The organism is Cytobacillus sp. SAFR-174 (assembly GCF_051964675.1).
Lineage (GTDB): Bacteria > Bacillota > Bacilli > Bacillales > Cytobacillaceae > Cytobacillus.
In genome coordinates this window covers 285,174-330,791 of record NZ_JBQCMZ010000002.1, presented here as the reverse complement: position 1 = coordinate 330,791, position 45,618 = coordinate 285,174, and the positions used below count along the sequence as shown (strand labels likewise).

The window sequence follows — 45,618 nt, the reverse complement described above, 5'->3', positions numbered from 1 at the left end:
TTTCGAACCGCCGTATACCGAACGGTACGTACGGTGGTGTGAGAGGTCGGGGGTTAATCACCCCCTCCTACTCGATTGATGATGAAGGCGAGAATTGTCGAACATTATCTGAAAATTATTTTAATTCAGAGTTGATTTTATATTTTTATTAATGTTAAAGTATTGATGTAAGCGTTACCAATAGTATTCTTCTAAAGTTTTGCAGCATGGAAATACATAGACTACTATTTTAAGGAGGAATTATATGAGTCAGTTAACTGCAGGTTTAAAAGAAAAGGTAGAAAAGTTCTTAAGCGGAAAGAAAAAATTATATATCAATGGTGAATTTGTTGAAAGCAAATCACAAAAAACGTTTGATACGTATAATCCAGCGACAGGAGAAGTTCTGGCTACTGTTTTCGAAGCCGGTGCAGAAGATATTGATCTGGCAGTAAAAGCAGCCCGAAAGGCGTTTGATGAAGGCAAATGGTCTAAAATGAGCGCTTCTAAGCGCAGCCGCCTGATGTACAAGCTTGCTGATCTTATGGAAGAAAACAGTGAAGAATTAGCACAGCTTGAGACATTGGATAATGGAAAGCCAATCCGTGAAACAACAAATGCCGATATTCCATTGGCAATTGAACATATGCGCTACTATGCAGGCTGGTCTACGAAGATTGTCGGACAGACTATTCCTGTCAACGGGCCATTCTTCAACTATACCCGCCATGAAGCTGTTGGTGTAGTGGGGCAAATCATCCCTTGGAACTTCCCTCTTCTAATGGCAATGTGGAAGCTTGGTGCTGCCCTGGCAACAGGATGTACGGTAGTTCTTAAACCAGCAGAGCAAACACCTCTTTCAGCTTTATATCTTGCTGAGTTAATGGATCAGGCAGGCTTCCCTCCAGGGGTTATCAATATTGTTCCTGGTTTTGGAGAAACAGCTGGCCAGCCGCTTGTTGACCATCCGCTGGTAGATAAAATTGCGTTTACTGGTTCTACAGAAGTAGGTAAACGGATTATGTCCAATGCTTCAAAGACTTTAAAGCGGGTTACGCTTGAGCTTGGCGGCAAATCTCCGAACATTATCCTGCCGGATGCTGATTTATCAAAGGCAATTCCTGGAGCTCTTAACGGTGTTATGTTCAACCAGGGACAGGTTTGCTGTGCCGGCTCCCGTGTTTTCATTCAAAAGAAGCAGTTTGATAATGTTGTAGCTGACATGGCTTCACATGCTAAAAAAATCAAGCAAGGTGCCGGAATTCATGCTGACACTGAAATCGGCCCGCTTGTATCTGCTGAGCAGCAAAACAGAGTTCTTGGGTATATTGAAAAAGGCCTGAGCGAAGGTGCACAGCTTGTAGCAGGAGGAGATAAGCCGCAGGAGCAAGGTTACTTCGTCTCCCCTACTATCTTTGCAGATGTTAATGATGAAATGACAATTGCGAAGGAAGAAATCTTCGGACCGGTTATTTCGGCCATGCCTTATGATGATATTGACGAATTAATTAACCGTGCCAATAACAGCGAATATGGATTAGCTGCAGGAGTTTGGACTCGTGATGTTGCAAATGCACACTATGTGGCCAATAAACTCCGCGCTGGTACTGTTTGGGTGAACTGCTATAACGCTTTCGATGCTGCCTCTCCATTTGGCGGCTATAAGCAATCCGGTATCGGCCGTGAAATGGGCTCATACGCTCTTGATAACTATACAGAAGTTAAGAGTGTCTGGATCTCAATGAAATAATAGCCGAATCAAAAAAAGGAACCTTTCGAGGTTCCTTTTTTAATTGAAATCCCTCCCTATTAAGAATAAGTTCACAGATTATCCATAGGATTTTTGATGGATATTATTTATCCTTATATTGGGAGGGGAAATAATGAAAAAAGTATATATGATTTCCGCTATTATTGTCATATTAGGCATTGCTGCCGGCATTTCTTTTTTTATCATCCGTGATATGACTTCAAAGATACCTGAACATATTACACTTTTAACCGATGATGAGAAGGTATACGACTTTGCAGAATCTGATGAAAAACTGAAGCTTGTTGAATTTATTTATACGCACTGTCCGGATATATGTCCGACGACTACCCAAAGGATGAATCTCTTGAAAAGTGATCTTACTAATGAGGGCGTTTTTGGGGACAAAGTACAATTCATTACAGTAACAATCGACCCTTATCGGGACACCGCAGATGTTCTTAAAAAATATAGAAGCACCTTTGACATCGAAAATGATGAGAACTGGCTCTTTCTAACTGCCGATCCTGATACATTGAAAAAGGATCAGGCAGAAATTCTGGAGCTCGCAAACACTTTCCAATTTCAATACCGTGATCCCGGTGATGGCTTCTATGTTCACAGCACCTTTGTGTATTTGCTTGACGAGAATAATAAATTTATTAAGAAGTTCCCTATGGGAGAAGACTTTGACAGGAATGAAGTTTTCAAAAAAATAATGAAGCAAATATAACAAAAAAATGGCGGATTTTAGGATCCGCCATTTTTTTTAACCTAGTTCGCAGAAGAAGATAAATTTTTGTTTTGGTCAATGAGTATTAAAGTTTTTGACCTTGGCTTTGAGAAGCTTACTTTAATACCGGATTTCTTTAATCGGTTTACTAAATCAACCAGCTGTTTTTTAGCCATCTAAAAAACTCCTTTTTCCCTGCCTGTATGATTAATATTTTACATGAAATTTATGAAAAAACTATGAACAAAAAGAAACAATTTATACTTTTTCAAGGTTTTAATAAAAGTGTATGCCTGGTTTTTACTTCAGTGAGAACTGTTTTATGATAGTTCCCATCAGCCCAGTCTTTCATCTGATCATGGTACCACTGGCTTAAAGGATGTCCGGATTGCCCTGGTCCCACCAGATGATAGGCAGTATTCATGTTTTGTGTATCAAACACAAATCTCCATGAGCCTCCATGATTCACAGTGCCATCGTCTTTGTTGGCTGCCGCCTGCACAGTGACTGAGCTGCCGCCAACAGGAATTCGGCCCTCTCTATTAAACAAATAGTTTAAAGGTTTTACACTGGAAAGCGGGTGGGAAAAAGCTAATTGATGATAGTTTCCCCATTTCCATTTAGTCGGGCTGCTTCCTTGAAGATCTTCGGCTTCCTGGACCGCTGTACTCAATGATTGGGAAAGGACTTCCTGCAATCCGCCCTTTTCTTCAATCCAGATGCTTTCCCGGCCATTTGCTGCATTTCTCAATAATTCATCCACTGCCTGCTTTTGTCCTTTGAAGAGCTTCCTCATTTCGGGAGATATCTGATCTTCAAACAGAACATTGGATATGCTTTTCATCCAAAGATTGAAAATAAGAGGGGCTGCCTCATCCTTGCTGTCAATATAATCCCATTTACTCAGGATCGATAAAGCTTCCTTTTCAAGAGCGGTGGACGGTTCTTTCATTCTGGACAAGAAAAGCGGTATAAATTCCTTTGCCTGCAGGTTTTTCTGATCCATTTGCAGCGACATCATATCTTCAGCTGTAAGATCATCCTTGCTTTTGAGAAATTCCTGAATGCGCATTTGTCTATAGGGCTGGGCCCAATCATGACTGATATGGTAAGGATAGCTGTCATCTATAACCTTATTGTTTGCCGTTGAGATATACCCTTCTTCGGGATTGACCGTTTTAGGCAGCTGATCATAAGGAATGTAGCCTTTCCACCCATATTCATCCGACCAGCCGGGCACTGGCAGCAGTCCGTCTCCTTTCTTTCTAATTGGGATTTTACCATTTGCTTTATAAGCAATAGTTCCATCCGAAGAAGCAAATACAAAGTTTTGGGCGGGCGTGTGAAATAACTCCAATGCTTGTTCAAACTGATCCCAGTCTGATGATTCATTCATTTTTAGAATGGCTTCCAGCTCTTTTGATGGCTGAAGCGCTGTCCATTGCAAAGAAAGAACGGAATCCTTGCCGCTGTCTCCAGCAAATTCCGAAATCACAGGTCCGTGCCGTGTAATCGTTACTTTATAGCTAATTGGCTCTTTGCCTTTTACTTTAATTGGTTCTTCTATTACTTCTGCCTTTTCCCACTTTTCATTGAATAGAAACTCGTTTTCATTGGCAGGATTCCTTTTTTCGATATACAAATCCTGAACATCTGGTCCTGTATTGGTTACTCCCCATGCAATATGTTCATTGTGACCGAGGATGATGCCTGGGATACCGGCAAAGATGACACCGCTGACATTCATTTCAGGTGACTCCAGGTGCATCTGATACCAGATCGAAGGTGTGCTGAGTGACAGATGAGGATCATCTGCCAAAATAGGCTTTCCGGATGCCGTTTTACTGCCGGCTGCCACCCAGTTATTGCTTCCGTTAAATTCAGGAGGCGTGATGACAGTTGCAAAGCTTTCCTCAATATTTAAGTTGTGTTTTCCTATTATGTATGGGGCTTTTTCCGGATAGGAGGGGAATAATTCATATGCTTTATCTTCCGGAAAATGCTGAAGGAGATAATAGCGGAATGCCTGGCTTTCCCAGTGTCCGCCAAGATCATATGCCATGTATTTGCCAATAGTGAGCGAATCCACTGGAGACCATTCTTCAGGTTCATAGCCGAGTATGGAAAATTCAATAGGCATTTTTCCATTTTCTTTAACTTCTTCAATATAAAGATTAACTCCTTCCGCAAACCAGCCTAAAATCTGTTTTGCTTCAGGGGAGTATGCTTCATAGGATGCCTCTGCAGCCCTTCTCAGACCAAGTGTTCTAAAATATTTATCATTTTCAACCGTAGCCTCTCCGATTACTTCACTTAATCTTCCCGATGCCTGACGCCTGCTTAAATCCATCTGAAAAAGGCGGTCCTGAGCCTGTACATAGCCCTGTGCAATAAAAAGGTCTCGTTCATTGGCAGCAAGCAGGTGCGGGACACCGTTGTCATCCCGGTTAACCATTACTTCCTGAGAGATGGAGCCTATTCTGATTTCCCCATCTGTTTTAGGCAGAGAGCGGGACAAAAAACCATACATAAAGAAAAAGGCTGCAGCCAACAGCACTAGTATGATACCAATGCTCCAAAGCGAGTACTTTTTCCACTTTGATTTTGGCCGATGCTGGACCCCAATATTGCCTTCCATAGACATTCCTTCCTTTATTATTAAATTTTAAATTCGAACCTGCCGGAAAGCTTTTGCTCACCAGCTTCATTTTTTACTGATACTTCTCCCGTCAGCCTTTTTTCGTCCTCTTCCCATTTCTCTCCTGTCACTCTCCCTTCTATTGTCAGCTTCTCGCCGGGCCGTGTCATTTTGCTGAAGCGTACCTTGAACTTTCTCAGATCCTTTCTTGGAAACCACTCAGCCAATGCTTCCCCTGCCATTCCCATGATAAGCATCCCGTGGGCAATCACTCCGTCCAACCCGGCTTTCTCACCGATCGGAACAACTGTATGAATCGGATTAAAATCTCCGGATGCCCCTGCATACTTGACCAGCTGTGTATGTGTGATCTCTGGTTTATGAATTATTTTCAGTTCACTCATTTTGCTCCCCCCCCTCTTTCAATAATGGTGGATTCTGAATAGAGAACATCTTTTCCATCACTGTTTTTGTACTGAATACCTATTGTAATAAATCGCAGGTTCCTCTTTTCAAAAGAAGAAATTACTTTAGGGACCGCGGTTACTGTATCGCCAGCACATATTTCCCCCATATAGCGATATTCCTGGCCGCCGTGAAGAACCTTGAGCGGGTCAAGTCCAAAAAGCTCGATTAGGGTTTCGAAATCCATGCCTCCCCACATCTCCATGGCTGTAGGAAATGTTGGCGGAATTGGGATGTCCCGGTACCCCCCTTTTCTCGCCGTGCCGGCATCATAATAAATTGGGTTTTTGTCTCCAATTGCCATAGCGAATTCTTTGATTTTTCCCCTTTCTATTGTAAACCGGAAAGGTTTTAACTTCACATCTGCTTTTAAAAGAGATTCCATTAATATCGCACTTCCTCTCATCTTTTATAATCTTTATGTATTCGACTTTTTCCTCCTGCTTCCTGTTAATTCTCTAAACTTTTGCAGAAGAGATTACATGATAATATTAAGAATTCGCGATTACGCGCTGAAAGTGGTATAATTTTATGGATTATGTATTTGGAGGAATAAAAACAATATGATAACTGTCAGTAATGTAGGTCTTCGATACGGCGACCGCAAACTATTCGAAGACGTTAATATTAAATTCACACCTGGCAATTGCTATGGATTGATTGGAGCAAATGGTGCAGGTAAATCAACTTTTCTTAAAATATTATCAGGTGAAATTGAGGCACAATCCGGAAGTGTTCATTTAGGTCCCGGAGAACGCCTGGCTGTCCTGAAGCAGAACCATTTTGAGTACGAAGAATTTGAAGTATTAAAAGTAGTCATCATGGGCCATGCCCGTCTTTATGAAGTGATGCAGGAAAAAGATGCTATTTATATGAAGGCTGATTTCACGGATGAAGACGGGATGAAGGCTGCTGAACTTGAAGGTGAATTTGCTGAATTAAATGGATGGGAAGCAGAATCTGAAGCAGCTATTTTGCTGAAGGGACTTGGAATCGGAGAAGAGCTCCACGACAAAAAAATGGCTGACCTTTCCGGTTCTGAAAAAGTGAAAGTTTTGCTTGCGCAGGCGCTTTTTGGCAAGCCGGATGTTCTATTGCTGGATGAGCCGACAAACCACTTGGATATCAAAGCAATTCAATGGCTTGAGGAATTCCTGATCAACTTTGAGAATACTGTTATTGTCGTATCCCATGACCGTCATTTCTTAAACAAAGTATGTACGCATATTGCCGATCTTGACTTTGGGAAGATCCAGATTTACGTTGGGAACTATGACTTCTGGTATGAGTCAAGCCAGCTTGCCCAAAGGATGGCTCAGGATGCCAATAAGAAAAAAGAAGAAAAAATCAAGGAACTGCAAAGCTTTATTGCCCGCTTTAGTGCAAACGCATCAAAATCCAAGCAGGCAACTTCACGTAAAAAGCTTCTTGATAAAATTTCTCTGGATGATATTAGACCATCCTCAAGAAAATATCCGTATGTCGGATTTTCACCTGACCGTGAAATCGGAAATGATTTGCTTCGGGTTGACGGCATCAGCAAAACAATTGATGGTGTTAAAGTTCTAAATAATGTCAGCTTCATCATGAACAAAGATGATAAAATTGCGTTAGTTGGCACGAACGAATTGGCGAAAACTACCCTGTTTAAAATACTGACTGGTGAAATGGAGCCGGATGAAGGAACGTTTAAGTGGGGGGTTACGACCTCTCAGTCCTATTTCCCTAATGACAACTCTGAGTTCTTCGAGAACTCTGATTTGAGCCTTGTAGACTGGCTGCGCCAATTCTCGCCTGCAGATGACAGTGAAAGCTTCCTGAGAGGTTTCCTTGGAAGAATGCTGTTCTCTGGTGAGGAAGTTCTAAAGAAAGCAAGCGTTCTTTCCGGTGGGGAAAAAGTCCGCTGCATGCTATCTAAAATGATGCTGAGCGGTGCTAACGTGCTTCTTTTAGATGAGCCGACCAACCACCTTGATTTGGAATCCATTACGGCATTGAATAATGGACTGATTAATTTCAAAGGCTCTATGATCTTTGCATCACATGACCATCAGTTCATTCAAACCATTGCCAACCGCATTATTGAAATTACACCGGCTGGCATTGTCGATAAGCAAATGACGTATGATGAGTATTTAGAAGACTCAGCTATTCAAAAGCAAGTAGCTGAAATGTATCAGTAAACAGTAAAAGCAGGAGGATCAGCCTCCTGCTTTTAACTTTGTCATAAATCTTGTTTTTTCTTTTTATGGCGTGCAGAGGAAGCTGTTCTGCTGCCTGTTTCCATGTTGGTTGTCCCTTGCCCTTCGACGTTTGGAGAGCTCAATCCAGCCTTAGAAGGGTCTTTTTTGCGTTTGCTCATAGTTAAACACCTCCTTTCTTACTTTTTCGTGTTAAGGCGATTTTTATCCATGGAATAAAAATGGAGTATAAAAGCCAATCTAACAAACGGAGGAGGTGTTAACATTGACGAAAAGAGTAGCGGTTGAACAATCCTTAACAAATGTTTCTGAAGCGCTTCGCCAAAAAGGGTATGAAGTGGTTGACATGAAGTCGGCGCATGATGCTGAGAACTGCTCATGCTGTGTTGTGAGCGGTGTTGATTCAAATGTAATGGGAATGCAGGATGTTTCTACAAAAGCATCTGTCATTGAAGCAAGCGGCCTTTCAGCGGATGAAGTATGCCGCCAGGTGGAGCAAAGAATGCAATAATCGAAAAGTGAGCCAAAGACTAAAGATAACTTCTTTAGTCTTTTTCAATGCAAATAAATAAAGACGGGCTTTATACCCGTCTTCTCCTTCTTCTGGCTTTTGCTTTAAGATTTTTCCTTAATACGAGAATAAAGATTCCGAATAAGAATAGGGCTAATCCGGCTTTTCCATAGTACCCTGTAGTCTCTTTTTCTGGCTCCTTATCTGTGTTGAGCTGGCTTGAAACCACTTCATCCTGTTTATCCTCGATCAGCTTTACAGATTGAATGATTCTCCCGCTTTCATTCTTTATCTGCAGCTTCCCTTTTGCAGTAATATTTTCTTCGTAGTTCCCTTTAGGTAAAGTGATGGGTATATTTGCACCGCCAGTTGTGTAGGTTTTTCCATCAGAGGGAAAAACCTCAGTGCTGCTGAGTTCCGCAGTTTCAAAGTTGCTGTGACCATAATCCAAAAGGTATTTTGTATCATTATAAATATCCCGCTTATATTCCGCTTTTAACACAATAGCGGTTAACTTGATTGACTCATATTCGGCAGAGGTAGCGAGAGTCTGTTTGGCTTCATCAACGAAACCGGTCTTTCCCCCAGTCACTCCCTCGAATGGAACCTCCCCTTTGAGCATCCTGTGATGAGTAAAGATGGTAGTATCCCATGACTTTCCTGTCCATTTCAATTCCTTTGTGCCGTAAATTTCTCTGAAGGTCTCATTTTTTAGGGCGTAATTGGTTAATTTCGCAAGATCTGCTGCGGTTGTATAGTGGTTTTCATCATACAGACCGTGAGGATTAACAAAGTGGGTATTTTTTAACCCTGCATTTTCTTTCAGGTAACGATTAAGATTCTCTGAGAATGCTTCTATATTGCCGTCGAGATGCTCAGCTATGCTCCATGCAGCATCATTTCCTGAATTAATCAGCATTCCCTGAATGAGTTTTTTTAAGGGCACCTGTTCCCCTTCCTCCAAATACACTCGAGTCCCTTCAGCCTCCGCTGCTTTTTTGCTGACTGTGGCCAGGTCATTCAAGTCGCCATTTTCAATGGCATAAATGGCTGTTGCTATTTTCGTCAGACTGGCAGGGTACATCTTTTTATCCGCGTTTTTTGCATATAGAACAGCTCCTGATTCTGAATCTGTTACAATTGCGGCTTCACTGATAATTTCAGGCTCTTTTGTTTCCTCAGCAGCTGCCTTTCCAGTTGGAAAAATAAAAAAAAGCAGGATAATAGCAACCAATTTTTTCATAAATACACATCCAATTCAAACCGATAGTCCATCCATCCTGATTGTATCAAACAAACCATGAATAGCCCTATCATATTTATAAATTGTTACATAATTGAAAATTTGATACCGTATTTTGAGAAGATTGATAATGAAAGGAAATTATCGAAGAGCCCTAAAGAAAAAAAGCAATCCAATGGACTGCTCTTCAGCTATTTTTTTGCCTTAATATAAAAACGCTTTAAAAATTCAACATAAATATCATCATGAACAAGCCATGCCTGGTTTTTTCTTTTAATATAGTTTTCTGCTGCCTGGAAATCCGGGTAAGGTTCCTGTATTGGCTTACCGTTCATTTCAAGGATCCACCTGTCATCGGCTTCAGCAAAAATAAAGAATTTGTCTCCTTTCTTATTTTCGTACAGTGATCCCTGTTTCGCGCTTTTATTATTGTATTTGTTTTTAAATGCATCCTGTCTCAAAGGGTCCAGGGGAAAAATGTCCTGAACGAATAGTTTATAAGCATCTTTTCCCATCGAACAGCCTGATGCTTTGGCATGTCCGCCCCCTCCAAACTTTCCGGCCACGGCAGAAACATCAACATGGTCATGGATTGTCCTGAAACTGATTTTTTTGCCCCCGAGATTTAAGATAGCGATATAGTCGATATGGGGATACTCTTTACCAAGCTCATTGCCAAGCTCCGAATGATAAGATTCTGCATGGACTATGCCTGTACAATATTCCCCGATGAACGTTTGTACCAATTCCCGCTTCTTCCGCCTGACGTAACGTTCAATTTTCTCCTCTTCCATATCCAGCAATTTCTGTTCAAACTCATCAAATTCGAAAGTATCTGAGTTCATGATTCTTTCCGTCATTTTTTCTTCGAATTCTTCAATGGAAATCATGAAAAATAAATCATTCAGATTTTTTGCCTTTATATTTTCATTTTGGTCCCATTCCCAGGTGTCATACTGTCGGACAAGCTCGACAAATTCATCGAGGGCAGAAGACGGCTGGATCAGTCCATGCTCCTGGAGATACTCATATAGCAAAGAGGTTGCAGCCGTAAGCCTGCCATCTTCATATTGGACCCTCACTTTGCCCCAACTGTAATCATTAAAATGAAGAGCTGTTTTGTGATGGTCAATTAATCTGACGTTTCCACCGCTTTTTGCCAGATCATCAAGCCTGATCAAATTTTCATCGTTAACTGATAAATCGGTGATAAATAAAAAATCATCTTTTATATTTTTTTCATTTTCCAGTAATTTTTCTATCTGATAATCAAGTCCCATCACAGAGTTATAGCGTACCTCAACATCTTTTCCAAAAGCGATCCTGGCAACAATGCCGCACCCGACGCCATCAAGATCATTATGTGTATACAGCCTGTACAAAATCCATCACCTGCTATTCTTAGACTCATTCCTCTGTTAGTTTGGTTACGGAGGAAAATTCTATGCGAAAAATCCCCGCTGAAGTGAGCGGGGATTTCCAGTTAAAGCAGCAAATAAGCCAGCGGAGCAGTAATGAGTATGGTCAGAATGGTTCTTTCTGCCCAGATGACAAGCAGCTGTGGAATAGTAATAGGAATTTCTGTTGATAAAATACACGGGACAAGTGCAGAAAAGAAAATGATAGCTGATACGGAAACAACTCCGATTACAAATTTAGTGACTAGTGCAGCCTCCGCTGCAAGCAGGGCTGGAAGGAACATTTCAGCAATCCCCACAGCACTTGCCTTTGCTGCCAATAATGGCTCAGGAAGCTGTACGAGAGCCGTAAATGGATAAAAGATATAACCCAGCCAATCAAATACAGGAGTGAATTCGGCGAGAATCAGTCCCAATAAACCTACTGACATAATGGAGGGCAAAATGGACATTGTCATGACAAACCCATCTTTTAAATTATCCTTTATATTTTTCCATAATGCGGGTGACTCAGCTGCTGTATCCATCGCTTCTTTCCAGGCAGCCTGCATACGACCCCCTGTAAAGGTTTCAACCGGAGGCTCCTGGCCATTGTAATAATCTTCGCTCATTGACTTAAGTGGCCAGATTCTTACGGTTATAGCCGTTACGATGAAAGTGACAGCAAACGTCGTCCAAAAATATGTGTTCCAGATGTCCATCAATCCAAGTGTTTTAGCCACAACAATCATAAACGTTGCGGAGACCGTTGAGAACCCGGTAGCAATAATGGCTGCTTCCTTAATGCTATATTTTCCTTCTTTAAATACCCTGTTGGTTATGAGCAGTCCGATTGAATAGCTGCCTACAAAAGAAGCAACTGCATCAATAGCTGATTTTCCCGGTGTTTTCCAGATTGGCTTCATAATCGGCTGCATGATGACACCGAAAAATTCAAGCAATCCATATCCAACCAGCAGGGCAAGAAATACGGAGCCGATTGGAACAAGAAGTCCAACAGACACCACCAGTTTCTCAAACAAGAAAGGTCCCATGCTCGGGTCAAATAGCCAGGCAGGGCCGAAACCGAAGACAATCATAATGGCTGTGAAAAATCCGATTACCTTAAAAAAAGAGAAAACAGTATTTACTTTATTTTTGTTCCAGGTTTTTGTATAGAATGGATAAATGGCGCCGAGCAGTATGACAAGCAGCGCATAGTATGTTACAGCTGCAGGCAGGTATGTCTGAATCGCAGTGACGATATGGTCCAGCATTATGGAGGATTTCTCATTAACAGTGACTGGTATAAAAAACATAAATATGCCAATGGCGCTGAAGAGAAAAAACTTAGCTTTATTTTTAATAGTTGCATTGGGATTCAGTTCAGGCTGGTGAGATTGACTTAATACTGTTTCTTTTTCCATTCTCATTCCCCCTCGTTATTTAGGGGCAAGGAGCAAAGTGCGCCCCTTACCTTCTGTTCATTAAAGCTGTCAAAAAGGTCAGAAATGTGTAGGTGCCTGCCTTCACGGTCGGCTGTGCCTGGTGATCTCTTGTTGGATCAAGGCAGACAATATCCATGGCTGCCGTTTTGGAGGAAAGACCAGCTGCATATACGGCCGTAAATAGTTCTTCAGTGCTCATGCCGCCTGGTGTGGATGCAGGAACGCCCGGTGCAAAACCAATATCCAGCACATCCATGTCAATCGTGACATAAATTTTGTCCACTTTTGATTCCAGCTGCCGGATTGATTCTTTAACCGTTTCTTCAATTCCCCGTCTTCTGGCTTCCTTTAAGGTAATATAATTGAGCTTATGCTCTTTAGCATAATGGACGAGCGACTGGCTGTTGAAAAAGCCATGAAGGCCAATATTGTAGACATTTTCCCCTTTAATCTTGTTGTTCTGAATCAGATTGCGGATGGGCGTCCCATTTGTCGGTCCATGGTCTTCAAGGCTTCTGAGATCAAGGTGCGTATCCAGCTGGAGAATGCCGATTTCCTTTTCAGGCTCCAGTTCCTTCAGGCCGCTGACCAGCATGGCTGTAATGGAGTGATCTCCTCCGATCGCTATTGGGAATGAATCAGGAAATTGCGTCCGAACGTCCTTCATCGTTTGCTTTATATTGGAATGACATTGCGGAATATCCGTGAAATGCATTTTCACGTCACCAAGATCAGAAACCTTCAGCTTTTGAAGATCCCTTTCAAAATCCAGATTGTACGTTGAAAATCCTTTCCAGGACCTCCTGAAGGATTCAGGGAATTCAGATGCTCCTGATGCACTTATCGAGGAGCGGGAAAGAGGGACACCGAAAAGCACGACATCCCAATTTTCTTTCTTTAATTCCTCTTCCCTCTGGATTTGGCAAATCCATTCACTCACCTTTACGTCAGTTCCCAGTTCGGTTTGCGGCCAAAAAAACCCGGGAGGATTTATTGTTGGTAGCATAAGCTTCCTCCTTTAACGACCACTTCCCCATTTTTAATCACTGTGTCTGTATGGTTCATGCCGTAGTGATACTGCATTTGCATATAGTTCGGCACATTGAGCAGAAGCAAATCAGCCTTTTTGCCGGGCTCTATGCTTCCCACTTCTTCTGCCCGATTGATGGCATGTGCTGCATTAATGGTAGCGGCGGCAATCGCTTCTGCAGGTGTAAGCCCCATGTGCATGCATGCAAGATTCATCATAAATGGCATGGAGCAGGTTGGGGAAGAGCCGGGGTTGCAATCGGTTGATAAAGCAACTGGAACACCCTTATCAATCATGCGGCGGCCTCTGGCTGCTTCAGCCATCAGGAAGAATGCTGTGCCTGGAAGAAGCACGCCGATTACTCCCTTTTCCGCCATCATTTCGATGCCTTTATCAGATGCTCTAAGCAGGTGATCTGCAGAAATGGCACCAACTTCAGCAGCAAGCTCTGCCCCCTCATAAGGTTCGATTTCGTCGGCATGGATTTTAGCTATCAGGCCATACTTCTTCCCTGCTTCAAGAAGTTTTCTGGACTGCTCCGGTGTAAACACGCCTCTTTCGCAGAAAATATCGTTGAATTCTGCAAGCTTCTCTTCCGCAACTTTCGGCAGCATTTCTTCAATAACCAAATCTATAAAGGCATCTGGATTCTCTTTGAATTCAGCGGGAACTGCATGTGCCCCCATAAAGGTGCGGACAACATCCACCGGATGCAGTTCATCCGCTTTCCGGGCTGCCGTCAGCTGCTTTCGCTCTGTTTCCCAATCCAGTCCATATCCGCTTTTTGCCTCTATCGTGGTTACTCCGTGTTTAAGGAAGCGATCAAGACGGACAAGACTCGCATCTACCAATTCCTCTTCAGATGCTTTTCTGGTCATAGAAGTGGTAGCGTGAATGCCCCCGCCATTGTTCATAATTTCCATATACGTTGCCCCGTTCAGGCGCATATTGAATTCCTCTTCCCTGCTGCCTGCATAAACAAGGTGTGTATGCGGATCAACCAGTCCTGGAAGAAGGATTTTTCCTGTCGCATCAATGATTTCAGCTTCCTGAAGCCGGCTTTGATATTCAGCTTGGAGTTCCGCTGTTGTCCCTGCTGCTTTAATTCTGTCCTCTTCAATCCATACTGCCCCGTCTTCAATGATGTGAAGCTCGCTCATTTTTTCTTTTGCCAGGGGCTGTTTGGAGCTGCCCTTTAAGGTAATCATTTGATTTGCATGTTTGATAAAAATAGGTTTTGAGTGCATTTTGTGCTCCTCCTTAAAAAATGGAAGTTCCAATCCGCAGGAATTACGGATTGGAAGGCTTCCTCATTGAAAATACTAATGTTTATTTGCAAGTTTCAGAGTTTATTTGCAGAATTGACTCTCTTATTTGCAGATTAGCATGGTTTATTTGCTGATTTTTCGCTGCTATTTGCTAAGTTCATAAAAGGGAATCTTTATTTCATCATTGGAATGTTTACGCCTTTTTCTTTTGCTGTTTTGATAGCAAGGTCATAGCCTGCATCTACATGGCGCACGATTCCCATTCCAGGATCAGATGTGAGGACACGTTCAAGGCGCTGTTCTGCTTCCTTCGTGCCATCCGCAACGATTACCATTCCTGCATGAAGAGAGTAGCCCATTCCTACGCCGCCTCCATGGTGGACGGAAACCCAGCTTGCTCCACCGACTGCATTAATCAGAGCATTCAGGATTGGCCAGTCTGCCACTGCGTCACTGCCGTCCTTCATGGCTTCTGTCTCGCGGTTTGGAGAAGCAACTGAACCGGAATCCAGATGATCACGCCCGATAACAATCGGTGCTTTGAGTTCCCCGCGGGCAACCATATCATTGATGATTTTTCCGAATCTTGCGCGCTCCCCATAACCAAGCCAGCAAATTCTTGAAGGCAGTCCCTGGAATTGAATTTTCTCCTGTGCCATCTTGATCCATTTGCAAAGGTGTTCATTATCTGCAAACTCACGCAGAATCACTTCATCTGTTTTATAGATATCTTCAGGATCTCCTGATAATGCTACCCAGCGGAAAGGCCCTTTTCCTTCGCAGAATAACGGACGGATGTAAGCAGGCACGAATCCAGGGAAATCAAATGCATTCTCGACTCCCTCATCTTTTGCAACCTGACGGATATTGTTTCCGTAATCAAATGTAACTGCGCCCTTCTTTTGCATGTCCAGCATAGCCTGAACATGGACAGCCATGCTTGCTTTTGATTTCTGAACATATTCAGCAGTATCTTGCTTCCGCAGAACAGCTGCTTCTTCTAATGAATAGCCGATTGGAACATAGCCATTTAAAGGATCATGTGCAGAAGTCTGGTCAGTCAGGACATCCGGGGTGAAATTCATTTCAAGCATTTTTGGCAGAATTTCAGCTGCATTGCCTAATAGTCCGATAGAAAGGGGACGTCCTTCCTGTTTTGCCTCTGTTGCCAACTTAATAGCTTCTTCAATGGAATAAACCTTAGTATCCAGATATTTCGTTTCAAGTCTGCGGTCAATGCGGTGTTCATCCACATCAATGGCAATGCAGACACCATCATTCATGGTTACGGCGAGCGGCTGGGCACCGCCCATTCCCCCAAGGCCTGCTGTTAACGTAATCGTTTGTTTCAGTGAGCCGGAGAAGTGCTGTCGGCCAAGCTCAGCAAATGTTTCATACGTTCCTTGCACGATCCCCTGGCTTCCGATGTAAATCCAGCTTCCGGCTGTCATTTGGCCATACATCATCAGGCCTTTCTTATCAAGCTCATGGAACGTATCCCAGTTTGCCCAGGCCGGCACCAGATTCGAGTTGGCGATCAATACCTTTGGTGCATCTTTATGTGATTTAAATACCGCAACCGGCTTTCCGGATTGAACAAGTAGTGTTTCATCGTCTTCTAATTCATGCAGGGTTTTTACAATCGCATCATAGCAATCCCAATTTCGGGCAGCCTTCCCTATGCCGCCGTAAACAACCAGCTCTTCCGGAATCTCTGCAACCTCTTTGTCTAAGTTATTCATAAGCATGCGGAGTGCCGCTTCCTGAATCCAGCCCTTTGCATGCAGCTCACTGCCTTGATAATTTTTAATTTCTCTTTTTGTTTCCGCTTTCATTGTTATCCCTCCAATGTTATCTCATATTTAGATTTTATAATGAGAACTATCTGAAAAGTAGAATAATTAGATTTGTTTTTTTGTAAAAATATAAGATTATATTCTTAAATTTAGTCTATTTTTATATTAATATTTGTGTTTTTATAAAAATCAACAAAAATAAAACCTCCCATTTAAAAGGAGGTTTTGTGCAGACTTTTTCTAAATTGATTAGGCGGCATACCTTTAATTTTACTGAACACTTTATTGAAGTATTGCTGATTGCGAAAACCGCAGACGGATGAGATTTCTTTTATGCTCATTTCTGATTCCAGCAGCAGCTTGGCAGATTGCCTGATTCGGGTTTCATTAAGGAGCTCCCGAAAAGATTTGCCGCATCTTTTTGCCAGCATGGAGCTGATATAGTTCGGGTTTCGATCTGCATATTCAGCTGCCCTTTCAAGGGTGATCGAAGAGTCCCAGTAATTTGTTTCTATAAAGAATTGGACTCTGTCTGTAAGATCAAGCTTCAGTTTCTTATCAGATCGAATGGTCTCAAACACATAGGAAATGAAGCTGATCATTTCATTAATGATCCGGTAAATCAAGGGCGAATAAAGGATCGTCTGGAATAAACGAAGGTATTCCTTCTCCATATCTCCGTCGGCCAGACGGAATGTTTTCATATGCCTGCGGATTTGAGCAAGAATACTGGTCAGCCTGATTCTGATAAGCCCGGGTTCAGGATATGGATCTTCCAATATAAGAAACTCTTTGGAAAACCATGATTTGATCCCTTCTAAATCCGCCTGATTCAGGAAATCAATCCAGGTGCTCTGTTCCTCTGGGGTTAAGAAGGGATCGATGGATAGCCATTTAGGCAATGAGGCTTCCTCAATTACCTGATTAAATCCCCTGAAAAAAGTTAACTCCATTAATTTTCTGTTCGCATCATAATGGTTTTTAAGAGTATTCTGATCATCTCGGCCCGTATGAATGCTGATGGCAATTGGTTCAGCTGAGTTTTCCTGCCAATTCCTCATGAATCTGACGCTCTCCTCTTTCCATGATACGCCCGATTTTTCAGAAACTATCAGTACCATGTCACTTAAAATAAAATAATCGGCTTTTTTCTGGAACCCATAGCTTTCCAGAAATTCATATAACTTTGGAAGCTCAAGGACATTCTCAGTTTTTATGCCAATGGAAAGAAAACGTTCTGCCGGTTCTGGAGCTTCTAAAAATATATCCTGATAATGAAAGGCTTTATCAGTAACCATTCCTGAGCTTTTTACAGCCGCTGGAGTTTTCAGCTTCTGGCGCCTATGAATGTTTCTTGCAGATTTCAGTAAAATATCAGCTGAAATGGGCTTAAGTATTAAATCGACTACACCCATGTCAATGGCTCGTTTTGCCTGTGAAAAGGTGGCTTCCATTGTAAGTGCAATAAGATCCGGCCCTATAATTTGAATGGTTTTTAAGAAAGAGCTGTATCTATCTTCCTTTATCAAATCAAGTTCAAAAATCAGCAGATCGGGCTGAAAAGTCTCAAGCTTTTTAATAAGCCCTGCCTCATCTACGGCAGACTCCACATCCCATGCATTCATTGAAGATCTCAACAGCCACTCTATACCCTTTGTATCGTACTCATCCCGATTGGCCACAAGTACCTTGTACATGCTGCCACATCCTTTTTTAAATCTATTATGAAATAATTTTTCAGCAGCTGTAAAGAAAAATCGGAAAAATCCCGCAAATAGTAGACAAGTTATGATGCCCTTACAGCATATCTATATATGGACAACTAATTTTGGAAGGAGTATGACCATGCCTTTTCTTGTATTAAAGAAACGCAGCATCATTGCCTTTGTCATCATTTTTTCAGTCATTGTTTCTGCATCTGTATGGTTTTTTTCAAAGTCTGATAGTTTGACGGTCTTCAACCAGACCGAAGGTGAAAAAGTCCGGGAAATCCATATGGTTACGGGAGAATTTAAAGCTAAGCTGCCTGATGGCAAGGAAATCGAAGCGTATCGCTGGGATCCGGGAACCATTTTTCTCGAAAAAGATGAAAAGGTAAATTTGAAGATTTGGGGAGTCAACGGAATGGAGCACCCTTTTATTATCGAAGGAACCGATATTAAGGGAGTTGTAAAGAAAGCGGAAGAAACAGTGGTCCCTCTTCAATTTGAAAAAGAAGGCATATACCGTCTTGTTTGTCTTACACATCCGGATAAAGATAATAGCGGACCGATGATTGCTTATATTGTAGTAGATTAATGGGCAAAGCAAAAGCACCGGAATCTTCCGGTGCTTTTCTTTACTGTCCAGCTCCAGCCCCTACCCCCTCGAGGAGTCGGGGGTGGGCAAGGCGCTGGAGCTTTTCTTCTTATTTCCCAATAAACATTTGTGTCCAATAGTGTCCGTAAGTTCCGCCCTGTGCGTAGCCTACTCCGATTTCTGTGAAGTTCGCAGATAGGATATTTTTGCGGTGACCTTCACTGTTCATCCATGCAGTTACTACTTCCTGAGGCGTTTTTTGCCCGGCAGCAATGTTCTCCCCAGCAGTTCGGTAGGTGATTCCGAAGCTCTTCATCATATCAAACGGGCTTCCGTATGTAGGAGAGTTGTGATCGAAATACTTCTTATTGATCATATCCTGAGATTTGTACCTTGCTACTCTCGCAAGCTCCCAATTTGATTTCAGCGGCTTTAACCCGTACTTTGCTCTTTCCTGGTTAACAAGCTGGACTACCTGCTCTTCCACCCCTGTTGTGGCTTTTGAAAGAGTAGGGATATTCACCTTTTGTCCGGGATAAATGAAGTTCGGATTGGAGATTTGCTGATTGGAATTGATGATTTCAGGAACTCCCACCTGATACTTCATCGCGATCTTCCACATCGTATCCCCTGGCTGAACGGTATGTACTGTTGATGCTTTTGCATCAAAATTGAATCCAAAGACAAGTGCGACAGACAACATTAAAATGAATGAAAGTTTTGATAGTGTTTTCATATTTATATTTAATCAAAATCTTCTATTCTTATAAACAGGTAATTGTTGGCGCAGAATGTAAGAATTTCAAAGTGATTGCTATCTGTTTTTTTATGCAGTGTTCCATCTGTATATAACAGTTCTAAAAATCCGGGTGGTTTTGTACTACACGTTTTGCTTGAAGATACTTAACTTATTACATTTCACAATACGTTCAAAATCTTTGTGATTTATTTCACATAAAATCTGTTATATTGAGTGTATAGTAAATTTGTAATAACTGTTATATAAATAATCTCTTTGAGGTGAACTGGCATGGAAAGATGGAACGGCTTTAGTGAAGGCATTTGGACACGTGAAATTGATGTTAGAGATTTTATATTAAAGAACTTTACACCTTTTTCAGGAGATGAATCTTTTTTGGAAGGCCCGACACAAGCTACATCGGTATTATGGGAAAAAGTAATGGCTCTCACCAAACAAGAGCGGGAACAAGGCGGCGTGCTCGATATGGACACAGAAATCGTCTCCACTATTACCTCACATGGACCTGGTTATCTGTATCAGGATAAAGAAAAAATTGTAGGTGTCCAGACTGACCAGCCATTTAAGCGCTCTCTTCAGCCATTTGGCGGAATCCGCATGGCTGTGGCTGCCTGTGAAGCATATGGCTATGAAGCCAGCAAAGATATGGAAAAGATATTTACGGATTACCGCAAAACACATAACCAGGGTGTGTTTGATGCCTATACCGATGAAATGAAACTCGCCCGTAAGGCCGGCATTATAACCGGTCTGCCTGATGCATATGGCCGGGGCAGGATTATCGGTGATTACCGCAGGGTTGCCCTTTATGGGGCTGACCGCTTGATTGAAGCAAAAAAATCTGATTTGAAATCGACCTCAAATGTAATGACGGAAGAAAATATCCGATTAAGGGAAGAGATTTCAGAACAGATCAGGGCTCTGAAGGAACTGAAGCAGCTGGCAAACAGCTATGGTTTTGATATATCAAAGCCTGCAGGAAATGCTCTTGAAGCTTTCCAGTGGCTGTACTTCGCCTATCTTGCTGCCATCAAGGAACAAAATGGTGCAGCAATGAGTCTTGGCCGTGTTTCCACTTTTCTTGATATTTTCATAGAAAGAGACATAAAGAACGGGATACTTACCGAGACAGAAGCGCAGGAGCTGGTTGATCACTTTGTCATGAAGCTGCGTCTAGTTAAATTCGCCAGAACGCCTGATTATAATGAATTATTCAGCGGTGACCCTACATGGGTGACAGAGTCCATTGGCGGGATGGCGCTTGATGGCCGCCCGCTTGTCACAAAGAATTCTTTCCGCTTCCTTCATACCCTTAGAAATCTCGGTCCGGCTCCTGAACCGAACTTAACGGTATTATGGTCTGCCAAGCTACCTGAGAACTTCAAAAAATATTGTGCCAGGATGTCAATCGAAACAAGTTCAATTCAATACGAAAACGACGATATCATGCTTCCTGAGTTTGGCGATGATTATGGAATTGCCTGCTGTGTTTCTGCAATGGAAATCGGAAAACAAATGCAGTTTTTCGGAGCAAGAGCCAACCTGGCAAAGGCACTCTTATATAGCATTAACGGCGGCAAAGATGAAAAACTGGGCGTTCAGGTCGGCCCTGCTTATGCCCCAATAACATCAGACATCCTTCAATATGAGGAAGTGATGGAGAAGTTTGATTTTATGATGGAATGGCTGGCAGGCCTCTATATTAATACGCTGAATATCATTCATTACATGCATGATAAATATAGCTACGAACGAATTGAAATGGCTCTGCATGACTCCGAAATTCTCAGAACTATGGCCACTGGCATTGCGGGTCTGAGTGTTGCGGCCGATTCGCTAAGTGCCATCAAATATGCAACCGTTAAGGCAATCCGTGATGAGAACGGGATAGTGGTTGATTTTATAACAGAAGGAGATTTTCCGAAATACGGCAATAATGATGATCGAGTCGACAGCATCGCTATAGACCTGGTGGAACGGTTTATGAAGAAGCTCCGAAAGCATCAGACGTACAGAAACTCTATGCATACGATGTCGATATTAACCATTACTTCAAATGTGGTATATGGCAAGAAAACGGGCAATACACCTGATGGAAGGCGTGCCGGAGAGCCATTTGCCCCAGGTGCAAATCCCATGCACGGAAGAGATACGAAAGGAACGCTTGCTTCCCTGTCCTCTGTTGCAAAATTGCCATACAAACAGGCGCTCGATGGCATCAGCAACACCTTCTCCATCGTCCCTAAAGCACTTGGTAAGGATGATGAAAGCCGTGTTCGCAATCTGGTATCCATACTCGATGGATATGCCATAAAATCCGGGCATCACTTAAATGTCAATGTATTTAATAAAGAAACACTTCTGGATGCCATGGAACATCCGGAGGAATATCCGCAGCTGACCATCAGGGTTTCAGGCTATGCAGTAAACTTCATTAAGCTGACTAAAGAGCAGCAGCTTGATGTAATCAATCGAACATTCCATGAATCCATGTAACCAATCGGATGGCGGGCCATTTTATTCGGCCCCCTTCTTCAAAAAGCTTTAGCAAGGTGCAGCTGCGGCTGCCCCGGGGCTTATAGAAAGGAAGATGATCATGCACGGCAACATTCATTCAATAGAGACATTCGGTACAGTAGACGGACCTGGCATCCGGTATGTTATTTTTACACAGGGGTGCCTCCTGCGCTGTCAATTTTGCCATAATGCAGATACTTGGGAAATTGGAACAGGGAAGCAAATGTCCGTTTCAGAAATCATGAATGACCTGCAATCCTATCTCCCTTTCTTCGAGGCTTCCGGAGGCGGCATCACAGTCAGCGGCGGTGAACCTTTACTGCAGATTCCATTTCTTATAGAGCTTTTTAAAGAATGCAAGAAACTTGGCATTCACACTGCCGTTGATTCATCAGGAGGCTGCTATTCCAGCTCCCCGCTTTTCCAGGCACAGCTGAAAGAGCTCATGAACTATACGGACCTGGTGCTCTTGGATTTGAAGCACATTGATAGGGAAAAACATAAAAAACTGACAGGACTTACAAATGGACACATCCTTCAATTTGCCCGGTATCTGTCTGATCATCAGGTGCCTGTCTGGATCCGCCACGTGCTGGTGCCAACAAGGTCGGATGATGAACGGGATCTCGAACGATTGGGCTGTTTTATAAAAGAATTGAATAATGTGGAAAAAATTGAGGTCCTCCCCTATCACAAGCTTGGTGTATATAAATGGGAAGCGCTTGGATTGGAATATCCGCTGAAGGATATTGAGCCGCCGAGTGAGGAGAAAGCGGAATGGGCTTATCGGATTTTGACTGGGTTATAGATAGTTTGGTTTGATTTAGGATCTTAGATGAAACGTTTTACGTGGTATGCCCCAATTTTGTGATTGGGGCTTTGTTTTTAGCTTGTATTTGTTATGGGTGTTGGGTTCGGACTCAAAACGGTGAACTGGGTGCTTGCTGACTCAGAAGATGGCTGGGGTTCTGACACAAAAAGGAGAACCTGTGCTCGCTGAGTCCGAAGATGGCTGGGGTTCTGACACAAAAGTGAGAACTGGTGCTCGCTGAGTCCGAAGATGGCCTGGGTTCGGACACAAACCCGTGAACTGGTGCTCGCTGAGTCAGAAGATAGCTAAGGTTCTGACACAAACCCATGAACAGATGCTCGCTGAGTCAGAAGATAGCTAGGGTTCTGACACAAACTCGCAAACTGGTGCTCGCTGAGTCTGAATTCACCAAAATTCCAATATGATTTCCCCCTCAAATAAGCTATAATTAAACCGAGGTGGATAATTATGACAATTTCATTGAAAAGGCCTAAGTGGCTGGTGTTTGGTGTACTTTTATCTATGATTCTGTTTTCCAACTACATCCTATACAGAACCCCATTCTTTGGTCCGGTTCCGGACGGTGCGGCGGTTGGCTCCCTGTTTGATTTGCTGGTTGTTGTACCGCTGTTGGCGTATTTCCTTATCCTGCGCAAAAGGTATTCGCTGAAGTATTTAGGGGCAGTTATTTTAGCAGGGTACGCAGCTGCTTATTTTATTATCCCTGCCAGCCAATTTTCGCAGTTTGCCTTTTTGCCGTATGTAATTGTTTTTTCCGAAGCGCTGTTTATTGGGCTGGAGCTGTTTATTGCCTATAAGATTCTTACTAAACTGCCTGTACTTTTAAAAGAATACCGCAGGCTGGACGGTGTTAATTCGCTTTTTCTTTTTAATGTAAAGAGTGCGGCTGAAACCCATTTACCGAATAATAGATTGGGTACTATATTCGCGACTGAATTCGCTATGTTTAATTACGCCCTGTTCTCATGGAAAAAGAAGCTTTCCATAAAGCATGGAGATTCATTCACCTACCATCAAAAAACAAGTGTAAATGCTGTTTATATTATGCTGATCCATGCGATAGCCATTGAATCGATCGGACTTCATTATTGGCTTCATTCATGGAATGCAATTGTGGCATATATCATCCTAATAGCCAATATTTATGGCATTATGTACTTCCTGGCCGAGATAAACGCCACCCGCTTAACCCCTTTCGTCCTTACTGATTCTCATTTGCTGCTGCAAACCGGATTCTCCAAAAGCATGTACCTCAAATTGGAGAAAGTTAAGGAGATCAACTATTATGATGGTCCCGAAAAGTTCAGCAGACAAGAAATGAATGATGTATTTGATGCCAGAGTGCCTGATCTTATCCAGGAAAAGCCGATGTTCGAAATTATACTGAAGGAGCCGGCAGTTTATGAGCTGATGTACGGCATAAAAAGAAAAGCAAGCCGCATCGTTCTGAATGTGGATGAACCGGAGAGATTTTACAATGATGTTTCAAACAAATTAGCTCAAAAGTAAAAGGAAAATCCACAGGGATTTTCCTTTTTGAGTGGCTTTATTTCCACCAGTTATCGTGCATGGATGCCGGCATCTGGCGCTTATGTTCGGTAACGAAGTAACGTTTTTCAATCTTTTCTGCCGCTTCCGGACTTACTGATTTTCCTTCGAGGTAATCATCCAATTCATCATATGAAATACCTAATTCGGTTTCATCAGCCTGTCCGGGCTTCTGGTCCAGAAGATCCGCAGTCGGCACTTTTAAGTAAAGTCTTTCTTCTGCCCCAAGCTCTTTAAGAAGTGCCTTTCCCTGTCTTTTAGTCAGTCCGGATAGTGGCAGGACGTCTGCTCCGCCATCGCCATATTTTGTATAGAATCCTGTGACTGCTTCTGCTGCATGATCTGTTCCAATAACCAGCAGGCCGTATTGGCCGCCAATTGCATATTGGGCGATCATTCTCATGCGTGCTTTCACATTGCCTTTATGATAATCCTTTAACGGTTCCTCAGGCAATATGCGATCATATTCGGTTTTTACTTCATCAACTGCATTTTTAATATTAAATACAACTTCACGGTCAGCCTGGATGAAAGAAAGCGCCAGCTGTGCATCCTCTTCATCCTGCTGTACACCATATGGCAGACGGACTGCCATGAATGTTGCCTCCTTGCCTTCTTTTCGCAATTCTTCAACGGCGAGCTGTGCAAGTCTTCCGGCGAGAGTGGAATCCTGGCCGCCGCTTATGCCAAGTACATACCCTTTAGCATTCGTTTTAACAAGGTAATCCTTTAAAAACTGGATTCTGTTTTTTAACTCTTCTTTTGGATCGATTGCTGGATTCACGTTTAAATTTTCCATAATTTCTTTTTGCTTATTCATTGCAGGTTCCTCCCTCTTCATAAAGCTTCAGCTCTTTATATTTTGTTTTACCTGGCTGATCATGTTCATTTTATTATCCCAGCACTCCTGACTCAGGTCGACCGGGTATTCCTCCGGATTTAGAGAACGGCGGTATTCATCCCATAATACGTTGAGATTTTCCTTTGCAAAGCTCTGCATCTCTTTTAAGGATGGAACTTTATAGGTGAGCTTCCCTTCCTGAAAAATCACTTTATGCAATTCTCTCGCTTCAAAATTGGTAACGAATTTGCTTACGAACGTGTGAACTGGATGGAACATCTTAAGCTTGGATTCTGCTTGAGGATTCTCATGATCCAGTGCAATATAGTCTCCCTCTGATTTATGGTTGTCTTTGTTAATAATCCGATATACTCTCTTTAGACCGGGAGTGGTCACTTTTTCAGGATTGCCGCTGATTTTTATTGTGTCAGTCATCTTACCATCTTCATTCTCTATTGAAACGAGTTTATAAACAGCTCCTAATGCCGGCTGCTCATAAGCCGTGATCAATTTTGTGCCTATGCCCCAAATATCGATTTTCGCTCCTTGAGCTTTGAGGTTAATGATGGTGTATTCATCCAGATCATTTGATGCAATAATCTTAGTATCATGAAAACCGGCATCATCCAGCATTTTTCTCGCTTCTTTGGACAGATACGCCAAGTCCCCGCTATCCAGTCTAATTCCTTTAAAGTTGATTTGACCTTCCAATTCCCGAGCTACTTTAATGGCGTTCGGGACTCCGGATTTCAGCGTGTCATACGTATCTACGAGAAAAACACAGTCCTTATGGGTCTGGGCATATTTCTTAAAAGCGGTATACTCATCCTGATATGCCTGTACAAAAGAATGGGCATGGGTTCCTGCAGCTGGAATGCCGAATTTCTTTCCGGCTCTTACGTTTGATGTGGCATCAAACCCTCCTATATACGCTGCTCTCGTTCCCCAGATGGCAGCGTCCATTTCCTGTGCCCTTCTGGAACCAAATTCCATAGCTGTCCCATCGCCAATGACTTCTTTGATTCGTGTAGCTTTTGTAGCAATCAAAGTTTGGTAATTTATAATATTTAATAGTGCTGTTTCCACGATCTGGGCTTCTGCCAGCGGAGCTTCTACACGCATAATCGGCTCATTGCCAAACACAAGCTCGCCTTCTTCCATTGATTTAATGGTTCCTGAAAAAGTCATGTTTTTCAGATAATCGAGGAAATCGTCAGCATAATTCAATTCGTTTTTTAAGTACTGCAGGTCGCTCTCGGTGAATCTGAAATTCTCAATATACTCGATGACCCTTTCGAGCCCGGCAAAAACACCATATCCATTCCCAAAAGGGAGTTTCCTAAAATATACTTCAAAGACCGCTTTTCGATTATGTATTTTGTCTTCCCAATAAGTCTGCGCCATATTGATCTGATACAAATCAGTATGCAAAGCTATACTGTCATCCGCAAATTCCCTGTGCATAATCTCAAACCTCCTGTGACAAATCTTACTTATGTATTTCTTTTATTGGCTAGTATCCCCCATTCACATCTTTCTCAACTTAAATGGATGAAAAATTTGCCTATTAATTTAATAGTAGTGAAGTTCAAAGCCTTAAGCAAATTTTTCAGCCTGAATATATACGGATATTTACCCATTTAAGACTTTTTTACACATTCTCAAGCATGTGTTCATTATTAAGAACAAATGATATTATCCCGTTATAACACTTCGAAAATATTTCCCGAGCGTCGGCTACTGTAATATTATTTTAAGATAAGAAACTATTCTTCACTCCCCTTTTGATGCAATCACCAACCTTCCGCCCTCCGCATAAGATGTCATGAACTGACAAGGAGGGCTGTGAGATATGGATAGACGAGGCCTTTTGCCTTTCGTTGTGACCGCATTTTTTGCCGTAATGATTTCGCTCTTTACTTTTTCGCTTATGGATACAAAGGATGCCGAGCCGCCAAAAACAGTGACCGTTCCAGATGGCCAAAGCAAGAGCCATGATAGTGATATCTCAAATGAGGTAAAAAATAATATCAAAGGCAATAAAGCCAATGTGAATAACTCAATCGACAACGATTTAAATAATAGTGAAGACAGCCAAATCGATAATAATGTTACGAACGATGTAGAAGTAAATGTGGATGTAAATGTAACAAATACGATAAAAAATAAGGCTGATAAAAATCAGGACTCCGGTCAAAAAGATAATGAAAACAGCAGCGGCAATAAGGGTAAGGAAAATGACCAGGACGGCCAGTCTGGGGATGATGAAGTCGTTTGGGGTGTAGACTCGGCAAGTCTCACTACAAGCGACTTGCTTTCTTGTGTTCGTGAAAACTTTGGATCTCCTAAAGTATGGGGACGGTATTTAGGTGAAAAAGAAGGTGTATCAGCAGGCATTACACCCGAAGAGGCTCAACTGCTGCAAGGCAATGATATTAAATTACTCGTGATATGGAATCGATTTAATGATGCAACAGGCCTTGAAAATGGACAGAGTGAAGCAAGAGCAGCTGTTCAATTGGCAAAAGAGCTGGGAATACCCGAGGGTGTCGCGGTTTTTGCGGATATCGAGCCTAGTTATCCTGTCGACTCTTCTTTTATAGAAGGCTGGTATCAGGCCATGTCTGAATCACCTTATGAATCTGGCATTTATGGAATTTTTGATGAGGATAAGGCCCTGAGGAAAGCTTTTGAACAGGCTGCAGCCGAAAACTCTCCCCTTCTTGAAAACACGTTTATATGGACTGCCGCGCCGAATATAGGGATCACTGCCAAGAAACAGGCACCTGAATATAAACCTGAAGCTCCGGAAAACTCACTGATTGCGGGCTGGCAGTATGGAATTGATGCTGAGGCATGCAATATTGATACAAACTTATTTAACAAAGACATTTTGGATGTTCTTTGGTGAATAAAAATATAGAATTGTATTGGCGAGGTTTACTTTTAATATATTATTTACAGAGTTGATTGGAGCGGAAGGTGCGAGATCCTCAAAAATGCATTCGCATTTTCTTCGTGCGGTGTTTACTCAAGGAAGCATATTCAAAGTCCTGCCCCGCTGTTCGCTGAGCAGCCTGGAGCGGAATTCAACGGACAACATTGTTGGCTAAAACAACATTTTATACGAAAAGAGCCAAAAATAAAGAGCCCCTAAAAGCTCTTTTACATTTTAAAGCTGTTTTTTGGCAATCCGTTATTCCAAAACTGATTCATGATAAACGGAGTGCCGATAAACACAGGAACAATATAATAGCTGAGACGGTAGAACATGAGAATCAATAGCCCCAGTTCTGATGGGACTCCCTGTGATTCCAGTCCAATTAAAAATACAAAGTCAAAGGATCCTATTCCGCCTGGTATCATACTCGCAATACCGGCACAAGCAGAGATAATGACAATCGGAAACAAAACAAAAAATGGAATCGAAACTTCCAGTGCCCTGGCAATTCCCCAGATACATATGATAATAAACAGCCACTCCAGTAATGAAACCGTCAGCAGTTCCCCTGCAAACCCCTTCTTGATGTGCTTTGTATTCCAAAATGACGACTTAAAAAAGTAAACGCCCAGCAGCAGCGGTGTGTAGGCAGCGACAGCCCAGACTGCGAGCTTTATAAGCTTTACATCATCATACAAATGTAAATCGGTAAATAGGACAACCCATGATAATATAGACAAGCCTGTAAGGTAAAAAAGTGACAGCTTAGCAATTATTTTGATATACGGTGTACTGCCAGTCAGGTAATCTTTATAAAAATAGGACCTGAGTGTAGCTCCTGCCACACCTCCCAGTCCGATAAAGTTAGAGAAAGCGTTAGCAGATAAAGAATAAAATAAAAGCTTTTTTTTAGGAACCCTAATTCTGAAAAGCCTTTGCAAAATTTCATCATAAAAGTACATTGGAAAAAGGGCAGCCAGTCCCAATAAAAGGATAAAAAATATTCGGCGGACGGTTAGCCGGTCAACATAAAGCTCAAGGAGAGCCCAATTAAAATCAGTGAATATCCCTTTTGCTTCAAGCATGACAAACAGCAAAATGAATAAGGGTACAAGGAGTTTGGCAAGCGTGATAATTGTTTTTTGTTTGAACAAGGACAAAATACCCCACCATTCATTTAGAGAACTAGAGATAATTTAATCTCCCTGATAGAGTGTATCATACAAAAGCTTAATATATATATACTTTTTCCTATTATATTCCTATTTAGTGACAATAGAATGGACAAGAAATAAGTTTTTGCAAATGGTTCAATATCTGCAATTGTTATCAATACTGCATTCAATTATACTTAAATATGTGAATAGAGGTGAACTGACATCTTTGAACTAATAATTGAATCGTCTTTTATTTCATCAGAATATACTCTTTATTTAACATATATCATTGGTTTAGCTGCTAAGCTGTTAATCATTTGGAAATTCAAGCCTGCTTTTTATAGTCCCGGAAATCTCGGGAATGAACAAAAGGAATATGAAAACCTTCCAGAATTTTGCATGGATCGGACCTTTATTTGCGATTCGATTCAGTCGTGGATGGCAAAACTGATCCTGAAAAAAGGCGACCAAAGCGATGAGCCGGAAGGCCTCTCCCCTATTTTATAAAAAAATATAGCGGGAGGTTTGACCTGAATGAGAAAAATAAAACGGTTGCTGGCCATTACAATGATCATCATATTGCCAATATTCTTATCTGCCTGTCAGGCACAAGGAGGACAAGAAACAAGCTTTTTCCATCATTATTTTGTCAATCCGTTTGCATTGGCCATACATGGAACGGCTGTTTTCTTTCATGGGAATTTCGGACTGGCCATAATCTTCATTACGATCGTGATTAGACTGATATTAATGCCTTTAATGCTTAAACAATATAAAAATCAAAGCTTAATGAAAGAAAAAATGGATAAGTTAAAACCTGAACTTGATAAAATCCAGCAAAAGCTGAAAACAGCGAAAAAACCGGAGGAGCAGCAAAAGCTGCAGCAGGAAATGTTCGGTTTGTATCAATCACATGGAGTGAATCCTTTGAATGCGGCGGGATGCCTTCCAATCTTAATTCAAATGCCCATTTTAATGGGGTTCTATTATGCCATTAGAGGAAATCAGGAAATTGCGGCACATTCATTTCTCTGGTTTAATCTGGGTCATTCTGACATTTGGATCACGATCATTGCAGGAATAGTGTACTATCTTCAGTACCGGTTCACACTTAGCAATATGACTGCGCAAACGCCAAAGCAAATGAAATTCATGGGTTTAATGTCTCCTGTAATGATTATGCTGGTTTCTTTAAATGCTCCTGCAGCTTTGCCGCTATACTGGACTGCGGGCGGATTGTTTTTAGTTTTTCAATCATGGCTTGGAAGAAGATTATATACAAAAGATAAAACTGATCATGTGCAGTTTATGTCAGAATCGTAATGTAACAGGGAGCAGGCTTAATGCCATGCTCCTTTTTTGTTTAAAGAAATTTGAATAACAGTGTCTATTCTTGGAAAGATAAGGGGGAAATTCAAAAGGAGGAAAGTGTATGATGAAGCGTAAATTAATGATGACAGGAGCACTGTCAGCTGCATTGCTTGCAGGCTGTGCCATGAATGATACTGATATGAATGAAACAGCTCAGAGAAACAGAGACCTGACAGAGCCGACTAAAGTGAACGACAGCAACTATGGCGAAAATGGACGCACTACTGAGCCGGGGATTGATCTTACCCGCACGGGAACGGACAATGACAATCAAAATGATTCTCCGAGAATGAAGGTTGCTGATAAAGCTGCCGATAAAATTACCTCTATACCAGAGGTTGAATCTGCGAATGTCATCGTAACAGACAATAATGCCTATGTGGCCGCACGCTTAAATGATGGAAATGGAGAATTGACTAAGGATGTTGAGGGTAAGATTTCAGATCAGGTGAAAGCTGTCGATCAAGACATCGATAATGTGTATGTTTCTGTTAACCCCGACTTTTATGACCGAATGACAGGATATTCAGAGGACATTCGGGCCGGTCATCCAGTAGAAGGATTTTTTGATGAATTTACACAAACTGTGCGCAGAATTTTCCCGACACAAAGATAAAAAGAAAACGGCCCATAACAGGCCGTTTTCTTTTTGGGGTTAAGCATCCTGGAAGTAGTCTTTATAAAATCCGCTTACTTTTCCGGAATTGTCTACAATGAAATAAAACTCTTCCGTTTCATTTTTCACATCATAGATATTCCCTGCTGTTAAAGCCCGGTCTACAATGTATTTTGCTGCGTCTGTGTGCACACATTTTACTTTTTTCAATGTTTCGCGTTCATGCCAGTTTAAATGAATCACTATTGCCACTCCTTCAAAGTCTGCATTACTTATATGTTTAGTTGTTTAGTTTATATTATAATGAAAAGGAACGGTTGTCTGCAACCAGATTCTCTTTAACGGCTGGCATTAGCTTCATTATTTTTCGAAGTCGCTTGATTTTATCTGCCTCAAATGTAAAAACTTCTCCAGTTAACGAGTTTTTCATTGTTACATAGTTAATTTCACAGATCTGGTCTATTCGTACAAATTCTAAATGATCATAATGTTCATTCTCATATTCCACTTCATAAAAGCCATTATCTGCTAAAATTTTCATTTTGATGACCCTCTTTCTAAGATGATGGCAAAGGTTATATACCACCCGCTTAGCCTGTTTCAAACCACCAAATGAAATTTTGCAGGATTTAGCTTAGTTTTTCCCAGTCACTTAGGTGCATTGGATTTAGGTGAGGTTTTGCCTGCCCCTCTAAGACAGCGATATATTCTAATGAGTGGCCGTCCGGATCAAAAAAATAGACTGAAGCAGCCGGCATCCATGTATGGACAATCGGTTCTGCCGGTGATAGGCCAAAGCTTTCCCTCACCTCGATCTCTTTTTCGGTTAAAAATGGAATAATCCCCCTCAGCTTCTCAGGTGAAACAGAAAAGGCTATATGATTTCTCTTAATTGGGGTGTCTTTTGTTTCCCAGATGCCCAGCATGTTCTCTTTATTTTCACCGAGAAAGAAAAATGCTGCTTTTCTGTCTTCTGTTGTGTAAGCTGCTTTAAAGCCGAGGTTTTCATAAAATTTGATGCTTCTTTCCAAATTGCTTGAGTTTAGATGTGCTTCATATAATTTTGCTCCCTGCATGGTAAGTCCTCCAATTCATTTTTTTCTGTTTTTATCGCAGTCTAACGGGCAGTAAGACCCCCACTTCAAGACTCAGAGGGATCAAAGGAGGATTAGCGGGGGTCACACTGCCCGTAAAGGCCCGATTGGTGAGATACAGTGAAACTTGCCGACGCGCAGGCAGAGGCTTAGTTGAACCAATCGGGTTCGTAGTGTCGATTGATCGAAGCGCTAGCGGAGATCTTAGCGACACTAGAACGCGACTAACAATCAGTGGGGGATAAGGAACACCCCCACTGATTGAAGTTTCACTTTATTCTATAAAAAGCGACAACCCTACCATACAGGAAAAAGGATGAACTTGTGTTCATCCTTTAGTCGTATGCTATCATGCATCCAGTCGAATTTTTACTCCCAGTTTTTCCAGCTGCTGCTCAAGCTTTTTGTAATAATCATCACTTACTCTTCCTCTTGCGCCGCGGAGAATTTCAAGAGCGTAATGGTCAGGCGGGGGCAGCTCCCCTTTTTTATTATAGACATGAAAAGTCAGGACATTTGTGTACAATTTATCCCCTGCCTGAACTTTTACAAAGGCAGGACGGTACCATTGCCCGTAAAAGCCTTCCCTTTTGAAGAGATATTCAACAGCTTCATAGGGAAGTTCATATAGAACCCCTTCAGTAACACCGCCATTTTCTATAATATCTGCCCTTCCTCCATCATCTCTGGAAAACAGGTATTGCATTGAATAACCGGCCAGTTTTCCGCCTCCTACTATTGTTTTAAAATGGTGATCTACCTTGGCCACGCAAAATCGTTCATCATCCATGCAGGACCCGTAAGCAAAATAATAGGTCTTCTCCGGCTTATCCTTCATAAGCTGGTAAAGCTTCCAATCTCCGTGAAGGATTGGTTCTGCCAGCAGGTCATCCCTTGAGGATACATATACAAGTGCATTTACTTCTCCATTATCCGTATGGACAGTCTGTTCTACCCTGTCGTATAAATTGTCTTTTCTGCCCGGGATATAATCCTCCAGTTCATCCAGATCGGAAAAATGATCCAAATGCACTTCATAAAGCTCGCCATACACTTTTTGGTCTAGTGATGGTTTCATAGAGGGATAGCCTAGTCCAGTATCAAATAATTCTCCGTATACCCATGCCTGCTCGGCAATGCAGGGACTTCCTTTAAGAACAAAGTGATTTGTTTCATGCATTCTTAAGGTTCCATATACAAACAATTTCTGTGTAGTCATCAGCAAAACGTTCCCCCTTGGTTCTCTCTTTTGTTTATTATAGTATCATTTTCGGAAGATTCTTTTCAAAAAAAGAAGACGGAGGAACATCTCCGTCACAGACTGTAGACAAACTCGATAAAAAACGAGCTTGTCTGCAGTTTTTTTATTTAGCGTGTAATCGAGGCTGTTGATTTCCGTTCCAGGCGCTTCGCTTTCCTGCGGGCCGGCGCTGAGCCTCCTCGGCGCGTTCGCGCCTGCGGGGTCTCACCTGTCCAGCACTCCCGCGGGAGTCTTCGCGCCTTCCACTCCAATCAACAGGCTTTCTGAATTTTGTATCGCATGTTCTCCAAGTCTTGATTCAATAGGAATATCAATTGCTTGAGGTGAAGAAGAAGCTTTCAAAAAACAGTTCCATTCAACGTCATCAGCTGTAAATGGTACTCTGGACGAGCTTGTGCCAAAAGATCATTTAGTGAAACCATTGAACGTGTTTTCGCAGATGCAAAAGAAAAGCATGGCATGCGCTGGACATGGCCGGAGCCTAAAATGGTCTAGAAGGAGGCCAGAGGAAGATCTGTATATAGAGGAAAATGAGTAAAAATTACAAAAGGGCTTCGGAATGAGACCATTCCGAAGCCCTTTTGTCGACAAACTGAGACGGAGAAACATCTCCGTCATTCCTGGCATTGGCAGGCATCCAAATTTTTAATTACCGGAAGCCTGCAAATTAATTTGTTATTTGAGCTTTTCAAGTGTGGTGTAATTAAATCCATTTCTTTTTGTTTAGCCTTCATTAAAGCTTCCATTACATACATTTCATCATACATCTGCTCTCGCTCCTTTTCTCATATCTTTAATACCATTTTAATTTCTCATAAGCTTTATAACATTGGTTCTGAGGAGGAGTTATTTTAAGCCTTTTGAATGAACGAAGATGGAAAATGAAAAAACCTGCGGGTAGTTCCCCGCAGGTTTCTTATGCTTATTATTTTAATGTAGTTGCATTTTCAATGACTTCTTTAGCTTGTTCACGCAATCTGAACTTCTGAATTTTGCCTGAAGCTGTCATTGGATATTCTTTAATAAATTCTATATACCGAGGGATTTTATGGCGTGAGATTTTCCCTTTGCAGTAATCGCGAAGTTCTTCTGCGGTTAAGTCAGAGCCTTCCTTTGCTATTACCCATGCGACCACTTCTTCACCATACACAGCATCAGGAACCCCAACCACCTGAACGTCAAGAATCTGCGGATGAGTATAAAGGAATTCTTCTATTTCGCGCGGATAAATATTTTCTCCGCCCCTGATGATCATATCCTTTAATCTTCCCGTGATTTTACAGTACCCGTTCTCATCCATTACAGCGAGATCCCCGGTATGGAGCCAGCCATCCTCATCAATGGCTTCTTTTGTAGCATCCGGATTTTTATAATATCCCTTCATGACATGGTAGCCTCTGGTACATAATTCCCCCTGAACACCGGCAGGGACTTCGTTGTTTGTGCCCGGCTCTACAATTTTCACTTCTACATTCGGCAATGCCCTTCCGACAGACTCCACTCTAAGTTCAATTGGATCATCTGTCCGTGTCTGGGTTATGACAGGCGATGACTCTGTTTGTCCATAGGCAATGGTTATTTCGCTAGCGCCCATTTTTTCGATAACGCCTTTCATGACCTCAATTGGACAATTGGAGCCAGCCATTATGCCTGTACGAAGGGTCGATAGATCATATTTGCTGAAATCAGGATCATTCAGCTCTGCGATAAACATTGTCGGCACCCCATGAAGGCCTGTACATTTCTCATCCTGGACAGTCTGCAGAACAGCTTTAGGGCTGAATTCCTGCACCGGTACAATTGTGGCGCCAACGGAGATACATGCCATCGTTCCAAGCACACAGCCGAAACAATGGAAAAATGGAACAGGAATGCATAAGCGGTCATCTTTTGTTAATTGCATACAATTTGCGATATTGTATCCATTGTTAACGATGTTATTGTGGGTTAGCATGACCCCTTTTGGAAAGCCTGTCGTTCCTGATGTATATTGCATATTTATGGCATCGTCAGGGTCAAGGCTTTCCATCCTCTCATCGAGGTCTCTGTCTGTGACTGATTCACCCATCCGGATAATATCTTCCCAGCTGTATGTACCTGGGAAGCGTTTTTCTCCCATGACAATAACGTTTTTTAAGAAAGGAAGTCTTTTGCTTTTCAGCTGCCCCGGCTCGGAATCCTTCAATTCAGGGACAATGCTGTACAGCATTTCTATGTAAGAAGTTTCTCTGAACTTTTCCATCAGAACAATCGTTGTACTGTCAGATTGCTTTAAAAGATATTCGAGTTCAGCAGCTTGATAGTTTGTATTAACGGTTACAAGGACAGCCCCCATCTTGCCTGTTGAAAACTGGCACGTAAGCCACTCCGGCGTGTTTGTTGACCATGCTGCAATATGCTCTCCTTTTTCAAGGCCCAGCTTCATAAACCCTTTGGCAGCAAGCCTGCAATAATCATTAAACTCCTTATAACTCATTCGGAGCCCGCGATCGGCATATACTACAGCTTCATGATCAGGGTGAAGGCCGGCTTTCTCCTCCAGGAGCTTCCCTACTGTAAGATTCAATAATTCTGTCATCCAGAAATCCTCCTTGGTATATGATCTAATCATTATGCAAAAGATTCCTCTAAGATGAGTGATATAAAACGCTTACATTTTATGTTAACACATATTGCTGAATATTCAATATTTTCATATAGTAATAGTTTATTAATTTTTATAAGATGAAAAAAAACTGCCCTTTAAAAGGAGCAGCAGGTTAAAGTTGAAACTTCTCTCTCGTTAAAAATAAAGACCTTCATATAGCGATATTTCTTTTTCAAGGCTTGGCGCTAATTGAACAGCAAAGGGCTTTTCACCTTTTTTTCGAAGGACCTCCATTGCCATTCCATTCTCGTTTAATGGCTGGCAAAAGACGATATTTACTGAACCAATCAGAATGGATGCTCTTTTTTCTTTTCCATCATGGCTTATGTAAATATCAGCACCGGAAGCTGGCATGATCTCCTGCCATGCTGCCGCAGATTTTTCACAGTCTTTTGAAGCTATATAGACTGCTTCAATCTTTTTAGCAGCAAGCTTCTCATCAATTAAGCCCTGTTGTTTCAATCCTTCTAAGCTCTTATCGTCTTCCATGCCCCAGTCAATAAAGAATGGGTATTTATAACCTGGGTTTTCCTTTATAAAGAGCATTTTCCATGAAAGGATGCTTCCATCTTCCCTCTTTCTGCTTCCATTAAAGATTGGAAAGGTCTCAAAGCCGTTTTCCGTTAATTCATTCTGCAAATCCTCAATATTATTGGTTCGGAAACAAATTTGGCCTATCCCTTCTCCATGTCTGATTTCTTCTGTCAGCTGTTTAATAAGAGGATTATCTGTACTTAAGGCAATATGATCCTTTTCAATCGATAAAAATTCGAGGTAGGAATGCCCAATGTACAAAAGACTGTTATATGTTCCCCATTTTTCATGGCTGCCCCCAGCGATTGCCTTATATCCATGATCCCTCCATTTTGCAGCAGCAGCAGCCGGCTCAGCCTTAATAAAGTGGACAATATGATCAAGCGTTACATTCATATGCAGATTCTCCCTTTATTCAGTAGTTATATAAATTTTACCTTTCCTGTAAAACACCGTCTACCTTCTGCTCCTGTGAAAAGAGTTTGCAGAAAAATGTCACCATAATGTAATAAATCTTTTTTTAATAAAGGGTTCACAAAATCTTAAATAACCTTTACAATAATAAAAAATAGAATATTCAATCCATTTAACCAGGAGGTATGCATAATGAAAATTATGAGTAATGAACAGCTGGTCGTCTCGTATCGTGATGCATTAAAGTCAGGGTCTGAAAAGGAATGGATTAGGATATTAAAAACGGAGATTCAAAAACGCGGCTTAAGACCGTTTAAAGAGTAAGTTTCAAATACCATATTAGTTTGCAAATACTTATTGAATATGTAGAGCGGGAGCTATTCCCGCTTTTTTTATTATCTTCGGACGTATGCTGTAAGTTTGTTTGCTTTTTTTATATTTTCATATTCCTCTTCACTTATAACCCCTAATTTCTTTAACACCGCACTATACTGCAGAATTTTCATTTGCCGTCTTTTCAAGATTATCACCTGCTTTTTAATATACTATTCATAACCTGTACATTGTTTCCTTAATGCAAATAATTTTCCATAACGAAAGCGGAAGCGCCTTGCTCACCCCCTACACCTCGAGGGGGTAGGCGCTGGAGCTGGATGCAGACACTCTTCCACAGAGCTATTAATATCGTTCATTTTTATAGTTTCCTATGCTATTAAAAAAACCAGAGCGGAACTCCACTCTGGTTTCATTATTTATTAGGCTTCAAAAAGAAGGCTTTCCGGATCTTCAATCAGTTCTTTGACGCGTTTCAGGAAGGTTACAGCTTCTTTTCCGTCAACAATGCGGTGGTCATACGATAGTGCAATGTACATCATTGGACGGTTTTCCATTCTTTCAGCATCTATCGCAACCGGGCGCAGCTGGATGGAGTGCATTCCAAGGATACCAACCTGAGGTCCGTTCAGAATTGGCGTAGACATCATGCTGCCAAATACACCGCCATTTGTGATGGTAAAGCTTCCTCCCTGCAGGTCTGAAAGAGCAAGCTTATTGTCTCTTGCCTTCACTGCAAGGTCCATGATATCCTTTTCGATCTCAGCAAAGTTTTTGCGGTCTGCATCACGGACAACCGGAACGACAAGACCTTCAGGAGCTGAAACAGCGATACCAATATCATAGAATTTTTTTAGAACGATTTCATTGCCTTGAATTTCAGCATTTAAGTAAGGATTCTTCTTAAGTGCTGCAACGACCGCTTTTGTGAAAAATGACATGAAGCCAAGCTTAACATCGTTTTCTTCAAAGAATTTATCTTTCCGCTTCTTGCGAAGGTTCATTACATTGGTCATGTCCACTTCATTGAACGTTGTCAGCATGGCTGCTGTTTGCTGTACTTCTACAAGGCGATTTGCAATTGTCTGGCGGCGGCGGGACATTTTAATCCGTTCCACTTCTTTTCCGCCTGATGCCTGTTCAGCCGGTTTGGAAGCTGCTGCCGGTTTTGGCGTTTGAGCCTGCTGTTTTGCCTGGTTGGGATTAAAGGATTCAACATCCTGTGTTCTGATTCGGCCCAGTGGATCCCCTGTCGGCACCTGGCTCAGGTCAATGCCTTTTTCTCTTGCCAGTTTACGTGCTGCCGGTGAAGCGATTGGACGCTGTCCGCCTGTTTTTTCTTCAGCAGCAGGCTGTGCTGGCGTCTCCTCTGCTTTAGGTTCTTCAGCTTTAGCTGCTTCAGGCTTTTCTTCGGCTTTTTCCGGTGCAAGTGCAGCTTGTCCGCTTTCATTAACGATAGCAATGGTTTCACCTACATTAACCGTGTCGCCTTCCTGTGCTTTGATTTCCTGTAAAACTCCGCTATGTTCAGAAATAATTTCAACATTTACTTTGTCTGTTTCAAGTTCGACAACATAGTCACCTTTATTGACAGTGTCACCAGGCTGTTTCAGCCACTGTGCCACCGTACCTTCTGTAATGGATTCCGCCAATTCTGGAACTTTGATTTCTGCCACCTTAATTTCCTCCTTCTTGCTTGCGTGATAGGGTTTCATCTATTATGCGTGCTTGTTCTTTCTTATGAACAGTCGGGTCACCTTCTGCCGGGCTTGATCGGCGTCTTCTTCCGATGTAGGTGACATCGATATCGCTGCCTGCGATTTCTTTCAGTCTAGGTTCAACGAAATTCCATGCACCCATATTCTTAGGTTCTTCCTGAATCCAGACAATTTCATCCACATTTGGATAACGGGTTAAAATGTCTTTTATCTGATTCATTGGGAACGGATAGATTTCTTCCACACGTAAGATATGGAACCAATCCTGATCCGGATAATTTTTCAGGTTTTCGGCTAAATCAATTGTGATCTTTCCTGATCCAAGAATGATGCGTTTCACTTTTTCATGATTTTCACCTAAACCAGGCTGTTCGATTACAGATCGGAACTCTCCTTCGCTCAATTCAATTCCATTTGATGCGACAGTCGGATTGCGCAGCAGACTTTTCGGAGACATGATCACTAACGGGCGAACTTCCTCTTTTCCAAGTATGGCAGCCTGTCTTCTTAAAATATGGAAATACTGTGCTGATGAAGAAAGATTGGCAACTGTCCAGTTATTTTCAGCTGCAAGAGTCAGGAATCTTTCCAGGCGCGCACTTGAATGTTCAGGCCCCTGTCCTTCATAACCATGCGGAAGGAGCATGACAAGACCTGATTTTTGCCCCCATTTTGCTCGGCCGGCAGCAATAAACTGGTCAAACATTACTTGTGCTGCATTGGCAAAATCACCATATTGAGCTTCCCATAAAACAAGCGTTTCCGGAGCAAATACATTATATCCATATTCAAAGCCTACAACAGCGGCTTCAGATAATGGACTATTATGGACTGCGAATGAAGCCTTGGCAGTTGAGAGTTTATGCAAAGGTGAATACGCTTTTCCAGTTGTATGATCATGCAGAACAACGTTTCTTTGAGCAAATGTTCCTCTCTCTGAATCCTGGCCAGTCAGTCTGACAGGTGTACCATCAGATAGGATGGTTGCAAATGCCAGTGTTTCTGCGAGACCCCAATCAATCTTGCCGTCCCCTTCAAGCGCTTCCAATCTGCGCTGCAGAATTTTGCCGAGTTTATCAAATACCTTGAAATCCTCCGGCCATTTTAATAGTTCTTCATTGATTTGCTTGAGTTTATCAATTGAAACGGCTGTATTAATTTTTGGCAGACCCTTTTCGACAGTTTCAGGAGGATCGGTTAACTCAGCTGCCTTCTTTTCTTTTGGCACTTTTTCATAGGCAGCCTTCATTTTTTCCAGTACTTCATTATGGACGCCTTCAGCTTCCTCTTTGCTGATGATCTTTTCATTTAAAAGCTTTTCAGCATACAGCGCTTTCACGGTTGGCCGATTGCGTACAATATTATACATAAGAGGATTCGTCGTCATAGGCTCGTCCATCTCGTTATGTCCAAAACGGCGGTATCCGATTAAGTCGATGAGGATATCCTTCTGGAATTTAGCACGATATTCGCAGGCAATTCTTGCCGCTGCCACTACTGCTTCAGGTTCGTCTGCATTAACATGCATAATTGGCATTTCATACCCTTTGGCCAGATCACTTGCATATCTGGTAGAGCGGGAATCATGTGATTCTGTTGTGAAACCAATTGTATTATTGGCAATGATATGGATCGAACCGCCAGTGTTATAGCCTGTCAGCTGTCCAAGATTTAGTGTTTCTGCTACAATGCCCTGACCAGGGAATGCAGCGTCTCCATGAATGATAATGGCTAAAGCAGCTTTTGGATCTACTTCAGGATAACCGGCCTTTGTTCTGTTGTCCTGTGAAGCTCGCGTGTAGCCCTCAACCAGTGAACCTACAAATTCAAGATGGCTCGGATTGTTAGCTAATGTCAGTCTGGCAATGGTCGTATTCTCATCTTTGATCTGTTTATCCAGACCAAGGTGATACTTCACGTCGCCTGTCCAGCCGTAATTGATTCCGATGGATCCTTCAGAAGGAACCAGTTCTTTATTCGGCGCATGCTGGAATTCCGCGAAAATCATTTCATATGGCTTGCCAAGAACATGGGCAAGAACGTTTAACCTTCCGCGGTGGGCCATGCCGATGTTAATTGTTTTTGCTCCATCCGAAACAGATTCAGAAACAATTTCATCCAATAAAGGAACCATTGTATCAAGACCCTCAATGGAGAATCTTTTTTGTCCGACGAAGGTTTTATGAAGGAACTTTTCAAATTCCTCAACTTCAGTCAGTCTTCTTAAAACTTTCAGTTTTTCCGCCTTTTGCATTGACAGCTTATGGCTGTTGGCTCCTATTTTACGGCGAAGCCAGTCTTTTTCGTTTTCATCAAATATATGCTGGAATTCAAAAGCAATGGGTCCCATATAAGCGCTCTTCAGGAATTCAATTGCTTCAAGTCCGTTGCGTAAAGGGTATGTGGCATCTTTGGTAATGACACCAGCAGGGATCTCTTTTAAGTCATTTTCAGTTAAGCCATATTTGCTCAGTTCAAATAAAGCAGTTTCCGATTTATTGTTACCCAGCGGATAGATATCGGCAGCCAAGTGGCCATATGTGCGGATATTATCAGCCAGGCGAATAGCAGCAAGTGTTTTCTCAAGCTGTCCGGCATTCATTGGCTGATTTGCTGATGAAGCCATTTGTCCCGTCCCTTCACTTGTTAAAGGGGAACCATTTTTTTCAAAGTACTCTTTCATTTCAGGATCAATCGAGGATGGATCCTCTAAATATCTTTCATAAAGTTCAATAACGTAGCCAAGGTTTGGGCCATGAAATCCCTGTTCAAAAGGTCCCTCACCATTCGATGGCTTTTTCATGGAAAATTACCTCCATAACTGTTTTGTAAGTGAATAATTCAATACGTTTTTTCTCTCTAAAAGTACAATACCCATCATTAGAAGAAATTAACAATTCATTTTTACGAATAATAATATTTTTCAGAGGATAAAACGTTTCCACAGCTATTCTAACACGTAAAATCTAGTTGTACAAAGATAAAAACATGAATATAGTGGAAAACTATAAAAAATTTTTTCTAGTAATTACTTATTCTAAAAAAATGATTTGTAAAAAGGTAAACATTTATAAATATGAAATAACTGAACATAAAAAAAGCCGAAAAGTTTCGGCTTTAAAAAGTTTCTACCAGGTTAATATAGATTTGTTTCGATTCATTGGTATTTTTTCTGTTTTCTTTAAGGGAAGATTCAATGGCTTCTCTAGTATCCACGGGAAAATCAAAATGACCGCATGTTGTACATTTTTGGAATAAGCTGCCGGCAACATTCACTTCAATGCCATCAATTGTCCGGAAAACGGCTGGCCCATCTGTTTCGGTAAATCTGTGACGGCAGTGACTATGTTCTTGCATAAAAGCTTCCCTCCAAGAAATATTATTTTCCTCATTATTATAAAGGAAATATTCTGAACTTTAAAGAGGTCTACCTATAACAGTTTATGCCAGGCAAATTTTAAAAGAATAATATGTGTCTTTTTAAGGCACATTAAAATTATTCAAATTCAGGAGGTTTTTCCATGAATATAGGCAGAGCAAAAGAGATTGCTGAGTCTGCTGAAATGCACAGTGTTACTTTAAATGGCATACCGATCATCATTCAGCATGTAGATGAGCAGACTAAGACAGCACGCATTTACACTAAAGCAAATTCTGAAAAAGAAATGGATGTGTCGGTTAACGATTTGATTGAAGAATGAATACCCTAACAAAACTTTCCAGAATGTAATGGAAAGTTTTTTTGGTTCAAGATCCTCCTTATTCCTCCTTAAAACAGATTTTTAAGGCAGAAGGACTCAAGATGCCTGGCCGTATATTTTTTATAACATGAAATATTCAAAAAAGTGTTGACTATTAACGGTTTACTGTAGTAAAGTTTAGAGAAAATTTAATATTTGATTTCTTATCCAGAGAGGTCGAGGGTAAGGCCCGACGACGCCTCAGCAACCAGCAATCGTATTTTGATTGAAAAGGTGCTAATTCCTGCAAGTTTTTTAGAAACTTGAAAGATAAGAAGAATGGCTGTTTACATTAAAAAGTCTTCTTCTTATAGAAGGCTTTTTTTTATTATGATGAAGGAGTGTTTACCAGCATGTACAATATTGACACCAAATTAGCGCAAATCGGAAACAGGAGCGAATCAGCAACAGGTGCAGTCAATCCGCCTGTATACTTTTCAACTGCCTACCGGCATGAAGGCATTGGCCAGTCAACCGGCTTTGACTATAGCCGAACAGGCAATCCTACCCGCCAGCTGCTTGAAAAGGCGATCGCCGATCTGGAAGAAGGCGATCAAGGCTATGCCTGCAGTTCTGGTATGGCCGCCATCCTTACGATTCTTTCCCTCTTTAAATCAGGTGATGAGTGGATTGTTTCCAAGGATTTATACGGCGGAACCTATCGTCTGCTTGAACAGGGCTTCAAAAAATGGGGACTGCAGAGCAAATATGTGAATACGAGCACTCCGGAAAATGTTGAAGAATTAATCACCGAAAATACGAAAGCTATTTTTCTGGAGACTCCCACTAATCCGCTGATGGAAGAGACAAATATTCAGTTAATAGCTGATATCGCGAAACGGCATAATATTCTCCTGATCGTTGATAACACATTTTACACCCCCCTTCTTCAGCAGCCTCTAAAGCTTGGTGCTGATATTGTCATCCATAGTGCGACAAAGTATCTTGGAGGACATAATGATGTACTTGCCGGTTTAGTTGTCGCAAAAGGCAAACAGTTATGTGAGGATCTTGCCATGAACCACAATGCTGCCGGTGCAGTCCTTAGCCCATTTGATTCCTGGCTTTTGATCAGAGGCATGAAGACACTCTCTCTTCGCATGGAACGTCATGAAAAAAATGCCCGGGAATTAGCGGCTTTCTTATCAGACCACGCTGCCGTAACGGATGTTCTTTATCCAGGCAAAGGAGGAATGATATCTTTCCGGGTCCAGGATGAATCCTGGGTGAATCCTTTTCTGCAGAGCCTCTCCCTCATCTCCTTTGCTGAAAGCCTTGGCGGAGTCGAGAGTTTTATAACATATCCCGCAACACAAACGCATGCGGACATCCCAGAAGAGATCCGCATTGAAACCGGTGTCTGTAACAGGCTTCTGCGTTTCTCGGTTGGAATCGAAAATGCAGAAGATTTGAAGTCGGATCTTGAACATGCTTTTGCAAAGGTTTTAAAGGAGGCAGTACGATGAGTACGAATTACACATTTCAAACGAAATTGCTTCACAATAATCAAAAGTTCGACCCGGAAACAGGAGCAGTCAGTGTACCGATCCAGCATGCCTCCACTTTCCATCAAAAAGATATAGATGCATTCGGAAAATATGATTACAGCCGCAGCCTGAATCCAACAAGGGAAGCACTTGAGGAAGTCATCGCCGAGCTTGAAGAAGGGATTAGAGGGTTTGCCTTTTCTTCTGGAATGGCTGCCATTTCTACAGCATTCCTCCTCTTGTCACAGGGAGATCATGTGGTCATAACAGAAGACGTATATGGCGGAACCTATCGCATGACAACAGAAGTCCTGTCCCGTTTTGGCATTGAGCACACATTTGTTGATATGACTAATCTAGAGGAAGTAAAAGAAGCAATCCGTCCAAACACGAAAGTTTTCTATGTAGAGACTCCTTCCAATCCGCTGCTGAAAGTGACAGATATACAGGCCATCAGTTCACTTGCAAGACAGCATGGAGCCCTGACATTTGTGGATAATACATTCCTGACCCCTGCCCTTCAAAAACCGCTCTCTTTAGGGGCGGATATCGTGCTGCACAGCGCAACCAAATTCTTATCCGGACACAGTGACGTCGTAGCCGGCTTAGCTGTTGTAAAGGATCCGGAGTTAGGTGCAAGACTGGCTTTTCTCCAAAATTCCTTTGGAGCTGTTCTGGGTGTTCAGGATGCCTGGCTTGTGCTGAGAGGAATTAAAACGCTGCAGGTAAGGCTGGATCAGTCTGTGAAATCAGCTGAGAAGATTGCTCGTTTCCTTCATGATCACCCAGCAGTAAAGAAAGTTCATTATCCCGGTTTTGCAGAACATCCCGGCTATGATATTCAGAAAAAGCAGGCTGTGAATGCAGGTGCCGTCTTGTCTTTTGAACTTGAAGATGAAAAGTCGATGAGAGTATTTGTGGAAAATGCGAAAATTCCTGTTTTTGCAGTAAGTCTGGGAGCAGTTGAATCCATCCTCTCCTACCCTGCCAAAATGTCGCATGCAGCCATGCCTGCATCTGAAAGAGAACAGCGCGGAATTACAGACAGTC

Annotated in this window: 42 protein-coding genes and 1 riboswitch (1 of these 43 cut by a window edge); of the genes, 15 read left to right on the top strand and 27 right to left on the bottom strand. The window is 41.9% G+C overall.

Annotation, left to right across the window (positions count from 1 at the left end):
- Positions 1-244 precede the first annotated feature (244 nt).
- Both ACTHRG_RS03925 and ACTHRG_RS03920 read left to right on the top strand, forming a co-directional pair.
- On the top strand, positions 245-1,729 hold the full coding sequence (locus ACTHRG_RS03925; RefSeq protein ID WP_076256553.1) for an aldehyde dehydrogenase family protein: 1,485 nt from the start codon (positions 245-247) through the stop codon (positions 1,727-1,729).
- A gap of 133 nt (positions 1,730-1,862) precedes the next feature.
- Positions 1,863-2,462 (top strand): SCO family protein, encoded by a 600-nt coding sequence (locus tag ACTHRG_RS03920; protein WP_076256555.1) that lies wholly within the window; start codon positions 1,863-1,865, stop codon positions 2,460-2,462.
- A 41-nt stretch (positions 2,463-2,503) separates the two neighbouring features.
- Here ACTHRG_RS03920 and ACTHRG_RS03915 read toward each other — a convergent pair whose 3' ends face one another.
- The 4 genes from ACTHRG_RS03915 to ACTHRG_RS03900 all read right to left on the bottom strand — a co-directional run bounded on the left by ACTHRG_RS03915 (position 2,504) and on the right by ACTHRG_RS03900 (position 5,950).
- Positions 2,504-2,638 (bottom strand): hypothetical protein, encoded by a 135-nt coding sequence (locus ACTHRG_RS03915; protein WP_258750305.1) that lies wholly within the window; start codon positions 2,636-2,638, stop codon positions 2,504-2,506.
- Between the two features lie 92 nt (positions 2,639-2,730).
- A complete protein-coding gene (locus tag ACTHRG_RS03910) occupies positions 2,731-5,100 on the bottom strand; it encodes a penicillin acylase family protein (protein ID WP_440230602.1) in 2,370 nt (789 codons plus the stop codon).
- A gap of 20 nt (positions 5,101-5,120) precedes the next feature.
- Positions 5,121-5,504, bottom strand: coding sequence for a MaoC/PaaZ C-terminal domain-containing protein (locus tag ACTHRG_RS03905; RefSeq protein WP_076256560.1), 384 nt, complete (start codon positions 5,502-5,504; stop codon positions 5,121-5,123).
- Positions 5,501-5,950: an FAS1-like dehydratase domain-containing protein gene (locus tag ACTHRG_RS03900; RefSeq protein ID WP_076256641.1), complete on the bottom strand. Its 450-nt coding sequence runs from the start codon at positions 5,948-5,950 to the stop codon at positions 5,501-5,503. Before ACTHRG_RS03900 ends, ACTHRG_RS03905 begins: the two co-directional genes overlap by 4 nt.
- Before the next feature lie 178 nt (positions 5,951-6,128).
- Between ACTHRG_RS03900 and ACTHRG_RS03895 the strand changes: the two genes are divergently transcribed.
- Complete coding sequence (locus tag ACTHRG_RS03895) at positions 6,129-7,748, top strand: ABC-F family ATP-binding cassette domain-containing protein (RefSeq protein WP_076256563.1); 1,620 nt, start codon at positions 6,129-6,131, stop codon at positions 7,746-7,748.
- A 41-nt stretch (positions 7,749-7,789) separates the two neighbouring features.
- Here the strand turns inward: ACTHRG_RS03895 and ACTHRG_RS03890 are convergent, their stop codons facing one another.
- On the bottom strand, positions 7,790-7,927 hold the full coding sequence (locus ACTHRG_RS03890) for a YuzL family protein (protein WP_076256565.1): 138 nt from the start codon (positions 7,925-7,927) through the stop codon (positions 7,790-7,792).
- Between the two features lie 104 nt (positions 7,928-8,031).
- Between ACTHRG_RS03890 and ACTHRG_RS03885 the strand changes: the two genes are divergently transcribed.
- On the top strand, positions 8,032-8,277 hold the full coding sequence (locus tag ACTHRG_RS03885) for a YkuS family protein (protein ID WP_048011629.1): 246 nt from the start codon (positions 8,032-8,034) through the stop codon (positions 8,275-8,277).
- A gap of 70 nt (positions 8,278-8,347) precedes the next feature.
- Here the strand turns inward: ACTHRG_RS03885 and ACTHRG_RS03880 are convergent, their stop codons facing one another.
- The 7 genes from ACTHRG_RS03880 to ACTHRG_RS03850 form a co-directional block, all read right to left on the bottom strand.
- The gene (locus tag ACTHRG_RS03880; protein WP_440230601.1) at positions 8,348-9,520 is read right to left on the bottom strand and encodes a D-alanyl-D-alanine carboxypeptidase family protein; all 1,173 of its coding nucleotides are present in this window, start codon (positions 9,518-9,520) and stop codon (positions 8,348-8,350) included.
- Between the two features lie 191 nt (positions 9,521-9,711).
- Complete coding sequence (locus ACTHRG_RS03875; RefSeq protein ID WP_440230600.1) at positions 9,712-10,902, bottom strand: DHH family phosphoesterase; 1,191 nt, start codon at positions 10,900-10,902, stop codon at positions 9,712-9,714.
- Positions 10,903-11,003: 101 nt separating this feature from the next.
- Entirely contained in the window at positions 11,004-12,344 is a 1,341-nt protein-coding gene (locus ACTHRG_RS03870) for a YjiH family protein (protein WP_076256571.1), read from the bottom strand.
- Between the two features lie 46 nt (positions 12,345-12,390).
- Positions 12,391-13,371, bottom strand: a complete 981-nt coding sequence (locus ACTHRG_RS03865; RefSeq protein ID WP_076256573.1) for an agmatinase family protein — start codon at positions 13,369-13,371, stop codon at positions 12,391-12,393.
- Positions 13,356-14,642, bottom strand: coding sequence for an imidazolonepropionase (gene hutI, locus ACTHRG_RS03860; protein WP_440230599.1), 1,287 nt, complete (start codon positions 14,640-14,642; stop codon positions 13,356-13,358). The genes ACTHRG_RS03865 and hutI overlap by 16 nt, the downstream gene beginning before the upstream one ends.
- 194 nt (positions 14,643-14,836) lie before the next feature.
- Positions 14,837-16,498 carry a urocanate hydratase gene (hutU, locus tag ACTHRG_RS03855; protein ID WP_440230598.1) on the bottom strand — a complete coding sequence of 554 codons (1,662 nt, stop codon included), beginning with the start codon at positions 16,496-16,498 and terminating at the stop codon, positions 14,837-14,839.
- 173 nt (positions 16,499-16,671) lie between these two features.
- Entirely contained in the window at positions 16,672-18,156 is a 1,485-nt protein-coding gene (locus tag ACTHRG_RS03850; protein ID WP_076256581.1) for a response regulator transcription factor, read from the bottom strand.
- A 148-nt stretch (positions 18,157-18,304) separates the two neighbouring features.
- On the opposite strand from ACTHRG_RS03850, the gene ACTHRG_RS03845 reads away from it, so the two are divergent.
- Positions 18,305-18,757, top strand: coding sequence for a hypothetical protein (locus ACTHRG_RS03845; RefSeq protein WP_076256583.1), 453 nt, complete (start codon positions 18,305-18,307; stop codon positions 18,755-18,757).
- 109 nt (positions 18,758-18,866) lie between these two features.
- Here ACTHRG_RS03845 and safA read toward each other — a convergent pair whose 3' ends face one another.
- The gene (safA, locus tag ACTHRG_RS03840; protein WP_076256586.1) at positions 18,867-19,493 is read right to left on the bottom strand and encodes a SafA/ExsA family spore coat assembly protein; all 627 of its coding nucleotides are present in this window, start codon (positions 19,491-19,493) and stop codon (positions 18,867-18,869) included.
- 294 nt (positions 19,494-19,787) lie between these two features.
- Between safA and pflB the strand changes: the two genes are divergently transcribed.
- From pflB to ACTHRG_RS03825, 3 genes are all read left to right on the top strand, one after another.
- A complete protein-coding gene (gene pflB, locus ACTHRG_RS03835) occupies positions 19,788-22,013 on the top strand; it encodes a formate C-acetyltransferase (protein ID WP_076256588.1) in 2,226 nt (741 codons plus the stop codon).
- Positions 22,014-22,113: 100 nt separating this feature from the next.
- The gene (gene pflA, locus ACTHRG_RS03830) at positions 22,114-22,842 is read left to right on the top strand and encodes a pyruvate formate-lyase-activating protein (protein WP_076256590.1); all 729 of its coding nucleotides are present in this window, start codon (positions 22,114-22,116) and stop codon (positions 22,840-22,842) included.
- A gap of 471 nt (positions 22,843-23,313) precedes the next feature.
- On the top strand, positions 23,314-24,375 hold the full coding sequence (locus ACTHRG_RS03825; RefSeq protein ID WP_440230597.1) for a hypothetical protein: 1,062 nt from the start codon (positions 23,314-23,316) through the stop codon (positions 24,373-24,375).
- 37 nt (positions 24,376-24,412) lie between these two features.
- Here ACTHRG_RS03825 and nadE read toward each other — a convergent pair whose 3' ends face one another.
- Both nadE and ACTHRG_RS03815 read right to left on the bottom strand, forming a co-directional pair.
- Positions 24,413-25,234, bottom strand: a complete 822-nt coding sequence (nadE, locus tag ACTHRG_RS03820; protein ID WP_440230596.1) for an ammonia-dependent NAD(+) synthetase — start codon at positions 25,232-25,234, stop codon at positions 24,413-24,415.
- A 27-nt stretch (positions 25,235-25,261) separates the two neighbouring features.
- Complete coding sequence (locus ACTHRG_RS03815; RefSeq protein WP_440230595.1) at positions 25,262-26,719, bottom strand: nicotinate phosphoribosyltransferase; 1,458 nt, start codon at positions 26,717-26,719, stop codon at positions 25,262-25,264.
- Between the two features lie 388 nt (positions 26,720-27,107).
- Here ACTHRG_RS03815 and ACTHRG_RS03810 point away from each other — a divergent pair, with 388 nt between their 5' ends.
- Positions 27,108-28,166, top strand: a complete 1,059-nt coding sequence (locus ACTHRG_RS03810) for a glycoside hydrolase domain-containing protein (protein WP_076256600.1) — start codon at positions 27,108-27,110, stop codon at positions 28,164-28,166.
- Between the two features lie 254 nt (positions 28,167-28,420).
- On the opposite strand, the gene ACTHRG_RS03805 is transcribed toward ACTHRG_RS03810, so the two are convergent.
- Positions 28,421-29,350 carry a lysylphosphatidylglycerol synthase domain-containing protein gene (locus ACTHRG_RS03805; RefSeq protein WP_286147786.1) on the bottom strand — a complete coding sequence of 310 codons (930 nt, stop codon included), beginning with the start codon at positions 29,348-29,350 and terminating at the stop codon, positions 28,421-28,423.
- 537 nt (positions 29,351-29,887) lie between these two features.
- On the opposite strand from ACTHRG_RS03805, the gene yidC reads away from it, so the two are divergent.
- Both yidC and ACTHRG_RS03795 read left to right on the top strand, forming a co-directional pair.
- Positions 29,888-30,676, top strand: a complete 789-nt coding sequence (yidC, locus tag ACTHRG_RS03800) for a membrane protein insertase YidC (RefSeq protein WP_076256605.1) — start codon at positions 29,888-29,890, stop codon at positions 30,674-30,676.
- A 109-nt stretch (positions 30,677-30,785) separates the two neighbouring features.
- Positions 30,786-31,340: a YhcN/YlaJ family sporulation lipoprotein gene (locus tag ACTHRG_RS03795; protein ID WP_440230594.1), complete on the top strand. Its 555-nt coding sequence runs from the start codon at positions 30,786-30,788 to the stop codon at positions 31,338-31,340.
- A gap of 39 nt (positions 31,341-31,379) precedes the next feature.
- On the opposite strand, the gene ACTHRG_RS03790 is transcribed toward ACTHRG_RS03795, so the two are convergent.
- From ACTHRG_RS03790 to ACTHRG_RS03760, 7 genes are all read right to left on the bottom strand, one after another.
- Complete coding sequence (locus ACTHRG_RS03790) at positions 31,380-31,583, bottom strand: DUF6501 family protein (RefSeq protein ID WP_035330842.1); 204 nt, start codon at positions 31,581-31,583, stop codon at positions 31,380-31,382.
- Between the two features lie 55 nt (positions 31,584-31,638).
- On the bottom strand, positions 31,639-31,881 hold the full coding sequence (locus ACTHRG_RS03785; protein WP_076256610.1) for a hypothetical protein: 243 nt from the start codon (positions 31,879-31,881) through the stop codon (positions 31,639-31,641).
- A gap of 88 nt (positions 31,882-31,969) precedes the next feature.
- Positions 31,970-32,416 (bottom strand): VOC family protein, encoded by a 447-nt coding sequence (locus ACTHRG_RS03780; protein ID WP_076256612.1) that lies wholly within the window; start codon positions 32,414-32,416, stop codon positions 31,970-31,972.
- A 367-nt stretch (positions 32,417-32,783) separates the two neighbouring features.
- On the bottom strand, positions 32,784-33,653 hold the full coding sequence (locus ACTHRG_RS03775; RefSeq protein WP_440230606.1) for a gamma-glutamylcyclotransferase: 870 nt from the start codon (positions 33,651-33,653) through the stop codon (positions 32,784-32,786).
- A gap of 656 nt (positions 33,654-34,309) precedes the next feature.
- Positions 34,310-34,462 carry a hypothetical protein gene (locus tag ACTHRG_RS03770; protein WP_175609166.1) on the bottom strand — a complete coding sequence of 51 codons (153 nt, stop codon included), beginning with the start codon at positions 34,460-34,462 and terminating at the stop codon, positions 34,310-34,312.
- Between the two features lie 158 nt (positions 34,463-34,620).
- Entirely contained in the window at positions 34,621-36,273 is a 1,653-nt protein-coding gene (locus tag ACTHRG_RS03765; RefSeq protein ID WP_440230593.1) for an AMP-binding protein, read from the bottom strand.
- Between the two features lie 204 nt (positions 36,274-36,477).
- Positions 36,478-37,272 carry a VOC family protein gene (locus ACTHRG_RS03760; RefSeq protein WP_076262331.1) on the bottom strand — a complete coding sequence of 265 codons (795 nt, stop codon included), beginning with the start codon at positions 37,270-37,272 and terminating at the stop codon, positions 36,478-36,480.
- 210 nt (positions 37,273-37,482) lie between these two features.
- Here ACTHRG_RS03760 and sda point away from each other — a divergent pair, with 210 nt between their 5' ends.
- Positions 37,483-37,614, top strand: a complete 132-nt coding sequence (gene sda, locus ACTHRG_RS03755; RefSeq protein WP_035330849.1) for a sporulation histidine kinase inhibitor Sda — start codon at positions 37,483-37,485, stop codon at positions 37,612-37,614.
- A 71-nt stretch (positions 37,615-37,685) separates the two neighbouring features.
- Here sda and ACTHRG_RS03750 read toward each other — a convergent pair whose 3' ends face one another.
- The 4 genes from ACTHRG_RS03750 to ACTHRG_RS03735 form a co-directional block, all read right to left on the bottom strand.
- Entirely contained in the window at positions 37,686-37,811 is a 126-nt protein-coding gene (locus tag ACTHRG_RS03750; RefSeq protein WP_286149067.1) for a hypothetical protein, read from the bottom strand.
- A 234-nt stretch (positions 37,812-38,045) separates the two neighbouring features.
- Positions 38,046-39,299: a 2-oxoglutarate dehydrogenase complex dihydrolipoyllysine-residue succinyltransferase gene (gene odhB / locus ACTHRG_RS03745; protein ID WP_076262329.1), complete on the bottom strand. Its 1,254-nt coding sequence runs from the start codon at positions 39,297-39,299 to the stop codon at positions 38,046-38,048.
- 1 nt (position 39,300) lies between these two features.
- A complete protein-coding gene (gene sucA / locus ACTHRG_RS03740; RefSeq protein ID WP_076262327.1) occupies positions 39,301-42,144 on the bottom strand; it encodes a 2-oxoglutarate dehydrogenase E1 component in 2,844 nt (947 codons plus the stop codon).
- A 314-nt stretch (positions 42,145-42,458) separates the two neighbouring features.
- A complete protein-coding gene (locus ACTHRG_RS03735) occupies positions 42,459-42,698 on the bottom strand; it encodes a hypothetical protein (protein WP_440230592.1) in 240 nt (79 codons plus the stop codon).
- Positions 42,699-42,862: 164 nt separating this feature from the next.
- Between ACTHRG_RS03735 and ACTHRG_RS03730 the strand changes: the two genes are divergently transcribed.
- The 3 genes from ACTHRG_RS03730 to metC form a co-directional block, all read left to right on the top strand.
- Positions 42,863-43,042 carry an H-type small acid-soluble spore protein gene (locus tag ACTHRG_RS03730; RefSeq protein ID WP_197206973.1) on the top strand — a complete coding sequence of 60 codons (180 nt, stop codon included), beginning with the start codon at positions 42,863-42,865 and terminating at the stop codon, positions 43,040-43,042.
- Positions 43,043-43,242: 200 nt separating this feature from the next.
- Positions 43,243-43,358: riboswitch (SAM riboswitch) on the top strand.
- Positions 43,359-43,434: 76 nt separating this feature from the next.
- Positions 43,435-44,547, top strand: coding sequence for a methionine biosynthesis PLP-dependent protein (locus ACTHRG_RS03725; protein WP_076262325.1), 1,113 nt, complete (start codon positions 43,435-43,437; stop codon positions 44,545-44,547).
- Positions 44,544-45,618, top strand: partial view of a cystathionine beta-lyase gene (metC, locus tag ACTHRG_RS03720; RefSeq protein WP_076262323.1) — the 5' portion only. It continues 110 nt past the right edge of the window; 1,075 of the gene's 1,185 nt are visible here — the first part of the coding sequence; the start codon lies at positions 44,544-44,546; its stop codon lies off the right edge, out of view. Before ACTHRG_RS03725 ends, metC begins: the two co-directional genes overlap by 4 nt.

Coding starts and splice junctions, on each gene's coding strand:
- ACTHRG_RS03905 (WP_076256560.1), bottom strand. CDS start 5,504: ATGAGTGAACTGAAAATAATTCATAAACCAGAGATCACACATACACAG.
- yidC (WP_076256605.1), top strand. CDS start 29,888: ATGAGAAAAATAAAACGGTTGCTGGCCATTACAATGATCATCATATTG.
- ACTHRG_RS03865 (WP_076256573.1), bottom strand. CDS start 13,371: ATGCTACCAACAATAAATCCTCCCGGGTTTTTTTGGCCGCAAACCGAA.
- ACTHRG_RS03770 (WP_175609166.1), bottom strand. CDS start 34,462: ATGTATGATGAAATGTATGTAATGGAAGCTTTAATGAAGGCTAAACAA.
- ACTHRG_RS03900 (WP_076256641.1), bottom strand. CDS start 5,950: ATGGAATCTCTTTTAAAAGCAGATGTGAAGTTAAAACCTTTCCGGTTT.
- hutI (WP_440230599.1), bottom strand. CDS start 14,642: ATGCACTCAAAACCTATTTTTATCAAACATGCAAATCAAATGATTACC.
- sucA (WP_076262327.1), bottom strand. CDS start 42,144: ATGAAAAAGCCATCGAATGGTGAGGGACCTTTTGAACAGGGATTTCAT.
- nadE (WP_440230596.1), bottom strand. CDS start 25,234: ATGAATAAGCAAAAAGAAATTATGGAAAATTTAAACGTGAATCCAGCA.
- ACTHRG_RS03760 (WP_076262331.1), bottom strand. CDS start 37,272: ATGAATGTAACGCTTGATCATATTGTCCACTTTATTAAGGCTGAGCCG.
- pflB (WP_076256588.1), top strand. CDS start 19,788: ATGGAAAGATGGAACGGCTTTAGTGAAGGCATTTGGACACGTGAAATT.
- ACTHRG_RS03895 (WP_076256563.1), top strand. CDS start 6,129: ATGATAACTGTCAGTAATGTAGGTCTTCGATACGGCGACCGCAAACTA.
- ACTHRG_RS03920 (WP_076256555.1), top strand. CDS start 1,863: ATGAAAAAAGTATATATGATTTCCGCTATTATTGTCATATTAGGCATT.
- ACTHRG_RS03825 (WP_440230597.1), top strand. CDS start 23,314: ATGACAATTTCATTGAAAAGGCCTAAGTGGCTGGTGTTTGGTGTACTT.
- ACTHRG_RS03725 (WP_076262325.1), top strand. CDS start 43,435: ATGTACAATATTGACACCAAATTAGCGCAAATCGGAAACAGGAGCGAA.
- ACTHRG_RS03845 (WP_076256583.1), top strand. CDS start 18,305: ATGCCTTTTCTTGTATTAAAGAAACGCAGCATCATTGCCTTTGTCATC.
- hutU (WP_440230598.1), bottom strand. CDS start 16,498: ATGAAAGCGGAAACAAAAAGAGAAATTAAAAATTATCAAGGCAGTGAG.
- sda (WP_035330849.1), top strand. CDS start 37,483: ATGAAAATTATGAGTAATGAACAGCTGGTCGTCTCGTATCGTGATGCA.
- ACTHRG_RS03910 (WP_440230602.1), bottom strand. CDS start 5,100: ATGGAAGGCAATATTGGGGTCCAGCATCGGCCAAAATCAAAGTGGAAA.
- ACTHRG_RS03795 (WP_440230594.1), top strand. CDS start 30,786: ATGATGAAGCGTAAATTAATGATGACAGGAGCACTGTCAGCTGCATTG.
- ACTHRG_RS03815 (WP_440230595.1), bottom strand. CDS start 26,719: ATGCACAGGGAATTTGCGGATGACAGTATAGCTTTGCATACTGATTTG.
- ACTHRG_RS03870 (WP_076256571.1), bottom strand. CDS start 12,344: ATGGAAAAAGAAACAGTATTAAGTCAATCTCACCAGCCTGAACTGAAT.
- ACTHRG_RS03880 (WP_440230601.1), bottom strand. CDS start 9,520: ATGAAAAAATTGGTTGCTATTATCCTGCTTTTTTTTATTTTTCCAACT.
- ACTHRG_RS03915 (WP_258750305.1), bottom strand. CDS start 2,638: ATGGCTAAAAAACAGCTGGTTGATTTAGTAAACCGATTAAAGAAATCC.
- ACTHRG_RS03890 (WP_076256565.1), bottom strand. CDS start 7,927: ATGAGCAAACGCAAAAAAGACCCTTCTAAGGCTGGATTGAGCTCTCCA.
- ACTHRG_RS03765 (WP_440230593.1), bottom strand. CDS start 36,273: ATGACAGAATTATTGAATCTTACAGTAGGGAAGCTCCTGGAGGAGAAA.
- ACTHRG_RS03780 (WP_076256612.1), bottom strand. CDS start 32,416: ATGCAGGGAGCAAAATTATATGAAGCACATCTAAACTCAAGCAATTTG.
- safA (WP_076256586.1), bottom strand. CDS start 19,493: ATGAAAACACTATCAAAACTTTCATTCATTTTAATGTTGTCTGTCGCA.
- ACTHRG_RS03850 (WP_076256581.1), bottom strand. CDS start 18,156: ATGTACAAGGTACTTGTGGCCAATCGGGATGAGTACGATACAAAGGGT.
- ACTHRG_RS03735 (WP_440230592.1), bottom strand. CDS start 42,698: ATGCAAGAACATAGTCACTGCCGTCACAGATTTACCGAAACAGATGGG.
- ACTHRG_RS03730 (WP_197206973.1), top strand. CDS start 42,863: ATGAATATAGGCAGAGCAAAAGAGATTGCTGAGTCTGCTGAAATGCAC.
- ACTHRG_RS03925 (WP_076256553.1), top strand. CDS start 245: ATGAGTCAGTTAACTGCAGGTTTAAAAGAAAAGGTAGAAAAGTTCTTA.
- ACTHRG_RS03785 (WP_076256610.1), bottom strand. CDS start 31,881: ATGAAAATTTTAGCAGATAATGGCTTTTATGAAGTGGAATATGAGAAT.
- ACTHRG_RS03775 (WP_440230606.1), bottom strand. CDS start 33,653: ATGACTACACAGAAATTGTTTGTATATGGAACCTTAAGAATGCATGAA.
- ACTHRG_RS03810 (WP_076256600.1), top strand. CDS start 27,108: ATGGATAGACGAGGCCTTTTGCCTTTCGTTGTGACCGCATTTTTTGCC.
- pflA (WP_076256590.1), top strand. CDS start 22,114: ATGCACGGCAACATTCATTCAATAGAGACATTCGGTACAGTAGACGGA.